Genomic DNA, 56612 nt, shown 5'->3' with positions numbered 1-56612 from the left:
TCGATCTGGTCGATCTTCGAGCGCACATCGGCCAGCGCCAGCGGTGCCAGGGTGGGTGCCGGGTTCGAGGCGGCCTTGGCCTTGCCCTTCGCCTTGCTGGGCGCGCTGTCCTTGGCCGGTTCGGCCTTCTTCGGCGCCTTCTTGCTGGATTTGCTGCTTGCCATCGGAATTCCTTGTTGCGGGACCCGCACCCGACGGTGCGCGCCGTTCATTGCTCAGCCGTGACGCTGCTGGAAATCGGCCATGAAGGCGACCAGCGCCTCGGCCCCGGCCAGCGGCATGGCGTTGTACAGCGAGGCACGGATGCCCCCGACCACCTTGTGTCCCTTCAGCGCCAGCAGGCCGGCAGCCTTGGCTTCGGCGACGAAGCGGGCATCAAGCCCGGCATCGGGCAGGAAGAACGGGATGTTCATCCGCGAGCGTGCCGCATGCGCGACCTCGTTGCGGTAGAAGCCGCCGGAGCCATCGATGGCGCCGTACACCAGTGCCGCCTTGGCGGCATTGCGCCTGGCGAATTCGGCCACGCCGCCTTCGGCCAGCATCCACTTGAACACCAGGCCGGCCAGGTACCAGTTCCAGGTCGGCGGGGTGTTGAGCATCGAATCGCGGGCGACATGCGAGCGGTAATCGAAGATGTCCGCGCGCGGCTGGCCAGTACGCTCGAGCAGATCGCGGCGGACGATCATCACTGCGATGCCGACCGGGCCCAGGTTCTTCTGCGCGCCGGCATAGATCACACCGTAGCGGCGTACATCCAGCGGCTCGCTGGCGATGGACGAGCTGAAGTCCGCCACCAGCGGCACATCGCCGGTATCCGGCACATCACGGAACTCGACGCCGTGGATGGTCTCGTTGGCGGTGATGTGCACATAGGCGGCGTCGGGCGAGAGCTGCCAGTCGGCGCGGGGCGGCAGCGTGCGATAGCCGTCGGGCTCGCTGCTGGCGGCAATGTTGACGTCGACGTAGACGCCGGCCTGCTTGACCGCAGTCTTTCCCCAATGGCCACTGACCACGTAGTCGGCGCGCTGGCCGGGGCTGGCGAAGTTGAGCGGGATCAGCGCCTGCTGGGTGGTGGCACCACCGGACAGGAACAGCACCGCGTAGTCGTCGGGGATATCGAGCAGGCGGCGCAGGTCGGCCTCGGCCTCGGCGGCCACGGACATGAATTCCGCGCCGCGATGGCTCATTTCCACGATCGAGGCACCACTACCGTGCCAGTCCAGCATTTCCGCCTGCGCCTGGCGCAGGACCGATTCCGGCAAGGTCGCAGGGCCGGCACTGAAGTTGAACGCGCGCGTCATGTCACACCTGTGGGGCAAGACCCCTAGTATGCCGCAGTGCACCAGCCTTGCGGCCTAGTGCGGCAAGGGAAATTTGGTTTCATTGGAATCCATTCGCCGCCGGCGTGGCGCCGGTAGTCGCCGACCTCGGTCGGCGTACGCCGTCAGGCGTCATGCCCGCCGAAAAAGCGTGCCGACCAAGGTCGGCACCTACCAAAGCCGTGTGCTGCCAGGCGTCAAGCCCGCCGACGGAGCGTGCCGATCAAGGTCGGCACCCACCAGCGCGCGGACCCAGCGGATTCAGATCAGCAGCAAAGCCCCGGTAGTCGCCGACCTTGGTCGGCGTACGCCGTCAGGCGTCATGCCCGCCGGAAAAGCGTGCCGACCAAGGTCGGCACCTACCAAAGCCGTGTGCTGCCAGGCGTCATGCCCGCCGAAAAAGCGTGCCGACCAAGGTCGGCACCTACCAAAGCCGTGTGCTGCCAGGCGTCAAGCCCGCCGACGGAGCGTGCCGACCAAGGTCGGCACCCACCACCGCGCGGACCCAGCGGATTCAGATCAGCGCGCGCCGAACCAGAGCAGCAGGCTGAGCAGTGCGGCCAGCAGCAGCGCACTCACCAGCAGCCACGGCCAGCGCCGGACCCTGCGCGGCGCGGCCGGCAGCACCGGCGCCTGCTCGGCCTCGTGGCTGGCGTCGTCCTCGGCGGGCAGCGGCCGCCGGCGCGGATCGTGCGGCACTTCCAGCACGAACCGGTGCTGGCCATCGAACACGACCTGGTCGCCGGCCTGCAGCCAGCAGTGGCGCACGGCCACGCCGTTGACCCGGGTACCGTCGGCGCTGCCCAGGTCGCGCAGCAGCACGCGCTCGCCGTGCACTTCCACGCGGGCATGCTGTTCGGCGAAGGCCGGGTCATCGATGGCGATGTCGGCCTCGTTGCCGCGGCCGATCAGGCGGGCCTGCGACAGGGTGAAACTGCGGCCATGGTGCAGGCCACCGACACCGCGCAGCAGTCGTTGCTGCTCGTCGCTGCCATCCTCGTTCTTCGGCGCAGGCGCCTGCAGCAGGCTCTCGACTTCGCCCTGCAGCACCATCTCCACGCCATCCACGTATACCGCATCGCCCGCGCGCAGCAGGGCCATCCGGCGCACCGGTCGACCATTGACGTGGATGCCGCGGATGCCATTGCCGACCTGCAGCCAGAGGCCGCGATCGTCCATGCAGAACTGGGCCAGCAGCAGGGCGCCGTGGCCGGCATCACCGAGCCGCACGCTGCCGTTGGCCTGGCGCACGATGCGCTGCACCCCGGGCCGCAGGGGCTGGTCGGGCTGTTGTTGCTGACTGAAGTGAACTAGCAGGTTCTGCACGCGGCGCAGCCTAGCAGGTTGGTCGCCAACGAAGAAGAACCCACGATGAGTGCTTGGCGCGGCGGCCCTTGATGCGCACAATGCTCGCCCTCTTTGATCATCCCCGCCCTGCGCCAGGAGCCTGCATGTCCACCATCGATGTCCGCCACGCCCACGCCCTGCCCGACGCACAGGCGCGCGCCGCGATCGAACAGGTCGCTGTCAAGCTGTCCGAGCGCTTCGGCCTGAAGTCGTCCTGGACCGCCGACGTCCTGAACTTCTCCGGCAGCGGTGTGGACGGTGCGATCGAACTGCAGCCGGGCGCCGTGCGCGTGACCGCCAAGCTCGGTTTCCTGCTGTCGGCGATGAAGGGCATGGTCGAAGGCGAGATCCAGCGCGTGCTGAAGGAAAAGCTGGGCTGAATCCTGGCGGCGGCCATCACGGCCGTGCAACGCCACCGCGCGCTACTCTCGGGGCAGGCCCAACTCCCACGGGAAGTGCGATGAACCACTACGAGAACGACGACCGCCGCAACGACGACGCCTCTTTCGGTGACCAGGCCGAGCGCTTCTCGCGCAAGCTCAGCGATTCGGCGCAACAGGTCTGGCTGGCCGGGCTGGGTGCGCTGGGGCGCGCGCAGGCCGAGGGCAGCCGCTTCTTCGACGGCCTGGTGAAGGAAGGCGAAGCCTGGGAAGCCCGCCGCCGTGAACGCAACAGCGAACAGGGCCCGGGCTGGCGTGACAACGTCGAAACCTCACTGGACGAGGCCCGCGAGAAGGCCTCCGGCACCTGGAACAAGGTCGAGAAGGCCTTTGATGACCAGGTACAGGGCGTGCTCAAGCGCCTGCATGTACCCACTGCCGACGAGGTGACCGCGCTGGAAGCCCGCATCGATGCCCTGCACGCGCGCCTGGCCAGGCTGGAAAACCGGGCAGCTTCGGGTGCAGATGCCCCCGCACCGGGCAGCCATCAATCGCCGGACAGCATTCCCTGAGCGCAATTGTTGCAATGCAATAAATTTTGATTGACAATCGCGAGCAACCCGCCAATCGCTTCGGCTGCCGTTTGTTCCCTCCCCTCACGGCTTCAGGATTGGCGGGTTTTTCGTGTCCGTCGTATACCGTTCTGCGCGCTCCATCACGCTTCCTGTCAGGAACATCCTGACCCAGCCGGGCACCGCGACCTTTACACTGTCGCTCTCCGCTTTCGCCCCTTCCGCCCTACTCCTGCATGCTCCCCTGGATCCTGGCCCTGCTGTCGGCCCTGCTTACCTGTTCCCTGGCCGTTGTCTATCTGTGGTGGATCAAGCGGCGGCAGAAGGAGATGCAACTCGGCCTGCAGGCCCTGGCAGGCATGCACTGGCGCGAATTCTCGGTTCTGGTCAAGCGCATGCTGCGCGAACAGCGCGGCCTGCGTGAGCTGATCGATCCGGCCGAAGATGCCCGCGAGCCGAGCAGCGACTTCCTGCTCAGCGATGGCCCCAATCAATGGCTGGTGTCGTGCAAGCACGGCCTGGCCTACCGCATCGGCACCGCCGCAGTGAACGAACTGGGTGCGGCCGCGCGCCTGGCCGGCGCCAAGGGTGGCGTACTGCTGACCGAAGGCCGTATCGAGCGCGACGGCCGTGGCGCCGCCGAGAAGCAGGCGGTTGAAGTGCTGGACGGGCCGCGCCTGTGGCCGTTGCTGCAGCCCTACCTCCCTGCCGATATCGAAGCGCGCGTGCGCGCCAGCGCCCGGCACGAAGCGCTGCGCCGCATTGCCATTGCCGCACTGGGTGCGGCCACGCTGGGGCTGCTTGTCGGCCTGGGTCTGCAGGGCCTGCATGTGGAAGAGCCCGCTCCGGTTGCTGCGGCGCCGGTGGTGCCGACGCCTTCGGCCGCGCCTTCAGCCGCACCCGCCCCGATCGAAGCAGTCCCTGCGGCCGCCCCCGCTCCCACGCCTGCCGTCGCCCCCGCGACCGACGCGCGCAGCAATCCCGACCCCGATGCCGCCACGCTGGAGCGCTTCCAGGCCGATCTGGCCCGCGCCCTGGCCGGCAAGCCCGGCATCGCCAGCGGTGTCTGGCTGACCCGGCAGACACTGGCGATCAACCGCACCGGCGAACTGGACGCGGTGTGGCCGCTGGTCTGCGAGGAAGTGCTGCACTACCCCGCGCTGCGCAACGTGCGCATCCAGCTCAACGCCCGCCCCGGCGTGGATGAGCCCGTACGCTGGCGGCAGTGCGCTACGTATTGATGGCGCAGCATCCGCGCATGGCGTGGATCTACTGAATCCCGATGCGCGACCCCTTGGTAGATCCACGCCACGCGTGGATGCCTTTGCAGAGTTGAGCCACGCGCGAACAGCAGCCGAGCATGGGCTCGGCTCCACATGGCGCCTGCTCAGCCCAATGCCGCGAGATGGGCGATGTAACTGGAGCGCGATTCACCCGCCGCTCTAGCCTGCGCATCCAGCCTCGCCAGGATCCGGCGTGGCAGGCTGATATTGACCCGCTCGATGGTGTCGTCCAGCAGAGCCGGATCAACGCAGATGTACGCAAGAATCCAACAGATGTCCTTGGATGCCTCGGCGGCGATCTTCTGCGGCGCTGAAGGTGTCGGAATCGAGCGCCCCTCATCCAGGGCCACATCAATCCAGGCGAGCGCCGCCTCTTCCGCCGCAGTGAGCGCATCATCAAGCGTGTCGGCCGCTGAGAAGCACCCCGGCAGATCTGGAACGACCACACCCCACGCGGTGCGCTCATCGCCCGCCTCGATCAAGACTGGATATCGCATGGGCCCTCCTACGTCAGTCCTGCGAGCTTCCGCAACGCCTGCACCAGCCCTTTCCCCAGATCCTTCCTTGGGTGAGGAACGGTGATGATGTGAGGGTGCTGCGAGTGCACGAATACATGATGGGATCCGCGGATCGACGACAGATCCAACCTGCCGCTTCCAGTTCCCGGATGAGGTCCCTGCTCTTCATGCAGGGACGATACACATCGTACACACGCCCCGACAGAGTTCAAGGCGACAGTCGTTTCGGCAGAGTAGATCCACGCCATGCGTGGATGGAATCCCTATCGCGCGCCCGGCGCGAAGCGCGCCACCAGGTCCCAGGCATCCCCCAGGAACACCTGGCGAACGCGGGTGATCGGCTGTTCGCCACGCCAGGTCAGGCGTTCGATCACCAGGCAGGCGGTACCGGGCTTCACATCCAGCAGCCTGGCGGTGGCAGTATCCGCGCCCCAGGCACTGATGCGATGCTGGGCACGGGTCCAGGACACGTTCTGCAGCAGCCAGCTGCCCGGGGCGGTGGTGCTGAAGTCGACCTCCAACACCTCGGGCACGCCCACCGGGCTGATCAGGCGGTGCTCCAGTGCCAGCGGGCGGCCATCGGCCAGGTGCAGGCAGCGCATCGCCAGCAGCATTTCGCTGCCGGCCAGCTCGACTTCGCCGGCATTGCCGGCATCGGCCAGGCGCAGGTCGCGCTGCAGCAGTCGATAGGCGTACTGATGTCCCCGCGAGCCGACTTCCATCGCGATATCGGGAATCTCCAGCGCCACCTGCTCCAGGTGCGGTGGCTGACGCGCCACGAACGAACCCGCGCGACGGCGGCGCTCGATCATGCCGCTCTCGGCCAGTGCGGTCAGCACCTTGTTCACCGTCATCCGCGAGCATCCGTACTGCTCCATCAACTCGTGCTCGTACGGAATCCGGAAGCCCGGCGCCCACTCTCCACTGAGGATGCGGCTTTCCAGATCGCTGCGGATACGCTGGTTGAGCGTGGCGGACTTGCTGGCCTTCACGTAATGGGGTCTCGGTGGCGGGAGGCGATCAGCCCAGCACGCCGCGCAGGGCGGCAGCGAAGGCGCTGGTGATCGCCTCGCGCTGCAGGTGGCGGCCCTCGGCCACGCACTGGCGGCCATGGCGCCAGACCGATCGCAGCGCGCCATTACGTGCGGCGAACACCCAGCTGTCAAGCCATGCGTCATCCTGTCGCGCCTGCAGCGCCGGGTGTGCGGCGTCCAGTTCAACCAGGTCGGCACTGGCGCCGACCTGCAGGCCGGCGGCCACGCCCAGCGCCTGTGCGCCACCGTGCAGTGCGCCTTCGAACAGGAAGCGGCCGGTGCTGCGGGTGGCATCCGGGGCCAGTACGTTGCGACCGCGCAGGGTCAGACGCTGGCCGTATTCGAGCAGGCGCAGTTCTTCGGCCGCGTCGATCAGCACATTGGAATCGGAACCGACGCCGAAGCGCCCGCCCTCGCGCGCGAACGCCTGCATCGGGAACAGGCCGTCGCCCAGGTTGGCCTCGGTGATCGGGCACAGGCCGGCCACGGCCTGGCTGGCGACGATGGCCGCGCGCTCGTCATCAGTGATATGGGTGGCATGCACCAGGCACCAGCGCGCATCCACCGGCGCATGGTTGTACAGCCACTGCACCGGGCGCTGGCCGCTCCAGGCCAGGCAGGCCTCCACTTCGCGCACCTGCTCGGCGATATGGATGTGCACCGGGCCGTCGGTCAGCGGCAGCAACGCACTCAGTTCCTCGCCGGTGACCGCACGCAGGCTGTGCGGTGCGATGCCGAGCACCGCGTCGGGCAGCGCGGCCAAGGCCGGCTTGGCGGCCTCCAGCAGCTGCGCGAAGCCGTCCACGTCGTGGATCAGGCGCCGCTGCGCTGGATTCGGCGCCGCCCCGCCGAAATCGGCATGCGCATAGAACACCGGCAGCAGGGTCAGGCCGATGCCGGTCTGCTCGGCTGCCGCCGCGATCCGTGCACTCATCTCGGCGCGGTTGGCATAGGCGTGGCCCTCGGCGTCGTGGTGCAGGTAATGGAATTCACCGACGCGGGTGAAGCCACTTTCCAGCATTTCCATATAGGCCTGGGCGGCAATGGCCTGCACCGCGTCTGGGCGCAGGTGGGCCAGGAAACGGTACATCAGCTCGCGCCAGCTCCAGAAGCTGTCACCGTCGCCGCCGCCGATCTCGGTCAGCCCGGCCATGCCGCGCTGGAAAGCATGGCTGTGCAGGTTGGGCAGGCCCGGCACCAGGATGCCGACGCGGGTGTCGCCCGACTGCGCGCCCTGCCCCGTGCTGATGGCCGCGATGCGACCGTCCTGCACCTGCAGGCGGACATCGCGGACCCAACCCTCGGCCAGCAGGGCGTGGGCGGCATGGAAACTGTGCGGGGAACGCGAATCGGACATGGCTGGACAACCCGAAATGGACGCCTATATTGTATAGACATATAAGCACAGCCGCGTTGTGGATGCCATGCACGTCGATACCCTCTGGTCCAACGTCCACCTGATCACCCTTGATGGCGAAGGGCTGGGTGTCATCCGCGATGGCGTCCTGGCCTGCGCCGACGGCCGCATCGTCCATGTCGGCGCGGTCGGCAGCGATGCCCACCTGCAGCCGACCACCCGCATCGACGGCGAAGGCCGCTGGATTTCGCCCGGCCTGATCGACTGCCATACCCACCTGGTCTACGCCGGCAACCGCGCCAACGAGTTCGAGCAGCGCCTGCAGGGCGTCAGCTATGCCGAGATCGCCCGTGCCGGCGGCGGCATCGTTTCCACCGTGCGCGCCACCCGTGCCGCCACGCCGGAACAGCTGGCCCGCGAAAGCCGGCCACGCCTGCTGGCGATGCGCGCCGAGGGCGTGACCACCCTCGAGATCAAGTCCGGCTACGGCCTGACCCTGCCCGACGAGCGCAAGCAGCTGCAGGTGGCGCGTGCGCTGGGCGAGGAATGCCGGGTCAACGTGGTGACCACCTTCCTCGGCGCACACGCGGTTCCGCCAGGCCGCGAAGCACAGGAATACACCGACGAGGTGTGCAACGTGATGATTCCGGCCATCGCCGCCGAAGGCCTGGCCGAAGCGGTGGATGTGTTCTGCGAGAACATCGCCTTCTCGCCGGCGCAGGCGCGCCAGGTCTTTGAAGCGGCGCGCGCCAACGGGCTGTCGGTGAAGATCCACGCCGAGCAGCTGAGCAACCAGCATGGCGCCGAACTGGCGGCCCGCTTCGGGGCACTGTCGGCCGACCATATCGAACATCTGGACGATGCCGGCATCGCCGCGATGGCCGCTGCCGGTACCGTCGCCGTGCTGCTGCCCGGTGCCTTCTATTTCACCCGCGATACCACCCTGCCGCCGATCGCCGCGCTGCGTGCGGCCGGCGTACCGCTGGCGCTGGCCACCGACAGCAACCCGGGCACTTCGCCGCTGACCAGCCCACTGCTGGCGATGAACATGGGCGCCACCCTGTTCCGCCTGACCGTGGACGAGTGCATCGCCGGCTTCACCCGTGAAGCGGCGCGCGCACTGGGCCATGGCGAGCGCATCGGCCGCCTGGCGGTGGGCATGGACTGCGACCTGGCGATCTGGGACATCGATGCCCCCGCCGACCTGGTCTATCGCATTGGATTCAACCCGCTGCACGCGCGCGTGGTGCGCGGACAGCCCGACCTGCCTGCCTCCTGGAGCAACACATGAGCAACACCCTGGTTCTTCGCCCCGGCCATGTCACTCTCGCCCAGTGGCGGCAGGTCTATCGCGGTGCGCCGCTCGCACTGGACCCGGCCGCGCTGCCGGTGGTGCGCGCCAGTGCGGCGGCGGTGGCCGCCATCGTCGCCAAGGGCGCGCCGGTGTATGGCATCAACACCGGCTTCGGCAAGCTGGCCAGCGTGCGCATCGAGCGCGAAGATCTGGCCACCCTGCAGCGGAACATCGTGCTCTCGCATGCCGCTGGCGTGGGCGAGCCGATGCCGGCCAGCGTGGTGCGCCTGATGATGGCGCTTAAGCTGGTCAGCCTGGCGCAGGGTGCGTCAGGCATTCGCGAGGAGACCCTGCTGCTGCTGGAAGCGATGCTGGTCAAGGGCGTGCTGCCGGTGGTGCCCGCACAGGGCTCGGTGGGTGCCTCGGGTGACCTGGCGCCGCTCTCGCACCTGGCCAGCGTGATGCTGGGCGTAGGCGAAGCCTTCCTTGGCGACGAGCGCCTGCCGGCGGTCGATGCACTGGCACGTGCCGGCCTGCAACCGATCGAGCTGGGCGCGAAGGAAGGCCTGGCGCTGCTCAACGGCACCCAGTTCTCCACCGCCTATGCGCTGGCGGGCCTGTTCGAGATCGAGACCGTGTTCCAGGCCGCACTGGTGACCGGCGCGCTGTCGGTGGAAGCGGCCAAGGGTTCCGACACGCCCTTCGACCCCCGCATCCACGCCATCCGCGGCCAGCGCGGGCAGATCGCCACCGCCGCCACCCTGCGCACGCTGATGCAGGGCTCGGACATCCGCGAATCACACCGTGACAACGACGTGCGCGTGCAGGATCCCTACTGCCTGCGCTGCCAGCCGCAGGTGATGGGCGCGGCGCTGGACATCCTGCGCCAGGCCGCGACCACGCTGGAAATCGAAGCCAACGGCGTGTCCGACAATCCGCTGGTGTTCACCGATACCGGCGAAGCGCTGTCCGGTGGCAACTTCCACGCCGAGCCGGTGGCCTTTGCCGCCGACATGCTGGCGATGGCGGTGTGCGAGATTGGCTCGATCAGCGAGCGCCGCCTGGCGATGCTGGTGGACCCGGCGCTGTCCGGCCTGCCCGCCTTCCTGACCCCGCGCCCCGGTTTGAATTCCGGTTTCATGATTCCGCAGGTGACTGCCGCGGCGCTGGTCTCGGAAAACAAGCAGCGCGCCTACCCCGCCAGCGTTGACTCGATCCCGACCTCGGCCAACCAGGAAGACCATGTGTCGATGGCCGCGCACGCCGCGCGCCGGCTGATGCAGATGGCCGAGAACGCGGCCAACGTGATTGGCATCGAGCTGCTGGCCGCTGCGCAGGGCTGCGACTTCCACGCCCCACTGCGCTCCAGCGCCGCGCTGGAAACCGTGCGCGCCACCCTGCGTGCGCAGGTGCCGACGCTGGAAGAAGACCGCTACTTCCATCCGGACATGGTGACCGCCACGAATCTGGTGCGCAGTGGCGCGCTGGCGCAGGGCCTGACCGACCTGTTGCCAACCGTGGAACCGCAGGCATGAATACCCATCCCGAATGGCTGACGGTGCACGAGGGCGACGCCCCGTTGATCGTCAGCTTCCCACATACCGGCAGCGAGCTGCCGCACGACCTGATCGGCGACTACCACTCGCCGTGGCTGGCCCGCCGCGACGCAGACTGGTGGGTACACGAACTGTACGACTTCGTGCGCGGCATGGGGGCGACCACGGTGCGCTCGGCGATCTCGCGTTCGGTGATCGACCTCAACCGCGATCCCAGCGGCGTCTCGCTGTACCCAGGCCAGAACACCACCGGCCTGTGCCCGCTGACCACCTTCGACAACCAGCCGCTGTATCACGCCGGGCGCGAACCGGACGAAGCGGAAATCGCCCGTCGCCGCGACACGTATTTCCTGCCTTACCACGATGCGCTGGCGGCGCAGATCACGCGCCTGCGCGCACGCCACGCTACCGTGGTGGTGTACGACGCGCACTCTATCCGCTCACACATCCCGCACCTGTTCGAAGGCGAGCTGCCGCAGTTCAACCTGGGTACCGCCGGCCCCTCCGGTGCACCGGACACCTCCTGCGACAACGCCTTGAGCGATGTGGTGGAGAACCTGCTGGCGCTCAGTGGCATGAGCCAGGTGCGCAACGGCCGCTTCAAGGGCGGCTGGATCACCCGCCACTACAGCAACATCCCGGGCGGCGTGCATAGCCTGCAGATGGAACTTGCCTGCCGCGGCTACATGCACGAGCCGCTGCCCGACCAGGTGGACGAACACAGCTGGCCCACCCCGCTCGACCCCGCCCACGCCGCACCGCTGCGCCACACCCTGGCGCAGGTGCTCAACGCCTGCCTTGAATTCGCTACGAACCGGAGCGCCGCATGACCCGCAACGACCCGTCCCGCACCATTGCCGCGCCGACCGGCACCACGCTCAACGCCAAAAGCTGGCTGACCGAAGCGCCGCTGCGCATGCTGATGAACAACCTGCACCCGGACGTGGCCGAGCGCCCGCAGGAACTGGTGGTGTACGGCGGCATCGGCCGCGCCGCGCGCGACTGGGAAAGCTTCGATGCCATCGTCGAGACGCTCAAGCGCCTGGACGACGACCAGACCCTGCTGGTGCAGTCGGGCAAGCCGGTAGGCGTGTTCCGCACCCACGCCGACGCGCCGCGCGTGCTGATCGCAAATTCCAACCTGGTGCCGCGCTGGTCCAACTGGGACCACTTCAACGAGCTGGATAGGAAAGGCCTGGCCATGTACGGCCAGATGACCGCCGGCAGCTGGATCTACATCGGTGCGCAGGGCATCGTGCAGGGCACCTACGAGACCTTCGTGGAAATGGGGCGCCAGCATTTCGGCGGCGACCTGACCGGGAAGTGGCTGTTCACCGGTGGCCTCGGCGGCATGGGTGGTGCACAGCCGCTGGCTGCCGTGATGGCCGGCGCCTCCTGCCTGGCCGTCGAGTGCCGCAAGAGCAGCATCGACATGCGCCTGCGCACCGGCTACCTGGATACCTGGACCGACAACCTAGACGAATCGCTGCGCCTGATCGACGAGTCGTGCAAGGCCGGCACGCCGAAGTCGGTGGGCCTGCTCGGCAACGTTGCCGATGTGCTGGCCGAACTGCTCAAGCGCGGCGTGAAGCCGGACCTGCTGACCGACCAGACCTCCGCGCACGACCCGGTGAACGGCTACCTGCCGCAGGGCTGGACGGTCGAACAGTGGGATGAGAAGCGCGCTTCCGCCCCCAAGGAAGTGGAGAAGGCCGCGCGTGCATCGATGGCCAACCACATCCGCGCCATGCTCGGCTTCCACGCGCTGGGCGTGCCGACCGTGGACTACGGCAACAACCTGCGGCAGATGGCACTGGAAGAAGGCGTGGCCAATGCCTTCGATTTCCCGGGGTTCGTGCCGGCCTATATCCGTCCACTGTTCTGCCGCGGCATCGGCCCGTTCCGCTGGGCCGCACTGAGCGGTGATCCGGAAGACATCGCCAAGACCGATGCAAAGGTGAAGGAACTGATTCCGGACAACCCGCACCTGCACCGCTGGCTGGACATGGCCGCCGAGAAGATCAAGTTCCAGGGCCTGCCGGCACGCATCTGCTGGGTCGGCCTGGGTGATCGTGATCGCCTCGGCCTGGCCTTCAATGAAATGGTGGCCAACGGCGAACTGAAGGCACCGGTGGTGATCGGTCGTGACCATCTGGACAGCGGCAGCGTCGCTTCGCCGAACCGCGAAACCGAAGCGATGGCCGACGGTTCCGATGCGGTGTCCGACTGGCCGCTGCTGAACGCCCTGCTCAACACCGCCAGCGGCGCGACGTGGGTGTCGCTGCACCACGGTGGCGGCGTGGGCATGGGCTTCTCGCAGCACGCCGGCATGGTGATTGTCTGTGATGGCACCGAAGCGGCGGCGAAGCGGATTGGCCGCGTGCTGTGGAACGACCCGGCCACTGGCGTGATGCGCCATGCCGATGCGGGGTATGGCATCGCGATCGACTGCGCGAAGGAAAAGGGACTGGATCTGCCGGGAATCCTCGGCTGATCACGGAGGTACCGGCCAGCGGCCGGCACTACCGAAACGTGTGGTAGTGCCGGCCGCTGGCCGGCTCTCCCCGATGCGGGAATCGGCGGCCTTGACCCGCTCGTCGGTCGTGACCAACATGCGCCATCACCGCTGATGGATCACCGCGATGTACCGCACGCTCGCTGCCGCACTGCTCTGCACGCTGTTTGCGATCCCGCCCGCTTCGGCGCGTGACGTCCCCACCACTCTCTCCACTCAGCTCGACGCCCAACTGCAGAGCAACCGCGAGCGCTACGGCATTGCCGGCCAGGCGGTACTGGTCACACACAACGGCCAGGTGCTCTACCAGGGCGCCAGCGGTGAACGTGATCCCGCTGCCCATGCCCCTGCCACCGTCGAGACCATCTTCGCCGCGCAGTCGATGGCCAAGCTGCTGACCAGCACGCTGGTGATGCAACTGGTCGATCAGGGCAAGGTGGATCTGGATGCACCGGCCAGCCGCTATGTGCCGGACTTGCCCGCAGCATGGCGGGCGATCCGTGTGCGCGATTTCCTCAACCACAGCTCCGGCATCGGCGAGTACTACGACCGGGTGGATAACCGCTGGGTGAGCAAGGGCTACCCCGGTGTAGCGCCTGACCTTGGCGCGGCACTGAAGGTGGCCGGTGCGGCACCGATGCAGTTCGCCACCGGCAGCCGCATGCAGTACACCCAGGCCAACTACCTGGTACTGACAGCGCTGCTGGAAGCACACTACCGCACGCCCTACCCGGCCATCGCGCGCGAACGCATCCTGCAGCCATTGAAGATGACCAGCACGTCATGGGGCATCGCCAACGTGCCGGTCGAGCGCGCGGCGGTGCCGTACATCGGCAAGGATGGCGCGTTGCAACCGGCCAATGAAGATCCCTGGCCCAACTACGGCTGGGGGCATGCCGACCTGCAGACCACCGTGGGCGACATGAACCGTTTCCTGCAGGCGCTGGCGACCGGCAAGCTGGTGCGCACGGCGACCCTGGAAAAACTCTGGCAGCCGCAGAAGCTGAGCGGTGGCGGCAGCAACTTCTTCTCCACCGGCTGGGACACCACCCGCAGCGACGGCTACACCCAGGTCGGCCACGATGGTGGCAGCCGTGTACGTGCGCGATTGGCCTACAAGGGCACGCTGGCCAGCGGCTACTGGGTGTTCGTGTACCTGACCAATGGCAGCGCCCGCAATGTCTGGTCCAGCACGCTGGTGGAGAGCACGATGGCGGTGGTTGCGCCCGGGGAGTTTCCGCATGCGGTGTTGTCCGAGCGGCTGATCGGCTATGCGCTGGATGACAGCACCGATGCGAAACCGCAGATGCGTAGCTGGCTGCGCGACAGCAATGGCGTTCCCACCGGCGAACTGGAGCGTGCGATCAACGGTGATGGCTATGCCATCCGCGAGAGTCTTGGTGCCAGCAAGGCGCTGAAAGTGTTCGCGCTCAACGCCGAGCTGTATCCGGATTCGGCCAACGCGTGGGACAGCCTGGCCGAGTGCCATGCGGCATTGGGCGATAGGGAAGCGGCTGATCGGCTGTACGCGAAGGCCAAGAAGCTGGCGAAACCCTCGCCATAAACCCTGCTGTAGCGCCGAGCCCATGCTCGGCTGCTCTTCGTTGCGATGGCAAACAACCCGCGCTGCGCGCGATTAGCCGAGCGTGGGCTCGGCTCTACAGGAACACGGCGGGCGGCCATACGCCGCCGGCGGGTGACGCGGCGCTGTCGACCTGTTAACTTGCGCGCCACTTTCGTGGTTTACAGCATTCCCGCATGTCGCTTCCGTCGTACCGCCCTCACCCGTCGCTGCTGTTCCTGGCTGTTTCCCTCGCCCTGGCTTCCACCGCCGCCGCCGCCCCGCAGGCCACCACCCTCGATGCCGTGCAGGTCACCGCTGCCGCCGATGCCAGCGCGCAGGCGCGCGAGGCCCTGAAGCGCATCCCCGGCGCCAGCAACGTCATCGACGTGGCCAAGGCCGACAGCCGACTATCCACCAGCGCCGATGTGTTGGCCTACCAGCCGGGTATCAGCGCGCAGTCGCCGGGTAATGAGGGCACCAAGATCTCGATCCGTGGCTCGGGCATCAACCGGGGCCCGGGCGCGCACGCCTCGGGCATTGCGGTGTCGATCGACGGCCTGCCACTGACCGGCCCGGGCGGCACGCCCTACGAGCTGCTGGAACCGCTGTGGCTGTCGCGCGTGGAAGTCCTGCGGGGCGCCAACGGCTTCGAGCGCGGTGCGTTGGCGCTGGGCGGTGCCATCGACTACGTCAGCCGCAGCGGTCGTGATTCGGCGGGCGTGCAGCTGCACTACGAAGCCGGCAGCCGTGGCTACCAGAAGCGCGGCATCAGCTGGGGCGGCGTCAGTGGTGATGTCGACTACTTCCTGGCCTACACCGATACCGAATTCGACGGTTACCAGCGTCATGCGCGCGGCGACGGCAAGGGCGCGATGGCCAACATCGGCTGGCAGATCACGCCCGACCTGCAGACGCGTTTCTTCGTGCGCTACCGCGAAACCAATCATGAAACGCCCGGTCGCCTGACCCGCGATCAGATCCGTAACGATCCGCGTGCCGCGAATGCGGCCAACCTGGCCATCGATGCGCGTCGCCCGCAGCCGGGCAGCACCTGGGTGGGCAACGTCACCACGCTGCAGATCGATGAAGACTCCTCGTTGCAGGCCGGGCTGGTCTATCACAAGTACCCGATGGACTTGAACGAGAGCCTGTACCGGCAGCAGCTGGACTACGCCAACCTCAACGCCACGCTGGACTACCGCCGCCGCCACCGGCTGTTCGGCCTGGACAGCGAAACCACGGTCGGCCTGCGCGTCACCCACGATCTGGACGCCGATGTGCGCGAGTCGCTGCGCTTTGCCAGCACCGGCTATGCCGCCGGCACGCGCACGCGTGACTTCCGGCACCACGGCACCGACAGCACGCTGCACGTCGGCAACACCCTCACCTTCAATGACCGCCTGCGCATGCAGACCGGGCTGGCACTGATCAACACCCGTCGCGATGTGCAGGTGACCTGGCCGAGCAGCGGTGGCCGCCTGCGCGACCACGACTGGGACCATGCGCCGCGACTGGGCTTCACCTGGCAGCACAGCGCCCGGACCCAGTGGTTCGGCAACCTCAGCCGCTCGGTGGAGGCGCCGCACCCGTGGTCGATGATCTGGGGCTCGAACCAGTACTTCGGGCCAGGCAATGGCCCGTCTACCGGCCGCCAGCGCGCGCCGGTGCCGATGCAGAACCAGACCGCCACCACGCTGGAACTGGGCGCGCGCGGTGACGCGGCGCTGGGCCGCTGGGAACTGACCGGCTACTACGCGCACGTGAACCACGAACTGCTGAGCGTTGAACTGCAACCGGTGCCGAACCTGTTCATCGCCGAGAACAACGCCAGCCCCACCGTTCACCGCGGCATCGAGGCCGGATTGGACAGCACGCTGTGGCGGGCTGCACCGGGCCGGCTGTCGCTTCGCCAGGCCTATACCTTCAGCGATTTCCGCTACCGCCACGACGCGCGTTTCGGCAGCAACCGCCTGCCCGGCCTGCCGCGCCACGCCTACCAGGCCGAGCTGCGCTTCGATCACGCATCCGGCCTGTACGCCGCGCTCAATACCGAATACGCCTCGCGCATCGCCGTCGACTACGCCAACAGCTACTGGGCCGACAGCCACGTGATCTTCGGCAGCCGCATCGGCTACGACGCACCCGGTGGCCGCTGGCAGGCCTGGGCGGAGATGCGCAACCTCGGCAACCGCCACTACACCGCCACGGTCACGCCGGGCTACGACGACGTAGGCAGGGATATTGCCCGCTCGACGCCGGGCGAAGGCCGTGGCATCTACGCTGGTGTGCGTTTGCGGTTTGACTGATGACCGCAGGCGGCGCCGGGTGTGATCCGGCGCCGCCGTTCCAGTGTCAGCCGATACGCCAGGCCGGCAGGCGCTCGCTGCGCTTCCAGATGGAAGGCGCCAAGCCGATCAGCACCAGTGCCGCCAACCACTTCGGCGAGGTACTGAGCAGTGTCGAGGTGAGCGAGCCATCGGCGGGGGCGGCCATTTCCTGCCACGGGTTGTAGCCCAGGTAGACGACGCTGCCAGCCCACCACAGCAACGCCAGACCGACACCCACCAGCAGCAGGGCCAGCGTGCGGCAGGTCCAGCGCTGCGAGGTAGTGCCCCATTCCCGCGACGCCGCGGTCAGCAGGCCCACCACCAGCAGCGACACCAGTGCCACCAGGCCGATATCGACCTTGGTTCCAATGCGCTCATAGGTACAGGCGCGGCACTGCGCCTCTTCCGCGGCGGTGGCGGCTTCGGCGCCATCGGCCTGCCCGGCTGCGGGCTGCGCCAGTGCTGCAAACGGCAACAACGCCGCCAGCAGCGTCACCATGATCCAACGAAACAACGTCCTGTTCCTGCGTGCAGCGACATCCATGCGCTCTTCCTCGTCAGTGGTTGTGTGTCCCAGTGGGCGTCCGGCCATCCAGCGCCCCTGTTTCAGATGCAGTACGACAAGCTCCCGATAGGTGACACCGCCGGGACACGAATCCCGGCCGACCGCGATCATAGCCTACTGTTCAGTGCAGCTGAAAACGGGGCGGGTCCAGGCGACATGAAGGAGCCAACCGCACTCCCCCCCCTGGATGACCTGCAGCAGATGGCTCGCACCCGGCACGCATTCCTGCGCGAGCCAGCCCAGTACGGCGAAAAACAGCAGCAGGCCGAGCAGCGGCCAGATCGTATGCGACACGCATACCCGCCACCATCCCTGTTCCTGCATGCCCTGCATGCGAGGCGATGGGCTGCCACCGCCCACATCCGGCGACAGTCCCTCCAGTACGTTGCCCAGCGCCAGCGGATCCAGATCCACACCAGCAGCAGGAACACGCCATAGGCCAGCAACACGGCCATCGGGTAGCGAAGCAACATCGCGTCGATGCCGGCCAGGCGCAGCAGGTACGAGGCAAGGAATCCGGCCGCACCGGTCAGGGCGACGATCAGGGCCATCTGCAGGCGTGGCCAACCCCGCTGCTGCAGGTGCTGGCGCGCACGCACGACTTCGCTGCCGTGGTCTACGGGCAATTTCAGTGGACTGCGTGAAAAATGGCGTGAGCGCTTCATTCCGCCGCCGGGGGCCGGAGGCAGCGCGGCCAGGGACTTCGGGAACCTGATGCTGCATGCGGACATCCTTGCCGGGCACGCGTAGGCGGTGGTGGACGGATTCCAGCGCGATGGGGCCGTGGGTCCATCACCCACAGGCCGCACTGGCGCCGGCCTTGTACCCGCGCGCCGGCGGCTGGATCATGACTTTCCGCTACGAAAAAGTATGCTCTACGGCATGCACGTCTCCCAGCTCACCCGCTCCACCGCCCTCGTGATGTTCGTTCCAATGATTGGCCTCGCCGGTTGGGGTTCGTGGTTTGGTAGCCGCTGCATCAGCGATGGCTGCCTCGGCGTCCTGGTGGCATGGCTTGCCGCCGTGGCCACCTTTGCGGTGCAGGCGTTGCTGGTGCTCCCGACGCATGCCTGGGCCCTCAAGCGGCAGGGATCCCCCGCCTCCCGCAGCTACCTGCGATGGTTGGGCGCGTCGGCCATCGCCGCCTTCCTGCCCATCGTGCTCGGCTGGGGCTATCTGATGATCTTCCGATGACCTGCTGCGCGTCTTCCGCACGCGGATAGCCGGATCAAGGACGCGCGGCCTCCTTCAGCAACTGCGCTGCCACCTGGTCGAACGGGGCGATGTCCTGCAGTGCGCGGCACATCGCCACTGCGCCTTCCACGCTGGCAATCACCAGGCTGGCCAGTCCATCCGCCGCCGCAGGTTCGTGGCCTTCGGCAATGAAGGCTCCGGCGAGATGCCCCTGCCAGCGCGCGAACACTTCGGCAGCGGCAACACGTGCCTGGCTGGGCACGGCCTCCACCGGCTCTTCCACTGCCGCGGCCAGCACCGGACAGCCCGCGCGGAACCCGGAACGCAGCAAGCGCTCACGCCACATCGCCAGGAACTGCTGCAGGCCCTGCACCGCCCCACCCTTCAGCAGCTCCACCAGCAGCGTTTCTACCTTGTCGCCAGCCATGTGGGTGGCGCGCGCCAGCAACTCCTGCTTGCCGCCGGGAAAGTGGTGATAGGTGGAGCCCAGCGGCGCCTCGGCCAGCTTGGTCACCTCACGGATGCTGGTGGCATTGAGACCCACGCGCGCCAGCATCTGTGCCGCAGCATCAATCACGCGTTGTGGCGCATCAGAGGGGCGCGGGCTCACGGCAGGCTCCTTGCCAGGACAGTCGTCATAGATTAGCTTACCGGCGATTCTATAACAGTCGTCATAACCATGAATCTCTGGTTCCGCCTGCTCCACCTGCTGCTGTGCAGCCTGTTCCGGCCGAAGCTGGAGGCGCCGTTCGGGGTCTCGCGGCTGCAGTTCCGGGTGCTGCCCAACGACCTGGACAGCAACCTGCACATGACCAACGGTCGCTACTGGAACATCTTCGACCTGGGCCGGCTGGACCTGATCCTGCGCATGGGCCTGGGCCGGGTTGCGCTGCGCGAGAAGTGGGCACCGATCGTCGGCGCCGGCACCATCCAGTTCCGCCGCGAGCTGAAGCCGTTCCAGCGCTTCACCCTGGAAACGCGCCTGGTGGGCTGGGTCGGCTCGCGCGGCATCATGGAGCAGCGCGTGCTGATCGGCGCCGAGCAGAAGATCGCCACGCGCGCGCTGCTGGTCACCGGCATCTACGACCGGCGTGCGCGCCAGTTCCTGGGCATGCCGAAGATGATGGAAGCGATCGGCGTGGTCGCCCCGCCGTCGCCGCCGCTCAGTGCGGCCGCCGAAGCGTTGCTGGCCGCCGATGCGGCGTTGAAGCAGGACGACGCCTGAGCTTCAGGGGGCCGCCACCGGCACCGCGTGCGGTTCGCGCGACACGACCTGGGTGCGCCCTCCCACGTGCAGCACGTACTCGAAGGACTGCCGCATGCGGCTGTATGCGCCGCCATCCGGCACGCCGTAGTTGGCACCCACGCTCAGGGTATGCCGGCCCGGCGGCAACGGCTTGAGCATTACCCAGTAGCCGTCGGCGGCGGCCAGCCGAGAGTGTTCGTCGTCGGCATCCATGCGGAAGCAGCCTTCGCTGCGGACCCGATGCCTGCGCATGTCGCCCAGTGGCTGGCCGTCCAGCAGCACCACCGCGCTGATCAGGTAATCGTTGTTGACCGCCGCCCCCGCCTGGAGCTCCTTGCAGGACACAGCCTCATCCATCTGGTAGTGCGCCATGTTGATGATCGGCAGCAACAGGTACTTGCCAGCCGGCACCACGCATTCGCGATGTGGCCGGAAACGGCCATTGGTGCCGGCCAGGTTCCAGACCGGGCCTTCCTGGCCCAGATCACACACACGGCCATCCGGGTCGAGATAGGGCGCGCCGCCCTGGGCGTCGGCCCAGCGCCACCAGCGGGCGGTCCATTCGGCCAACGAAACGCCGCCCACCGGTTCACGCGTCAGCGGCGAAGGCACCGCCGTGTCTGCACTGGACGCCGGCACGGCGGCCAGCAGCAAGGCCATCGTTGCGCCACTGCGGCAAAGCCATCCCTGGATTCCCTTCCGCATCACCCACCCCATCGTCCCTGGCGGCCACGCGGCGTGGCCAGCTTCGGCGCCACTGTACCTTGGCGGGCTGGATCCTGTGCAGTGCGGGTTGTGCCTACTCCAGCGCCATTGCGCGCTTGACCGCCGCCTCGGCCAACGGCGCCATCACCGCATAGCCCTTCGCGGTGGGATGCACGCCGTCGTCGGCCAGCTGCGGATCCAGCCCTCCGGCGGCATTGGCCATCGGCGTGTAGTAGTCCAGATAGACCAGCTGCTTCGCATCGGCATAGCGCTTCAATGCCGCGTTCAATGCGCGCACCTTGGGCGCAGGTGCCGTGCCCGGCAACCACGGGTAATCGCTGACCGGCAGCACCGATGCCAGCACCACGGCAATGCCATGTGCACGAGCCAGGTCCACCATCGCGTGCAGGTTGTCTTCGATCATCGCCTGCGTGGACGGGCCGGTGTTGCCGGCGATGTCGTTGGTGCCAGCCAGGATCACCACCACCCGCGGCTTGAGTGCCAGCACGTCCTGCGGGAAACGCACCAGCATCTGCGCCGTGGTCTGGCCGCTGATCCCGCGATTGAGCCAACCCTTGCCGGGAAAGAACGTCGCGCTGCCCTCCCTGCCCCAGCCTTCGGTGATCGAGTCACCGAAGAGCACCACGCGTGGTTGCCCCGGTACGGCGGCAGGCAATCGCGCGTTGGCATCGCGGTAACGCTGCAGTTCCGGCCAATCGGCCAGGCGCTGCTGCATGAAGCGCACCTCGTCCGGGCGCAGTCGCTCGACAGGTTCCACCAACAACGGGTTGATGGCGGGCACGTCGGCCGCCATCCCATGGGCGCTCATCGCGCTACCGAGGGCAACCGCGGCCAGGCCAGCGGACAAGGAACGCATGGGGTCTCTCCGTTGAATGTCTACGCCAGTCTAGCGCGCGGCCCCGCGCTCAGCGTGCCGCCGACCGCGCCGCCACGCCGGTCACCTTGGCCGGCATCCACATGCCTGGCGTCCAGCCACTGGCGGCCAGGATCGCCTTCGGGTTGTCCTGCTGGATCAGCGCACGCACCGCGTCACGCTTGTCCTCGGCCTGCAGGTAATAGGCCTTGGCGATGCGATAGCCCACCCAGTAGCCCAGATCATAGGGTTCCTGCGAACCGGGCTTGTAGTTGTACAGCCACGGCGACAGATCGGTGCTGTCCACATCCAGTGCGAAGGCGCTTTCGATATGTACTTCCCGGCCACGGGTCCAGGCCGCGTGGCGACCGTTGCCGACATTGCCGGAAATCAGCTCGCCGATGAACTCGGCGATGCCTTCGCCCAGTGAAACACGCAGCACCGTCGCATGCGGGTCGCCCGGCTCGACGTCGGTCAGGCCGGTCTGCTGGATGTGCACGTACTCGTGCGCGATCACGTGCACGAAGCGGTCCTGCACATTGGGATTCATGAAATCGGCTGCGCACAGCGCTTCCAGGCCGATGATCACCCCGCTCTTGGAGGTCAACCCGACCGGTCGGCCGCGGCCGACCGCGATGGTCACCGGCGGAAACGCGGCCTGCGGATAGATCGCCTGCAGGTTGCCGAACACCTGCACCAGGCGCTGCTTCACCGCCGGCAGCTCTGCAAGGCAACCGCGTCCCTGCGCATACACCCCGGGCTGGCTGGCAATGGCCTCGGCCATACGCTCGGGCGTGACCCGGCGCGCCTTCGCCAGTTCACCCAGGCCCGGACTGCCTTCGGCCAGGTAACCGGCCAGCTGGGCGATGCTGGGCTTGCCGCCGGTGCTGTCGTAGAGCGCGTAGAAGCGGCTGGCATCGGTGGTGAGGATCTGCGGCCCCGGCGGGGTTCCCGCCGACGCCACGCCGACCGCCCCGGCACAGGCCAGGGCAAGCAGGCAACGCAGGAAACTGGACATCGCTCCGTCCTTGGTGGAGTGCATGCGAAGCGCGCAATCTACCACTCCGCCCCGGCCACCGCAGCGGGCACATGCAGGCCTTTCGGGGCTGTGCCAGACTCACTCAGGCACCTGCCATGGATGATGGAGCACCGCACGATGATGATCGTTCCCGCGTACTGGGCCGAAGCCCGCCTGCAGGCCCGTTTCCGTGGCCGGCCGATGGTCGTGCGCCGCTTCGGCTGGTCCGACGAGGGGCCTGCCCACGCCCAGGCCCACGCCGACGCACGTGCCCATGAAGCCCTCAACGCCATCATCGCCGGGCAGGTGCTGCCGCGTCGCGAAGTGCGCAGCAACTACGGTGTGGATGGCGTGCCGATCCGCGAGCAGATCGTGCAGCGCGATGGCGATGTCATCATCACCCGCAACAGCTATGGCGCGCTGTGCCTCAACAGCCCCGACGTGCTGTTCGCCGACATCGACCATGCGCAGCCACCGGCTGGATGTGTGATACCGGCCATCGTCGCGGCGGTCGTGCTGCTTGCCGGCGCCGTCATCGGCACCGTGCTCTGGCATTGGCTGATGGGCCTGGTACTGGGTGTGGCGGCAGTGCTGCTGGTCAACGCGGCACTGCTGATGCGGCGGAAGCAGCGCCTGGCCGCTGCCGGCGGTGCTGAAGGGCTTGCGCTGAAGCGCGTGGACGCCTTCAGCGAGCAGCATCCCGATTGGCATCTGCGCGTCTACCGCACCCCGGCGGGGCTGCGCGTGCTGGCGATGCATGCCACGTTCTCACCCGAGGACGAGCAGCTCCAGTCATTCTTCAAGGCACTGGGCACCGACACCCTGTACGCGCGCATGTGCCGGCTGCAGCATTGCTTCCGTGCGCGACTGACACCGAAGCCGTGGCGCGTCGGTCTGCGTTATCGCATCAGGCCACCGGTGGCTGCGTGGTCAGCCGAACAGGCCAACAACCCGGACCGGTTGGCCTGGATTGCCGATTACGAAAAGAAGAGTGCCGGCTTCGCCGCCTGCGCCTACCTGCGCAGCTTCGGTGATACCACCCGGGTGCATGCCAAGGCCGAGCATGTGCGTGACCTGCATGACCGGCTGTCACGCGCGCAGGATCGCCTACCGCTGGCGTGAGAGTGGCAGACGCTCAATCAGCGCCCTGCACGAACGGCTGCCCTGCCAAGGTAGTGCCCAGCTGCACCGCGATCTGCTGCCCGCCCTTCTCGAAGGTTGTCGCGCACTGCTTTCCGCCCTTCTGGCATCCGACTTCGGGAAAGCCCTCAAGTGACTCGGGGGCGCCCTGTGCCGGACTCGCCTGCCAGCCTGCCGCATCCAGCAGGCGCTTGGCCTTGGCATAGGGCATGCCGGCGATGATGCCCAATTGCGTCAGCTCAGCAGGAAACGACTGGGCATGGGCGGTTGAAACCAGGGCCAACGACAACGTTGCAGCAAGGAGAATGGCTTTCATCGCAGTGACCTGAAACGAGCTATCAGGTTCAGCCTAGATCATTTGCGTGGCGTGCGAATGTGCCGGTAACACGTCGTTACCGAGTCTCCACAGTTGATTGCAGGGCATGTGCGATTGATCACATGGCGGAATCCCTGCCCCTGGCGCCACAGTCCAGCGACTCCATCGCGAGATCCCTGCGCAGCCGGTCATGCAACCAGCGAGTCTGGAAACGCCTGCGTGAGTCTTCCCCTTCCGGCAGCAGGGCAATCACCGCTTCGCTCAGTTCCGGGTGCCACTGCTCCTGCGCGTTGTCCAGGTCCTGCTGCTCGAAGACCACCGAGGGCAGGCGTTTCCAGGGCAGCATCATTACCTTCTGTGAGGTCGACACCAGCACCACATCCGGACGCCCCGGCCGGCTCACGACAACCGTCATCATCGGCACATCATCGGTCCAGAGCCCGGAGAAATGCCGGTCGACACGCGACTGCAGGCTCCGTCCGGACAGCGCCTTGCGCGCCCACGCGCGCTGCTGTGCGAACGAACAGGCATCCGTGTCCAAGCTGTGCAGCCCCGGGTCCAGGGACAGTATTTCGGCGCGATCCAGCCGCGAAGCGATCCGCTGCACCGCGGCCGCCCTGGTCAGCGGGGCGGTCTGCAGCGCGGTGTCGAGCGCCGCCATGGCGCCAAACGGCAGCAGCTCCGGCAATCGCGCCTTGCCGTCGGGCGTCTCCACCACCTGCACGCGGGTGGTCAGGCCATAGGCATCGCGCCGGATCACCCAGTGCTCTGATACCGAGCCCCAGCCGTACCAGTCGTATCTCACATCGACGCTCATCTGTGGCTGTGCCGCCATCGCCGCAGACGATGCGCACACCGCTGTCAGTCCCAACAACCAAGTCTTCATGGAGCTGCCTTGCCTCTGGGGTTCCGACGAGCGGCAGCCGAGCATGGGCTCGGCTCTACAGAATGCAGGAAGGCCGCTCTGAGGCGGCCTTCCTGTTCCTTCACTTGGCGTTCTTCACGTAGGTATCGAACCAGTTCAGCATTTCCGCCACCAACTGTTCGTTCGATTCCAGCGCGGTGTACCAGTGGGGCTCGTTCGGCAGCATCACCAGCCGGGTGGTGCCGCCGTTGCCGCGGATCGCCTGGTACAGCTTGCGCGACTGGAACGGCTCGGTGCCCGGGTTGGCGTCGTCCTCGCCGTGGACCAGCAGCAGCGGCAGCTTGATCTTGTCGGCATAGAAGAACGGCGAGGCCTTCAGGTACACGTCCTGCGCCTGCCACACCGAGCGACGCTCGTTCTGGAAGCCGAACGGGGTAAAGGTCTTGTTGTACGAACCGCTGGTCGCCACACCGGCCTTGAACAGCTTGGTGTGCGCGATCAGGTTGGCGGTCATCAGGCCGCCGTGGCTGTGGCCGGTCACGCCGATGCGGTTGCGGTCAACCACGCCCATGTCCACGGCCTTGTCCACCGCCGCCTTGGCGTCGGCTTCCAGCTGCTCCAGGTAGGTGTCGTAGGCGTTCTTCGGATCGCCCACGATCGGGAACGAGGCGTTGTCGATGATCGCGTAGCCGGCCAGCAGCATCAGGCGGTACGGCTGCAGGCGGGTGAAGGTCTGCTGCGAACCGGACACCTGCCCCGCCTGCGCGGCGTTGGCGAAGTCGGCCGGATAGGCGTACAGGATCGCCGGCACGCGCTGGCCTTCCTTGTAGCCCGGCGGCGTGTACAGGGTGAACGACAGGTCCACGCCGTCGGCGCGCTTGTAGGTCACCAGCTGCTTCTTGATCTGGCGCACTTCCGGTGTCGGGTCGACCAGCTTGGTCAGTGCGGTCGCGGTGGACGCGAACTGCGCCTCGCCGGCCTTCGCATCAGCCACCGCCTCACCCTGCTGGCGGACGAAGGCATTCGGCGGATCGATCACCGACTGATGCCAGGTCAGGTAGCGGCCCGGCGTGTTGCTGAAACCGAGGAACTGTTCGTAGGCGTCTGCACTGCTGCGGAACAGGCGCTCGCTCTTCAACGTGGCCAGGTCCAGGCGGTCGAGGAACGGACGGTCGCCCTGCGGCGAGGCACCGCGGCCGCTGAGGAACACATGGTTGCCCTCACGGCGCACCACCTGCGCGCCATTCGGCAGGCGGGTGAAGACCAGATTGCCAGGGTTGCCGTACAGCTCATCGCTGGACATGTCCCACAGCAGGCGGCCTTCCTTCTTCGGCTGGTCCACATCCACGATGCGGGTCTGCATCCAGTGACGATTCTCGTCGTTCTCGTACTGGAAGGCCACGGCCGGATCGGCGGTCCACGCGAAGCCTTCGAAGCGCTGCGCGGTGCGGGTGATTTCGGTCGGCTTGCCGTTGAACGGCGCCTTCAGCATCAGCACGCGATCGCGATGCGGCACGTTGACCTTCCAGTCGCCCTTGTCCAGCGCTTCGGCGTAGACCAGGGTAGCCGGATCGGTGGCGCGCCAGTCGAAACCGCGCGGGCCTTCCGGCACGCCGTGCACCGGCACGCGGTCGGCCAGCGGGAGGCTGGCGATCGGCGTGCTGCGGCCACTGCTGATATCCAGCACGGCCACGTCGTTGGCGAAACGCTGGTAGGTCACCGCGTGCGAATACGGTGCCTTGATCGATTCAGTCAGCACGTGCACGCCATCGGGCGCGGCGCTGACTTCGTTGAACAGTGCCGGCTGCCCGACCGGGCGCACGCTGCCTGCGGCGGTATCTACCACGGCCAACTGCGAGGCACCGTAGTAAGCGAACAGCTTTTCGTCGTGCACGCTGGTCAGCGTGTCGCGGGCCTCATAGGTGCTGCTCTCGCCACTGCTGCCCAGCGACTCCTGTGCATCCGGGCCGGTCGGTACGCCGCCGTTGGAAGGTGCCGGGCCCTGGTTGGCCGGTACCAGTTTCACCAGCAGATTCTGGCTGCCGCCCAGCCACTGCACGGTGTAGCCGAAGATCGGGTTCAGCTGCACGTTCGGCACCTGCTTCACCTGCCCGGTGGCCGCATCGCCCACCCACAGCTGCACGCTGGTATCGACCGCATTCTGGAAGGCGAAGTGGCTGCCATCGGCCGACCACAGCGCGCCGGTGGCGCAGCCCTGCGGCAGGTTGACCTTGGTCTCCTTGCCACTGCCGATGTCGACCAGGGTGAAGTCGGCCACGCAGGCCGGAATGCCGTAGCCACCCGGCGTGTCATGGCGGCTGCGGTTCTTCGGCTCCAGCCGCACGCCGGCCAGCTTCAGGTAGGGCTGGGCGACGCGGCTGATCGAGGGATAGGTCTGCGCGGTGGTCAGCAGCAGGCGCTGACCGCCCGGGGCCACGTTCGGCGCCGGCGGTGGCGGTGCCTTCAGCACCTTGAGCAGGTGTTCCGGCGGCTTGGCGTAGTCGGCCAAGGCCGGGCCAGCGGCCAACAGGCCGACGGTGGCAACGGCAACAGCCGCCGCCAGAGAGGTTCGACGGATCAGCATCCTTATCCCCTGGGTGTGAATGGGTACCCGGAATCGGGCATGGACCCGAATCTAGCACCGCAGGGGATGGGGTGAATGGGCCGGAAGGGCTAGAGGCCGGATGGGGCAAAGTGGGACACGCCCGGAGAGGCCGGCGATGGACCGGCATCTGCCAGGCGTGGTCTGTCGTCACTGCTGGGCGTGCAGGTCCCAGGCGGTCAGGTAATCGGGGTCGACCACGATCATGCCACTGTTCCGCATGCGGTATTCGCCTGGCTCGGCCCGCTGGTACTGGTCGAGCATGGGCGGCAGGTAGCGCTCATGACCATCGTCTTCGTCGGCCAGCACCACGCCTTCGTCGGCGCTGATGCGCAGCACGGTGCCCGCGTACTGCTCCAGACCCTGCACTTGGCCGTCGCCACCATAGCGGGTGACACCCACCAGCACGACCTTGCCGATCATTTCCTCGGCCTTGGCATCGTCCAGTGGGGGCAGCATGGCATTGAATTCGTCGTTCATCGGTGCACCTCCAAAGCCTGTGGGGATAGCGTGGGTTCGGCGGTCCCACGCTGCCAGCGTCGACGGCAACGCAGGAATCTCTCTCGGGGCGCAAGTAGCTGGATCGCAGGCCCGACCGGGCAACGCGGGGGTGCGATGGGTGAAAGGTGTCTGGAACTTGGCTGGAACTGCGGCGGATGGCCATCTGCGCCGATGGCGGGACCGTGTCAGGTCAAGATCAACACCACGCGTTGCGTTGCATACACGGTGAAGCGTGACAGCTGCACTGTAGTGGCATGAGCGCCTCCTGTTGAAGGTCACACGCGGGTGCGTTGCTCCGTTGGAACGAATGCTGCCACTCCACGCGGAAGGAACAAGTGAAGATTGCAGGCGACCTGCAACAAGCGGTTCGCGCGGTACCCGTTCATTAAGCTGGCGCCCCGCTCTGCTGCGGCACGCCTGCCCTGGCAGGACGCTAGAATGCGTCCATGCGCACCGTACATGCCCTCCGCTACATCACCCCGTTACGGGAAGGCGGCTCCCTGCCCGCCGTGGTCGAGACCGACGACGACGGCATGGCCGTGCTGAAATTCCGTGGAGCCGGCCAAGGCCCGAAGGCGTTGATCGCCGAGCTGATCGCCGGCGAGATGGCACGCACGCTGGGCCTGCCGATTCCGGAAATCCTGTTCGTCGAGCTGGACCGCGAGTTCGCCCGCACCGAGCCCGACCCGGAAATCCAGGAGCTGATCCGCGCCAGCGAGGGCCTGAACCTGGGCCTGGACTATCTGCCCGGTGCAATCAATTACGACCCGGCCGCGATGCCTGTGGATGCCGAGCTGGCCTCGCGCATCGTCTGGTTCGATGCATTCACCAGCAACGTCGATCGCACCACCCGCAACCCCAACCTGATGGTATGGCATCGCAAGCTGTACCTGATCGACCACGGTGCGGCCATGTACTTCCACCACGACTGGGCCAGCGCCGGCGATGCCTGCGAGAAGCCGTTCGTGCTGATCCGCGACCACGTGCTGCTGTCGTTCGCCAGCCGCATTGCCGAGGTGGACGCAGAACTGGCTGCGTGCCTGACCGATGCCGAAATCGAGCGCATCGTTGACCTGGTGCCGGACAGCTGGCTGGTGGACGAACCGGCGTTCGACAGCCCACAGGCCTATCGCCAGGGCTATATCGACTATCTCAAGCACCGCCTGAAAGTGCGTGCAGTGTTCGTGCAGGAGGCCATCCGTGCCCACGCTGCACACGTATGACTATGCGGTCATCCGCGTCGTGCCGCGGGTGGAACGCGAGGAATTCATCAACGTCGGGGTGATCGTCTCCTGCCCTGGCGCGCGCCATCTGGAGGCGGCCATCGAAATCGATCCTGAGCGCCTGCGTGCCTTCGCACCGGCGCTGGACCAGGACGCGCTGCAGCCATGGCTGGATGCAATCGTGGCCATCTGCCGTGGCGACGCCAGCGCCGGACCCATCGCAAAGCTGCCCGCGCGCGCCCGCTTTCATTTCCTCACCGCCAAGCGCAGCTCGGTTGTACAGATGTCGAGCACGCATGTCGGCCGCACTGCGGACCCGGCGGGTGTGGTGGAACACTTGATGACGAAGATGGTGCGGGTACCGGAATGAACGGCACCTGCCGCGTTCACAGTGGCAACCTTCGCGCGATGTAGTTGACCACATTGCCGATCGCATCCGGATCGACATTGGCCAGGCCAACGATCACGTAGCCCTGCGCCGGCAGCACCACGATGGCACTGTTCGATCCGGGCGCACCGCCTTCGTGGCCGTACTGATGCTCCCTGCCCTCGCCCTGAACCACGAAACCAAAGCCATACCAGCCCTTGTGGTTCTGCGCCGTGGTGGCCTGCTGCAGCAATGCAGGTGAAACCAGCTTCCCGCCTTGCAGTGCCTCGGCGAATTTCACCATATCGGCCACTGTGCTGCAGCCACCACCGGCCGACATGCCGCGCCAGGGCAGCGACTTCGTTTCACGGACCCATTGCCCATCGTGCTTCGTGTAAGCGACGGCACGCTTTGGAACGCTCGCTGTTTCCGGCTCGAAGCCGGTGCCGGTCATGCCCACCGGATGCAGGATGTGCTCCTCCACATATGCGTAGTACGACTGCCCCGATACCGCCTCGATGATGCGTCCCAATACGATGAAGCCATAGTTGGAGTAGCTGTCCTGGCTGCCGGGCGTGAACTGCGGCGCATCCCTGGCGAACCGCTGCACGTAGTCATCCAGCGTCTTCAGGGACGCGGAATACTGTTCGAAACCATCGCCAAAGAAGTCCCCCAGGCCACTGGTGTGTGACAGCAACTCGCGCACGGTCACGCTGCTGGCGACAGCCTTGTTCGGATAGTCCGGCAAGTGCTTGCCGATCGTGTCATCGAGACTGAGCCTGCCATCCTGCACCAGCTGCAGGATGGCCACGGCGGTGAACATCTTGTTGGAGGACGCAAGGCGGAACTGCGTCTCCACGCCCACTGCAATTCCAGTGCTGCGATCGGCATCACCACCGCGCCAGTCCAGCAGCACCTTCCCATTCTGTGCCACCTGCAACGCGCCCGACAGCGCGTCCTGTGCCCGCAGCGCCTCCAGCTTTGCTGTGACGTCGGCCATCAGGGCAGGCAATGCAACCCGTGCCGGCTTGTGCTTGTCCGGCGTTTCAGTGCCCTCGATCTGGAACTGCATCAGGTGCGACGGATTGGCCGGGTCCATGACGGCGGTCACCCACATCGCGCGTTCGTTCATCTGGCCCATCACCAGCAGCTTCGCTTGGCCGGGTGCACTCTCGGTTGATTCGAGTACGCGCAAGGGGCCTGTGCTTTCGCGGAACTCGAGATAGTCCTTGGGACCGCTGCCTTGCTTCTTCGCGTATCTATCGGCGAATGCCTGCAACCCCTCGAGGCTGCCCGCATTGAAGGCCGCAAGCCAGTCACCGATGGCGTCCTGCGCACGCGGATGTGCACGCACGCTGGAGGCGGCGCCCACTGCCGGAACAGCCCAAAGCGTCATCAGCACCGAACAGGCCAGTACTTTGCAGAGCAGCAGGCATCCAACAGCCTTCATGGCAGTTCCTTTGCGGGTATCCCTGGGCGCATCCTAGATCATGGAACCGCCCGCTGCATCCACGCCAGGGACCCTGCCGCAGCACCTCAACCGTGACGATGAACGCCTCGATGCGATGCCAATCGCCCCGCTCATGCGGCAGCGATTCCACGCCCATGCCGATCTGGTACCTCACCGCATCCGGGCCGTCGCGCCAGTAGTACGGCGCGCCATTGCTCCAGCCGCAACAGGCGTAGCGCAATGCAGGCATGCCAAAGGTCTCGCGCAGATAGGCTTCCACCTTCACTGCCTGGGTACCTGGAACGCGGTAGTGGGCCTGCATGGGTTTCATGCAGGACGCGTCGTCCTGGCTGCAGCCGCTGTATTCCAGTCCCGCAGGCTTCCGGCCCATTGCCTGCAGGAAATCCTGGCATTCGATATCCGGTCGCGCCAGGCCATCCGCACGCCCCTGCGCTTCCCACGCGGCCAGCGCCTGCGCAGTCGTCTGCTGCGCAATCACGTTGGCGGCGAACAGCAATGCCGCCAGCCCCAGCAGCAAGCGCGCGCTACGCAGCGGCAACCGGCCAATCGTCTCAGGGCGATCCTTCGCAGGCAGTCACAGGAATGCCAACCGATGCCGTGCTATCGCCGTGCCATCGTCTGCTCGCTGAAGCGTGCCACGCAGAAGTCCAAGAAACTGCGCAGCTTGGGCGTCAGCTGGCGGTCGCGCGGGTACACCAGGTTGATCCACGTCGATACCGGCACGTAGTCCGGCAGCACTTCCACCAGTTCACCACGCGCCAGCGCGGCGGCAAGCATTTCATGGGGCTGCAGGATCAACCCCAGCCCTCCGACTGCCGCGGTCAGCAGCGGCTCGGCCTGGTTGACCATGAAGCGGCTGGACACCGGCACGCTCAGCACGCTGCCGTCAGCATCGCGGAAACTCCAGCGCGTGCGGATGATCGAATGGGCGAAGCCCAGGCACTCGTGCCGACTCAGATCGGCCGGATGGACAACGGCCGGGCGCGATGCGAGGTACGCCGGCGATGCACACAGCACCAGCGGATACGGCCCCAGCCGTCGCGCCACCAGCCCACTGTCGGCCAGATCACCGGTGCGGAATACCAGATCAAAGCCGTCCTCGACGATGTCCACCAGGCTGTTGGACAGGTTCAGATCAACCTGCACGTCCGGGTACTGCTGCAGGTAGGCCACCACCGCCGGTCCCAGTGCATGCACGCCGAAGGTGACCGGTGCGCTGACGCGCAGGCGCCCCATCGGCCGCCCGCGCGCTACTTCGGCCAGCTGCTCGGCCTTCCACCTCCTCCAGGATCACCCGCGCACGCGCCAGATAGGCCTGGCCGAAGTCGGTCAGGCTCTGCTTGCGCGTGGTGCGGTTGAGCAGGCGCACGCCCAGGTGTTGTTCCAGCGACTGCACGTGTTTGCCGACCAGCTGCGGCGACAGGCCCAGCGCGTCGGCGGCAGCGGCGAAGGAGCCAACCTCGACCACTTTGACGAAGGTCCGCAGGGGAGCGATCAGGTCCATTGCAAACAATTGGTTTTCAATGAAACGCCAGATTACCCCTTATTCTGGAGGCAGGCCACGCGCACAGTAGCCTCCACCTTTCCGCCGGCCCCAGCGCCGGCCTTGCCCAGGAGCCCCCCATGAGCCAGGTTGTCCGCATCCACGAATATGGCAGCGCCGATGTGCTGCGCATCGACGACATCGATGTTCCCGCCCCCGCCGCCGACGAGGTCCAGATCCGGGTCAAGGCCATCGGCCTGAACCGTGCCGAGGTGATGTTCCGCAACGGCGCCTATCTGCAGGAGGCGCAGTTCCCCAGCCGGCTGGGCTATGAAGCGGCCGGCATGGTCGAGGCGGTCGGCAGTGCGGTGAGCGGATTCACTGCTGGCGATGCGGTGAGCGTGGTGCCGCCGCTGGACATCGCCCGCTGGGGCACCTACGGCGAGCTGGCCAACGTGCCGGCACGACTGGTGGTCAAGCACCCGCAGGCGCTGGGCTTCGAAACGGCGGCTGCAGTGTGGATGCAGTACGTCACCGCCTGGGGCGCACTGTTGGAGCAGGCGCAGCTGGCCGCCGGGGATTCCGTCATCATCACCGCTGCCAGCAGCAGCGTCGGCCTGGCCGCGATCCAGATCGCCAATGCAGTGGGTGCCACGCCGATTGCGGTGACCCGTGGCCCGGGCAAGCGCCAGGCCTTGCTCGATGCCGGTGCCGCCCATGTCATCGCCACCCAGGAGCAGGACCTGGCAGCCGAGGTGGCGCGCATCACCGGCGGTGCCGGCGCCCGCGTGGTGTTCGACCCGATCGGTGGCCCGCAGTTCGTGCCGCTGACCGAGGCAATGGCCCGTGGCGGCATCCTGCTGGAATACGGCGCGCTGAGCAGCGAACCCACCCCGTTCCCGTTGTTCAACGTGCTGGGCAAGTCGCTGACGCTGAAGGGCTACCTGTACTCGGAAATCGTCTCCGACGATGCCGCGCTGGCACGTGCCAAAGCGTTCATCGTCGACGGCCTGGACAAGGGCACGCTGGCGCCGAAGATCGCGAAGGTGTTCCCCTTCGCACAGATCCAGGACGCCCACCGCTACCTGGAATCGAACGAACAGATCGGCAAAGTGGTGGTGACGCTGTAAACACCCTGCCGGCAGCGACGGACCCACTGCGGGCACGTCGCTGCCGCAGGCTCAGGCCATTGAAGGCCCGCGGTTCTCATGCTGGCGGCTTTCGAGGGTGAGCTGGTGCTCGCGCTGCCGGTTGTCACCGGCCAGATCATTCACCGTTTCCTCCATCGAGCGCGCGGGCTGTGCCGTATCCACACTGGCGCGCTCACCGGGAATCAACCCGGCAACCCACAGGCGATCTCCGGCCATCATCACCCGGTCGACGCGCGCGGCATCATCGATGCCGTTGCGCTTGGACTCCAGCACTGCCTGCATGACGTGCTCGTCGCCGATGGTGCCAGGTACCCCCTGGCGGATGCGCTCGAACAGCGCGGCGTCCCTGGGCGACAGCGATTCCATGCCATTGGGCTGCGGTGCGGGCTCCGGCGCGGCCGGACCAGCGACCGGTGCATTCGCCGCTGCCTGCTGCCGCGCCTGCACCTGCTCCGGCTGGAACTCCGCCCGCGTATAGGGCGGACGCTGCGGCGGCCAGTTCTCCGCGCGGTCGAACTCGGTGGTCGGCGCATGCTCGCGAGCGACGGCGGCATCGTTCAACTGCCGGCGCGCATCCGTGTCGATGACGCCGCCGGGGCGCAGCGGCAGGCCATAGTCCTGCTGGAAGTTGCGCATGGCCGCCTGCATGCCGGCATCAAACGTGCGCGCATCGCGCTCGGCACGTGGGTTCGGTTCGGTCAGGTACCCCAACGCCTCCAGCTGCCGGCGCATTTCGAACACCGGCTCGCCCTTCTCACCGGGGCCCAGGTTGCCGTCGGCCAGCGGCCCGGTCAGGTCGGTCACCGTCCGGCGCTTGAAGTCCGGATCGACCGCCAGCGTGTCGCTGCGCATGCGTTCCAGCAGCGCAGCGTCGATGCGGCCATTGGCCGGGCTGATACCCCGCTCGGTCTGGAAGCGGCGCACGGCCTGCTCGGTGGAGGCGCCGAAATCACCGTCGGGCTTGATCGCGGCATTGGCGTTGTTGCGGATGTCCAAGCGCTGCAGGTACTGCTGCGCTTCCAGCACGTGCTGGTTGGCGTCACCCCGGTGCAGGTCCATCGCCCCGGTGGGCGCCTGGGGGGTCGGCACCGGCATCTGGAAGCCTGGTTGCTGCACACGCTGGACCAGGCCGGCAACCTGGGATTCCCATTCAGTGGCCCGTGTGGCGATGGCGTCTGGATAGGGACTGCCGTTGTTCAGCTCACCGCCATTGACCGAGGCCCGCGCCTGCCGGTAGTCGGCATGGTTGGCGTTGACGTTGTCGGACAGCCGCGCACCAAACAGGCCGTCGCGCATCCCCACCACCAGCACCTTGGTGGCGATGTCTGCCTGGGCAGCCCGTTCCGGATGCTCGACCAGCTCGCGGCCGATCCCCAGCGCCTCGCCCAGCCGCTCGTAGTTGTTGACGTGGGTGAGGTGGGCAAAGCCCCGGCCGAAGTACTCCTCGCCGCCGAAGTAGCGCAGATCCACCGCCTGCTTCCTGCCCCAGTCTTCCTCGGGCGCGGCGAAATCACGCGATTCGTGCTGCGCCGTGGCCAGCACATAGGCAATCTGCCGATGGTCGGTAATGCCGTTGTCGATGCAGGTACGCACGATTATCTCGACCGACTGGTCCCGGGTCAGGCCGAAGCCCGACCCACCTTTTCCATAGCCTTCGCTCATCCTTCAGCTCTCCAGTTCCGGAACGCATCCATTCGTCGGGGGAAGACCTACTTCAGCAGGTCCGATTCGGTAGGGGCCTCGCCCCTGCAGGTGTCATAGCGGCGCTGCAGCAACGTGCGCGTGCCGGTTCCGCGCAGCTGGATGACCTTGTCCTCGCGCTCGCACGGGCTGACCTTCGCGCGAAGCACGAACCGCCCATTGTCGATATGGTCGATGTCGCGCCCACCGATGGCCGCTTCCAACGCCTTGGCACGCACATAGCGGTTGCGCTTGGCATCGAACAGGTAGAACGCATGCACCGGAACGTTGTAGACACCGCTGTTGTCCTGCCACACCTGCAGGTCCGGCACGCCATCACCATTGAAATCCGAAACGGTCAGCAGCACGGCGGTCGCACCCTTGGCACCGGTGCCGGCGCGGATCAGGCGCGGCTGCACGTCCGTGACCACCACGTTGCGCCCACCACGGGTCACGCCCATGCTCCGCACCTGGCAGGTCGTCACGTTGTCGGTGCCGCTGCAATCGGTCACCTGGAAGACCACCTGCAGTGCCGGTGTGAGCCTGCCCTCGCCGGGCCGCAGGACGATCCTGCCCTGCTTGTCGGGCGCGGCATCGGCGGCATGCACAGCGGCCTGCGCCGGCGCCGGGGCCGCCTTGGCTTCCGCCACCAGCGCCGCCGCACCGCCGCCCTGCAACTGGCGGGCACGCAGCAGGGTCATGTGCGTGCGGCACTGCTGTGAATCCAGCTGGGCAACGGCCGTGCTGCCTTCCGGGCACCGGCTGTCGCGCTGGTGCAGCCATTGCCGCTGCAGATCGCGCAGCACATGCTGATCACTGGCGGTCAGTGTGGAGCGCGCCGCGCTGTAGGCGGCATTGAGTGCATCGTCGTGCACCTTGAGTTCAGCGTCGGCACAACGGCGACGGGCGTCCAGCGCGGTGCCTGCGGCCGCCATGCAGGGCGCATGGGCGGGGCTCAGAGAGCGCACATCGCCTGCGATCAGTTCGGCACCGCTGGGCACCTTGCGTGCGGCGGGCTGGGGCGACGCCTGCGCGCTTGCCCACAGGCAAGGGCCAAGCAGAAGCAGTCCTGCCAGCAGCCGGGTGGCACGCCCCGGCAGGCGTTCGGAGTTCAGCATGCGTTTCCTTCCCTGGGGGCGTTGGCCGGCCCCGTCCTGTTCCGATGATGGATGCTGCCCGGTCGCCAGCGCAACTTCAGCGACCAGCGGTCACAGCCCGTAGGCCGCACTCAGGCCGGCAGCGCTATTTCGGCAGTGCGTAGGCCATCACGTAATCGCCGTTCGGGGTTTCCATGAAATGGTGGCCGCCAGCCATGATCACCACGTACTGGCGCCCGCCCTGCGCGTACACCATCGGATTGGCCTGGCCACCCGCGGGCAGCTTGGCATGCCACAGCTCCTTGCCGGTCTTCAGGTCGATGGCGCGCAGCAGGTCGTCGGTGGCGGCGGCGATGAAGATCAGGCCGCTGGCGGTGACTACCGAACCGCCATTGTTCGGCGTGCCGATCTCGATGGGCAGGCCCGAACGGATGCCGAATGGTCCGTTGCCGCGCGCACTGCCGAACGGACGGTCCCACAGCAGCTTGCCGGTGCGCAGGTCGATGGCCCGGATGCCGCCATAGGGTGGCTGCTTGCACAGCAGACCAGTGAAAGGCAGGCGCCAACCGGCGTTCACCTGGATGGCGTAGGGCGTGCCCACCTGTGGGTCGCCCGCGCCTTCGGCGCCGCCCTTGTCGAACCGGACCTTCTCGCGTGGCAGCCAGCCCAGCCTGTCGGCCTCGGCGCGTGGCACCAGCCGGTTGTAGTTGGGCATGTCGTTGTAGTTGGCCACGATCACGCCGCGGCGTGTATCGATGGACACACTTCCCCAATCCGAACCGCCGTTGTAGCCGGGATATTCGATGGAATGGCGATCACTGCTCGGCGGGGTGTAGAAGCCTTCGTAGTACGCCTTGCGGAACTGGATGCGGCAGATCAGCTGGTCGACCGGGGTGATGCCCCACATGTCGCGCTCGGTCAGGTCATGCTGCCGGCGCAGCGTGTGATACAGCGAGAACAGCTGCCTGGGTGAGCGTTGTTCCGGTTCGACACCGCCGACCGGCACCCTGCGCTCTTCGGCGGCGGTCAGCAGCTGGCCGTTGCGGCGGTCAAGGATGTAGAGATCACCCTGCTTGGTCGGCAGCAGGAGCGCCGGCACCTTGCCAGCCGCCGTCGGGTAATCGATCAGGCTGGCCTGCGAACCCAGGTCGTAGTCCCACACATCCTTGCGCACCGCCTGGAAATGCCAGGCCGGCTTGCCCGTGGCCACATTGATCGCCACCAGCGACGTCGCGTAGCGGTTCTGGTTTTCCGTGCGTGAGCCACTCCAGTAATCGCCAGCGGAATTGCCCAGCGGCAGATAGACCAGCCCCAGCGCCTCATCACCGGTCGCGGTGGTCCACATGTTCGGCGTGCCGCGCGTGTAGGTCTGCTCATGCGGCGGCAGGCCGCTGCGTTCGGGCTGGTCCATGTCCCACGCCCAGCGCAGCTTGCCGGTGATCGCATCGTAGGCCTGGATCACGCCCGACGGCGCGTCGCGGCGCTGACCATCCAGCACCTGGTGGCCGGTGACGATCACCCCGCGCACGATGGCCGGTGGCGAGGTGATCGACACATAGCCCGGTGGCACCTCGCCCATGCCCAGAGTGATGTCGACCTGGCCGTTGTTGCCGAAATTCGCACAGGGGCGGCCACTGTCGGCATCCACCGCGATGATGCGCCCGTCCAGCGTGCCCTCGATGATGCGCGCCCAGCATGCCGGACGACTGCCCGGTGCAGCGCTGCGGGTGGCACTGGGCGGCGGTTCCGGCAACGCCAGATCAGCAGCGGCATCGGCCAATGCGGCATCGGCGAGGATCGGCGTGGCCGGTTGCTCGTAATAACTCACGCCACGGCAGGCGGCGGTGTATGGAATCGAAGCGTCCTTTACCTTCGGATCGAACCGCCACACTTCTTTGCCGCTGGCCGCATCCAGTGCGATCAGGCGGTTGCGGGCGGTGCACAGGTACAGACGGTCGCCGATCTTCAGTGGCGTGGTTTCCGCACCCCAGCGCTTCTTCGGCATATCGCCGGTGCGGAACTGCCAGGCCAGCTGCAGCGTGGCCACGTTGGCCGGGGTGATCTGCTGCAGCGGCGAATAGCGGGTGGCGGCATTGCTGCGCCCCCACGCCGGCCAGTCCCCTTCGGCAGGCTGGTCGGCCGGCTGCAGGCCGGTGGTGTCGCGGGTCGGTTCCAGCCCGACGCTGGCCGCGCCTTCCGGGAACGGCTGGTGCCCGTCCACTTCGCCGTGCGGCGCGAACGCCAATCCGAAGGCAGCGACGAACACCAGCATCAGCACGCCGGCCACGCTGCGCGACAGGCGCCTGGAAACCGGTTGGTGGAGGGTGGGCGCCAGCAGCGCCAGCACGATGCCAAGCGCGGTCACCAGGCCGAGCCGCGGTACCCAGCGCCAGTAGTCGCTGCCCGACTCCCACCAGGTCCACAACAGCGTACCGGCGAACACCAGCGCATACAGCAGCGCGCCGCTGCGGCGATTGCCGAACAACAGGAGGCCACTGGCCAGCAGGCCGGCCCCGGCGATGGCGTAGTACGCCGAGCCGCCCAGGCTGAGCAGCCATGCGCCGAGCCCGCCGATGACCAGGCCGAGCAGGACCAGCAGCAGCGACAGCACGGTAACGAGAGGATGCCGGGAGGCGCGGACGGGAGCAGGAGCGGACGGCGGCGTGGCGGACATCGTCGATCTCCGGGGGCAGCATGCGCCGTTATCCCACCGCCGACGTGAAGCGCGCGCGTATGTGCGGCATCCGGATACGACGACGCCGGCACAGGGCCGGCGTCGTCGCGTAGCTCAACCTTGCGGCAGGATCACTCCTGCGCGGCGTCCTCGCTGCTGGAAGCCGCCGGGGCGCCATCGGTCGTGGTCGCGGCCGGGGCAGAGGCAGGCACTGCCACCTCATCCTCGTCCTCGTCGATCGAGGCATCCATGCGCTCCACCGCCTGCAGCTTCTCGTCCTTGGACAGGCGGATCAGGGTCACGCCCTGGGTGTTGCGGCCGACGCGGCTGATTTCCGAGCCACGCGTACGCACCAGGGTGCCACCATCGGAGATCAGCAGGACTTCGTCGCTGGAGCCCATCAGCACTGCGGCGACCAGCTTGCCGTTGCGCTCGGTGGTCTGGATGCCGATCACGCCCTGCGTACCACGGCCCTTGCGCGGGTAGTCCGGCAGCGGGGTGCGCTTGCCGTAGCCGTTCTCGGTGGCGGTAAGGATGTACTGAACGCTGGCGTCGTCGGCGCCGTCGATCACCGCGTCGCCATTGGCAGCGGCTTCCTCGACACCGCTGTCGTCCTCGTTCTCGTCCTCGCTGCCACCGGCACTTTCGGCCACGATCAGGCTGACCACTTCCTCGCCGGCCGGCATCTTGATGCCGCGCACGCCGGTGGCGGTACGGCCCATCGAGCGGACCTTGTCTTCACCGAAGCGCACGGTCTTGCCGTTGGAGGCGAACAGCAGGATGTCACGCTCACCATCGGTCAGGCCGACACCGACCAGGGCATCGCCCTCGTCCAGGTTGATCGCGATCTTGCCGCGGGCCAGGCGGAAGGCGAACTCGCTCAGCGGGGTCTTCTTGACCGTACCGTTCTTCGTGGCGAAGAACACGAACTGGCCATCGGCGTACTCGCGCACCGGCAGCACGGCCTGCACGCGTTCGCCGGGCTCCAGCGGGATCCAGTTGATGATCGGACGGCCGCGGGCGTTGGAACCGGCTTCGGGCAGCTGGTAAACCGGCAGCCAGAACACCTTGCCCGAGCTGGTGAAGGTCAGCAGCGTGTCGTGCGTGTTGACCAGCCACAGCTGTTCGATGAAATCCTCTTCCTTGGTCGCCGCCGCGCTGCGGCCACGGCCACCACGGCGCTGTGCGCGGTACACGCTCACCGGCTGCCGCTTCACGTAACCGGCATGCGACACGGTAACCACCACGTCTTCCGGCGCGATCAGGTCGAGGATGTCCAGGTCTTCTTCGCTGTGGCGGATTTCGGTACGACGTTCGTCGCCGAATTCGGCCTTGACGTTGACCAGCTCCTCGCGGATCACCTGCAGCAGGCGGTCGGGATCTTCCAGGATGTGGATCAGCCCGGCGATCACTTCCAGCAGCTGCTTGTACTCGTCGGTCAGGCGGTCCTGCTCCAGCCCGGTCAGGCGGTGCAGCCGCATCTCCAGGATCTGGGTGGCCTGGATCTCGGTCAGCTGGTAGCCGCCCTCGATCAGGCCCACGCCCTTGGGCAGGTCTTCAGGACGGGAGGCCTCGGCACCGGCCGCACCCAGCATCGCACCGACCAGGCCCGGCTCCCACACGCGGGCCAGCATGCGCTCGCGGGCTTCGTTCGGGTTCGGCGAGGTCTTGATCAGTTCGATCATCTCGTCGATGTTGGCCAACGCAACGGTCAGGCCTTCCAGCACGTGGGCACGGGCGCGCGCCTTGCGCAGCTCGAACACGGTGCGGCGGGTGACCACTTCGCGACGGTGGCGGACGAACGCCTCCAGCATCTGCTTGAGGTTCATCAACTGCGGGCGGCCATCGACCAGCGCCACCATGTTGATGCCGAACACCGATTCCATCTGCGTCTGCTGGTACAGGTTGTTCAGCACAACCTCGGCAGATTCACCGCGCTTGATCTCGATGTAGATGCGCATGCCGTCCTTGTCGGACTCATCGCGCAGCTCGCTGATGCCTTCGATCTTCTTTTCCTTGACCAGCTCGGCGATCTTCTCGATCAGACGCGCCTTGTTCACCTGGTAAGGAATTTCAGTGACGATGATCGATTCGCGGCCGTTGTCGGCCACTTCGATATCGGCCTTGGCACGGATGCGCACGCGGCCACGGCCGGTGCGGTAGCCGGCGACGATGCCGGCAGTGCCGTTGATGATGCCGGCAGTCGGGAAATCCGGGCCCGGGATGTATTCCATCAGACCGTCGACATCGATGTCCGGGTTGTCGATCAGCGCGATGCAGGCGTTGATCGATTCGCTCAGGTTGTGCGGCGGAATGTTGGTCGCCATGCCCACCGCGATGCCAGCCGAACCATTGACCAGCAGGTTCGGGAACCGGGTCGGCATGACCGTCGGCTCCAGTTCCTTCTCATCGTAGTTGGGCTGGAAATCGACGGTTTCCTTGTCGATGTCCGCCATCAGCTCATGCGCCAGGCGCGACATGCGCGCCTCGGTGTATCGCATTGCTGCAGCGGAGTCGCCGTCGATCGAACCGAAGTTACCCTGGCCGTCGACCAGCATGTAGCGCAGCGAGAACGGCTGTGCCAAGCGCACCAGCGTGTCGTACACCGACTGATCGCCATGCGGGTGGTACTTACCGATGACGTCACCGACGATACGCGCCGACTTGAAGTAGGGCTTGTTGCTGTGCGCGTTGAGTTCGTTCATCGCGTACAGCACGCGGCGATGCACCGGCTTGAGGCCGTCGCGCGCATCCGGCAGCGCGCGGCCCACGATCACGCTCATGGCGTAATCGAGGTAGCTCTTGCGCATCTCGTCTTCCAGGTTGACCTGGATGATTTCCTTGGCGGTTTCTGCCATTCGGGTTCCGTTGTCTGGTAGCGGTCCAGTCCGGCGCAGCCCTCTGCGGGAGGGGGTCGCGCCGGAACCTCGATTCAACCTGTGGATACTACCACAACAGGCCGTTTTCCGCCTCCCTTTACGGGGATTTTACCGGCACAAATCAGGAACTTAGGGCCCCATACCGCCCCTGTAGAGCCGAGCCCATGCTCGGCTGCGCGAAATCAGTAGATCCACGCCGTGCGTGGATGAGGCCTGCCTGGGGTCAGAGCCCTTTCCTGCGAAAAGGGATCCGACCCCGGGACCTTCCTGCCCGCCTCAGCCGCCGAAGGCGGTGCGCATGTTCCCGGCGGTCGGGTTCAGGATGACCCCGCGCTCGGTCACGATGGCGTCGATCAGCTCGCCCGGGGTGACGTCGAACACCGGGTTCCAGGCAGCAATGCCCTCGGCGACGGTACGGGTACCCCCCACGCCGTACAGCTCACCCGGGTCGCGCTGCTCGATCTCGATCTGGCTGCCGTCCACGGTCTCCATGTCCACGGTCGAGGACGGAGCGACCACCATGAACTTGACCCCGTGGTGGCGGGCGGCGATGGCCAGCTGGTAGGTGCCGATCTTGTTGGCGGTATCGCCATTGGCGCAGATGCGGTCCGCGCCCACGATCACCCATTGCACGGCGCCGGTCTTCATCAGGTGCGAGGCAGCCGAATCGGCGATCAGGGTGGCATCGATGCCGTCCTGCTGCAGTTCCCACACGGTCAGGCGTGCCCCCTGCAGCCACGGCCGGGTTTCGCCGGCGAACACGCGGGCGATGCGGTGCTGGGCCATGCCGGCGCGGATCACGCCCAGCGCGGTACCGAACCCCGCAGTGGCCAGCGAGCCGGTATTGCAGTGGGTCAGCACGCCGCTGCCAGCCTCGATCAGGCCCGCGCCCAGTGCACCCATGTGGCGGTTGGCGGCCAGGTCTTCCTCGGCGATGGCCTGCGCTTCCGATTCCAGCAACGCCTTCCAGTCGGCGCCGGCGGCGTTCAGGCAACGGCGCATGCGCGCCAGCGCCCAGGCCAGGTTGACCGCAGTCGGGCGCGACGCATTGAGGCGCTGCAGGGCCGGTTCCAGCTGCTGCAGGGCGTGCGCACCATCGGCGGCCTGCACCTCGCGTGCAGCCAGCACGACACCCCAGGCAGCGGCAATGCCGATCGCCGGCGCGCCACGCACGGTCAATGCGTGGATCGCGCTGGCAACCTCGTCACTGTCATGGCAGACCACGTGCTCGACCACGAACGGCAGCTTGCGCTGGTCCAGCAGTTGCAGGGCATCGCCGGTCCACAGGATCGGGCGGATGTGGTCGTAACGGGCGTAGTCGATGTCAGAGGCAGTGTTCATCGCCCCATTGTAGGGCCACGCCCCGCAGGGTTGGAGCCTGCCCGGGCTCAATTCACCGAGAATTCGGCGCGGCAGCCGCCGTCCACCCAGATCCCGTTGCGGCTCCAGCCCCAGGTACTGCCTTCCTCGCAGGGCGTGCTGGACAGCTGCTCGGAGACCACGGCGCCAACCGAGATGCTGGCACCGCAGAAGCGCCGCTTCTTCGACTTCGATTCGCAGGTCAGGCGGCGCGGCATGTCGACGAAGCGGCCATCGTCATCGGCCACTTCGAAGTCACCTTGGCAGCCACGGCTGGTCCAGACTTCATTGCGCTTGTAGCCCCAGCCCTGCCCTTCGCGGCACGGTAACACCGACAACTGGCGCAGCAGGCGCACCGGCGCGCCATCGAGTCGTACCGGGCAACTCTGCGGACGGCCATTGGACTCGCAGCGCACCACACGGCGCACCAGGCGCTTGCCCGAGCTGTCAGCCGGCGGCGCCGCGCCCGCTGCGCGCCGGGCGCGGAACTCGGCACGGCAGCCCAGGGTGACCCACACACCACTGCGGTCAGTGCCCCACTCGCTGCCGCGGATGCAGCTGTTGCTGGACAGCTGGCGCACCAGGTCGACGCCGTTGGCAACCTCGATATCGCAGTGCACCCAACCCATGTCGCGTGATTCGCAGGTCACCACTTCATCGTCGTAGCCCACCTGCTGGGCCGACGCCGGCGACGGCAGCCAGGCACCCCAGAGCGCAATGGAGTACACCGGTGCAGCGACAACCGCGAACCACTTGACCAAAGCCTTCCCCAGCAGGAATGGATGAACTGGATGCCAGTGTCCGGCATTGGCCGTGATAAGAGCATCATCGTGCTTACCGACGCAAGCGCACCGAACCCGCGTTTCGTTCAGCCTGCGATGTTCAGCAACACGCGGGGATCACGCGTGGGCGAAGTCGTAGGCCAGCACATCGGCGATGCGTGGCGTGCGGTTCATCGCCATCAACAGGCGATCGACGCCCACCGCCACGCCAGCACAGGCAGGCATCGACGGCAACGCCGACAGCAGTGCCTCGTCCACGGCCGGCTGCACCTGTCCACGTTCGTGGCGGCGCTGCTGGTCCCGCTGGAACCGGGCGCGCTGCTCGTGGGCGTCGTTCAGTTCGTGATAGCCGTTGGCCAGCTCCACTGCACCCAGGTACAGCTCGAAACGCTCGGCCAGCGGCGGCGTGCCCGGACGGATGCGGGCCAGCGCGGCCTGGCTGGCCGGCCAGTCATGCACCACGGTCATCACCGCGTCATCGAACTGCGGCTGGATGTGGTGGGTCATCAACAGGTCCAGCCAGTCATCACGGGTCAACCCGACCGGGTCGATGTGCACGTCGCCAAGTGCAACACGCAGCGCGGCTTCATCGGCCTCGAACGGATCCAGGCCCACGTGCTGCTGGAACAGCTCGCGGTAACTCAACACACGCAGCGTTGCACGGCGTCCGACCAGGGCCAGCGCCTGGCCGACCAACTCGGCGGTTTCCTCCATCAACCGGTGGTGGTCCCAGCCGACCCGATACCACTCCAGCATGGTGAATTCCGGGTTGTGGCGGCCACCGGCCTCGCCGTTGCGGAACACCCGGCCCAGTTCGTAGCAGTCGCCCACACCGGCCGCCAGCAGGCGCTTGAGCGGATATTCCGGCGAAGTGCGCAGCCAGCGACGACGGCCACCGGCATCGACATGGCCGGTGAAATCGGTATGGAAGCTGTCGATGTTCGGCTCGGTGTTGCCTGCCACCGACAGGATCGGCGTTTCCACCTCCAGCACATCGCGCTCGGCGAAGAAGCGGCGCACCAGCGCGTTGAGCGTGGCGCGCTGCTGCAGCGCGCGCAGCAGGGCCTCGCTCACAGGATGCCCTCCGGGCGCGGATGGTCGAGCGGCAGGGTCAGCAGATCGCGGGTGTCGTCGATGTAACCGCTGGCCAGGTACAGGCGGCGGGCCAGTTCGTTGTGGTGGTTCACCTCCAGGCGCAGGCGGCTGACACCACGCCCGCGAGCGCGCTGTTCACAGATGGCCAGCGCCTGCTTGCCGCGACCACGACCGCGCGCGCGATGACTCAGGTACAGCTCGTCCAGCAGCATGAAGTGGCCGCCCTGCTCCAGGCTGAAGCCCATCGCGATCACCGCGTAGCCGACCACCTCGCCGGCCTCGTCCAGCCACAGCAGCACTTCGCCATTGCGCGGATCGGCCAGCAGCGCGTCCACGCCGCGACGCACGCGCGCGTCATCGAAGTCGATCCTGTCTTCGGCGTAGAACTCGCGCATCAACGCGATCAACAGTTCTTCGTCGGCACGGGTGGCCAGGCGGAAATCCAGCGGGGCGGTCTGCATCGGTGTTCCTTCGTCTTTCATGCCGGGCGCCGGGCACCCGGCGGGTCATCATTCGTGTTCGGCGAGGTAGGCCAGCAGGCGGTCTTCGTCCCACACCGGCACGCCCAGCGATTGCGCCTTGTCCAGCTTGGAGCCGGCCTCGGTGCCGGCGACCACGAAGCTGGTCTTCTTCGACACGCTGCCGGAAACCTTGGCACCCAGCGCTTCCAGGCGTTCCTTGGCGGCATCGCGGGTGAGCTGGGCCAGGGTGCCGGTCAGCACCACGGTCTGCCCATCCAGCGGGCCGGCCACGATCTCGGCCAGCGCCGGCGCCTTGGCCAGGATCTGCTGCATCGCCTTCTCGGCTGCCAGCAGCATCGCGCCATGGCCATCGGCATCGAGCCAGTCGGCCAGACCGCGCGCAGTGTCGTCCGGCAGGCCGGCGTTGACGAACTGGCCATGCTCGGCATCCAGCACCGCCTGGGCACCCGGCAAGGCAGCCACCAGCTTCTCCGCACGCAGGCGGGTGATGCCGGGGATTTCCGATTCGACCAGCAGTTGCGCCAGATCCAGGCCTTCGCGCAGCTTGGCACTGGGCGCGTGCACATCACTGATGCGCACCTGCCCGACCTGCAGCAGGTCGTCGATGGCCTGCTGGTTGCCCTGCTGCTCGAAGAAATGGCCGAGAGAACGCGCCACTTCGCCACCGATGTCCGGCACGCGCTTGAACAACGGCCATGGCAGGTGGCGGATCAGTTCCAGGTCACCGAACCACTGCGCCAGCGCCTTGGCCGTGCTCTCGCCGACGTGCTCGATGCCAAGCGCGAACAGCAGGCGCTCCAGCGTGGCTGCGCGACTGGCGTCGATTGCCGCGATCAGGTTGTCGGCCCATTTGGTGGCGATCTTCTTCGTGTTCCATTCGAAGCTGGCCGGCTGTGCCAGCGCCTGCGCGCGCCACGCCGGATCGTTGCCATCCAGCTTGAGCACCGCATTGAGCACCGCGCCGCTGCCTTCTGCCGGCAGGTGCAGCTTCAGCGCGGCGGCCAGTGCGGAAGGGTCCTCGGCATCCAGCACCAGCTTCAGGTGCAACAGCTGGTCGCGGTTGAGCCGGTACAGATCGGCCACGCTCCTGACGATGCCGGCGTCGACCAGGGTTTCGATGTACTTGTCGCCGAGGCCGTCGATATCCATCGCACGGCGCGAAGCGAAATGGGCAATGGCCTCCTTGCGCTGCGCAGGGCAGGACAGTTCGCCCGAACAGCGCCACGCAGCTGCACCTTCCTCGCGCACGATTTCCGAGCCGCACACCGGGCAGCGCGTCGGCATCTGCCAGGGCGAGGTGCCCTGTGGACGGCGGTCGAGGATGACGCTGACCACTTCCGGAATCACGTCGCCAGCACGTCGCACGATCACGCTGTCACCGACACGCACATCGAGACGCGCGATCTGATCGGCATTGTGCAACGTGGCATTGGACACGATCACGCCGGCCACAGCCACCGGTGCCAGCCGCGCGACCGGCGTGGCGGCACCGGTGCGGCCGATCTGGATCTCGATCGCCTCCACCGTGGTGCTCTGTTCCTGTGCCGGGAACTTGTGCGCGATGGCCCAGCGTGGCGCACGCGAGACAAAACCCATGGCCTGCTGGCCGGCGCGGTCATCCAGCTTGTAGACCACACCATCGATGTCGAACGGCAGGCCATCGCGACGCTCGCCGATGTCACGGTAGTAACCGAGCAGGCCGTCGGCGCCTTGCACCACCTTGCACAACCCGCTGACCGGGAAGCCCCAGGCGCCGAGCTGGGCCAGCGTGCCCGAATGGGTGTCCGGCAGCTCGCCGCCCTGCACTTCACCGGTGCCGTAGGCGAAGAAACTCAGCCGGCGCTGCGCACTGATCTTCGGATCGAGCTGGCGCAGTGAACCCGCTGCCGCGTTGCGCGGGTTGGCCAGCACCTTGCCGCCCTGCTGGCGCGCACGTTCGTTGTAGGCCTCGAAATCGGCGCGGGCCATGTACACCTCGCCACGCACCTCCAGCACATCCGGCCAGTCCTTGCCGTGCAGGCGCTTGGGAACATCGCCGATTTCACGCAGGTTGGCGGTCACGTCCTCGCCGGTACTGCCATCACCGCGGGTTGCGCCGAGTACGAAATGACCGTCCTCGTAGCGCAGGCTGATCGCCAGGCCATCCATCTTCGGTTCGGCCGAGAACTGCAGGCTGCGGCGGCCCAGGCGCTCATCGATGCGGCGCACGAAGTCGGCCACTTCCTCATCGCTGAAGGCATTGGACAGCGACAGCATCGGCACCGCATGGCGCACTTCGGGGAAGCGGCCGGACGGGCGTGCACCGACCTGTTGGGTCGGGCTGTCGGCACGGGCCAGTTCCGGGTGCTCGCGCTCCAACGCTTCCAGCTCGCGCACCATCCGGTCGTAGTCGACGTCGGGGATCTCCGGCGCGTCCAGCTCGTGGTAGGCGCGGTTGGCCTGGGCGATCTGCCGGCGGAGATCTTCGGCGCGTTCGGCGGGGCTGGGGCTCATCGGGATCCGGTGGTTCTGGGATGGCCGGGGATTCTACCGCGCCCGGCCGTCAGGCCCTGTAACGCCCCGCCTTTGCAGCGTCGAGCGTGCTCGACGGGCACTCCCCGCTCCGGTAGGTGCCAACCTTGGTTGGCACGTCTGTAGTCGAGCATGGCTCGACGCCACAAAAAGCACCTTGCCGCCCGCTCACGCCGGCGCTAGCGTGCGACGGCCCCATCGGAATCCTGCCCATGACCCTGCCTGACTCCCGTAGACGCTTCCTGCAGCTGGCCGGTGCCAGCCTTGCCGTCGCCGGCAGCGGCCTGCCGCTGCGTGGCCAGGCCCAATCCGCGGCCACCGTCGGTGCGGCCCCTGCCGAAGGCGCGGTACTACTGAACTTCAACGAATGCCCCTACGGCCCCTCCCCCGCTGCCCAGCAGGCGGCACGCGACAGCATCGCCAGCTGCGGCCGCTACCGCTTCGCCCTGGCGGCACAGGTACGCGATGCGTTCATCGAGCAGGCCCGTATCCCGGCCGACCATGTGCGCCTCTATCCGGGCTCCAGCGAACCGTTGAACCGCGCCGCCACGTTGTGGACCGGCCCGCAGGCGGGACTGGTGGTGGCCGACCCCACCTTCGAGACCCTGGGCGAGGTCGCTGCCGCGCATGGTGCACACGTGCAGAAGGTGCCGCTGCGCAATGACGGCGCACACGACCTGCGTGCAATGGTCGCAGCCGCGCATGCGCGCCCGACCGGGCTGCTGTACGTGTGCAATCCGAACAACCCGACCGGTTCGATCAGCCCACCGGATGAGCTCGCCTGGCTGCTGGCCCACAAGCCTGCTTCCACCCGCGTGCTGGTCGACGAGGCCTACCTGCAATACAGCGAGCAGCCCAGCCTGATCGCGCAGGTGGCGCAGCGCGACGATCTGATCGTGCTGCGTACCTTCTCCAAACTGTACGGCATGGCCGGCCTGCGCCTGGGCCTGGCGGCCGCACATCCCGAGCGTCTGCGCGAGCTGGCCAGCCCCGGCGACAACCCGCTACCGGTGCCCGCGCTGGCGGCGGCGCTGGCCAGCCTGCAGGATCCGCAGCTGATTCCGCAGCGTCGCCTGCAGAACGCCAAGGTGCGCCAGGCCACCATCGCATGGCTGGGCAAGCGTGGTTTCAGCTGCCTGCCGTCGGAAGCGAACTGCTTCGTGGTCGACGTGCAACGCGACGGCAGCACGTTCGCCAAGGCGATGGCCGACAACGGTGTGGTGATCGGGCGCAGCTGGCCGATCTGGCCGCAGCACGTGCGCGTGACCGTCGGCAGCGAGGACGAGATGGCCGCGTTCCGCCGCGCGTTTGCCAAGGTGGCCGGCGTACCGGCGTAGACCCCATCCACGCATGGCGTGGATCTACTGTTGTGGGTGCCGACCGTTGGTCGGGGTGGGTGCCGACCGTTGGTCGGCACGCCATGGCGCTCACCAGCGCGGGGTCTTGGTCAGCGGCGGCGCCTGGTGCTGGCGGTCGTAGGCGCGCAGCTCGTCACGGATGTGCGCGATGCGCTGGCGACCCAGGGCGTTGCGGCTGTCATCCAGCACCACGCCATCCAGCAGTTCGGCCATGCGCTGCACCGTCGGCAGCATCTTCTCCCAGGCATCCAGCGCGGTCAGCGGCGCCGGCAGGGTCAGGAAGAAGGCGATGGCCGGGGTTTCCATGGCACGGATGTTGGCCATGTCGAAGCTGCCTGGCTTCATGATGCTGGCCATCGAGAAGATCGGCCCGCGCTCGGGATGGCCTTCCACCAGACGGTGGAACACGTTCATGTGGCCGAACACCAGGCCGGTCTTCTCCGCCGCTACCACGATGTCTTCGCCGCGCAGCTGCTCACCGGCCCGGGCGGCCACGAACAGCGAAACGATCTTGTCGAAATCCTGGGTGGCGCGCTTGCCGAGATCGCTGGCGCCCGGGTCGGTATCGCCCAGGCCGAGTTCGGCCTGTTCGCCTTCCGTGCCCATGCCCGGTTCGACGCGGCCATCGGCCACGACAACGCCGTCCTCGCCCAATACCGGTTCGCGGCGCTCGCCGCTGGCCGGTTCCGCGCTTTCCACGCGGCGTCCCTGGGGCTTCTTCTTCGGACGGCCAAACAGGAAGATCGCGGCGATCAACAGCAGGCCGGCGGCCAGGATGCCGATGCGCAACAGTGCCGTGTCGGACATTCGATAGGTTCTCCGGCTAGTTCATTCAGGTAACTAGGATGGCACGTCAGGCCGCGCCCGCCAATCGCGCGGCTTCTTCCAGGTCCACGCTGACCAGGCGGCTGACGCCCGGTTCACGCATGGTCACGCCCGAGAGCTGGTGCGCGGCCTCCATCGTCGCCTTGTTGTGGCTGACGAACAGGAACTGCACCTTCTCGCTCATTTCCTTGACCATGTTGGCCAGCCGGCCGACGTTGGCTTCGTCCAGCGGCGCGTCCACCTCGTCCAGCAGGCAGAATGGCGCGGGGTTCAGCTGGAAGATGGCGAACACCAGCGCCACTGCCGTCATCGCCTTCTCGCCGCCGGACAGCAGCGAGATGCTGGACACGCGCTTGCCCGGCGGGCGCGCCATGATGGTCACACCGGTGTCGAGCAGGTCTTCACCGGTCAGCTCCAGGTAGGCGTGGCCGCCACCGAACAGGCGCGGGTACAGCGCCTGCACGCCAGCATTGACGCGGTCGAAGGTGTCCTTGAAACGGCCGCGGGTCTCGCGGTCGATCTTGCGGATGGCATCCTCGAGGGTTTCCAGCGCCGTAGTCAGGTCGGCGTGCTGCGAATCCAGGTAATCCGAGCGCTGCGAAGCCTCGCCGTACTCGTGGATGGCGGCCAGGTTGACCGGCTCCAGCCGGCGCATGCGTGCGTCGATCTGATGCACGGCCTGCTCCCAGTCGCCCAGGCGCGCATCCTCGGGCAGTGCGTTGAGCACGTCCTGCAGCACGAAACCGGCCTTCTCCACCGCGCCCTGCAGGGTGTCCGCGCTCAGCACCAGCGCCTGCTGGTCCAGCTTGCGCTGCGAAATACGCTCGCGCTGGGCCAGCGCCTGTTCGTCGCGCTGGTGGCGGGTCTGCTCGTAGTTGCGCAGCTCGGCGTCGATGCCGTCCAGCAGCGTCCGCGCCTCGGTCAGCACGCGATCGGCGCGCACGCGCTCTTCCAGCGCGTTCTGGTGTTCGGCCTGCAGCGCTTCGACCGGCGAATCACCTTCGTCCAGCTGTGAATGCAGCTCGCCCAGCCGCGAATCCAGCTGCCCGCGCTGGGTGCCCATGCGCTCCAGCGCCTGGCTCAACGAGGCCAGCTGCGCACGCTGCGATTCCAGGGTCAGGGCCAGCGAATGCGAGCGCTCGCGCACTGCACGGGCAGCATCGCGGGCCAGGTCGCGCGCCTCGGTCAGCTGGCGGCGCTCGCCCTCCAGCCGCTGCCGGGTCGACTCCAGGTCACCCATGCTGCTGACCGCGTTCTCCAACCGCGAGCGCGCTTCGCGCGCCTGCGCGTTGTTGGCTTCAATCGTTTCCTGTAGTTGCTTCAGCTCGCCTTCGATGCGGTCGATGCGCGTGCGTGCAGCCTCTACCTTGCCCTGCTGGCCCTGCAGCTGGCCAGCCAGCTCGGACACCGCGCGATGGGCCTGGTACAGCGCACGCTGCGCGTCTTCGCGCTGCTGTTCAGCCGCCTGCAGCTGCTCGCGGAAACCGGCCAGCTGTTCTTCCAGCTCGGCCTCGCGATCCTGCAACTGCTCGATCTGCTCGCGCAGCTCGTTGATCTCGCGTTCGCGCAGCAGCGCGCCCTGCTGGGCTGCACCGGAGCGCGACACGCGCAGCCAGCCCTGGCCCAGGCGCTCGCCGCTCTGGGTGATGATCGAATCGCCTTCCGGAAGGCTGGCCTGCAGGGCCTTCGCCTCGGACAGGTCCTTGGCACCATGCAGGTGCGCGAGCAGGCGACGGATCGCCGCCGGGCCACGCACGCGTGCGGCCAGCGACGTCGGTGCGGCCTTGACCTCGGCATCCGCGCTGGCGACCAGCGCAATGTGGCCGTCGCCGAGTTCGCCGAGGGCGTTGACCAGGCTGCCCGGGTCATCGACCAGCACGCCTTCGATCAGCTGGCCGAGCGCACTTTCCACCGCGTTTTCCCAACCGGCATCGACGTCCAGGCGTTCGCCGACACGTGCCGCCGAATCCAGCCCGCGCGCCTTCAGCCACGCGACGGCCGCGCCCTGCTCCTGGCCCAGCGCGGCCTGCTGCAGGGTTTCCAGCGAGGCCAGGCGACCGCGCAGGCCGTTGGCCTGCTTGCGCAGTTCGGCCAGTTCGTTCTGGCCATTGCGCTGCTGTTCCTGCACGGCCGCCACGCCCTGCTTGCGCAGCTCGACGTCTTCGCTCAGTTCATCCAGCGCGGCCTTCTGCGTGTCGTGCTGCAGGTGCAGCTGCTCGAAGGCTTCTTCCAGCGCATCCACGTCCAGCCCGGCGCGCTCGGCGGCCAGGGCCTCGCGACGCCGGTCGGCGTCGAGGATCTGCTTGTCCAGGTAGTCCACGCGCGTGCGCTCGACATCACCGGCGCGCGACGCCTCCGAACTCTGCGAGGTGTGCTGCTCCCAGCGCTGCTGCCAACTGGCCAGCCGGTCTTCGGCCTCGCGCAGGCTTTCCTGCTTGATCTCGTTCTCTTCCTGCAGCGCTTCCAGCTGCGGGGTGGCGGCCTCCACTGCCTCGCGCAGCACCCTCAGTTTGGCCTCGTCGCCGCTGATGTGCTGGCCCAGTTCGGCCAGGGCCTGCTGGGTTTCATCGCGCGCCTTGTGCAGGCGCTGCGACAGCTCGCGCTGGTGCTGGATCTGCTGTTCCAGGCGCGCCAGCGTGCTGCCGACCTGGTAGACCGCGGCCTGCGCGGTGTTGAGCGCGTCGGCGGCCTCTTCGCGCCGCGCGCGCGAGGTCTCGATGCGGGCCTCGGCATCACGCTGGTCAGCGATCAGCTGCTGCAGCTTGGTCTCCTCCTGCGACAGGCCTTCGCGCAGCTTCGACAGGCGACCGTCGAGACCACGGAATTCCAGCGCCTTCCACTCGGCATCCTTGACCCGGCGCTCTTCCTGCAGGGCCTGGTACTGCTCGGCCTGCCTGGCCTGGCGCTTGAGGTGTTCGAGCTGCTTGCTGATCTCGTCGCGCAGGTCGCCCAGCCGGTCCAGGTTCTCGCGGGTGTGGCGGATGCGGGTCTCGGTCTCCTTGCGGCGCTCCTTGTACTTGGAGATGCCGGCTGCCTCTTCCAGGTACACGCGCAGGTCTTCCGGGCGCGCCTCGATGATCTGGCTGATCATGCCCTGCTCGATGATCGAGTAGCTGCGCGGGCCCAGGCCGGTGCCGAGGAACAGGTCGGTGATGTCGCGACGGCGGCACTTGGTGCCGTTGAGGTAATAGTTGCTGGTGCCGTCGCGGCTGACCGTGCGCTTGACCGAGATTTCGTTGAACGAGGCGTATTCGCCGGAGATCGTGTGGTCGGAGTTGTCGAAGATCAGCTCGACGGTAGCCTGCGAGACCGGCTTGCGGGCATTGGACCCGGAGAAGATCACGTCGGTCAGCGAGTCGCCACGCAGGCGGCTGGCCGAACTCTCGCCCATGACCCAGCGCACGGCATCGATGATGTTCGACTTGCCGCAGCCATTGGGGCCCACCACGCCGGTCATGTTGGTCGGCAGGTGCAGGGTGGTCGGATCGACGAACGACTTGAAGCCGGACAGCTTGATCGTGGAAAGACGCATAGGGGTTCCGGACTGGGGCCGGCAAGCGGCCTGCGTTTACCCTCCAAGTCATTGATCCTGCTGGGATCGATGCCCGTGGAACGGGTGTGACGCCCTGAGTATACCGATGTGGCCGTGTTCTACGAATGGGCGTGGAACATTGTCCAGCCCCACCCCGTCGGCCGGACGTGGCCGCACGCCACGAAACGGAGCCATAAAACAAAACGGGCACCCTTGCGGGCGCCCGTTCTGCGGTGATGCCAGGCCTTGCGGCGTGGGATCAGGCTTCGGCGACGACGACGACCTTGACGGTGGTCTCGACGTCGGCGTGCAGGTGGATCAGCACGTCGTACTCGCCGATGTTGCGGAAGGCGCCTTCGCCCAGGATGACTTCGCTCTTGCTGACCGGCAGGCCGGCAGCGGTGAAGGCATCGGCGATTTCGCGGGCGCCGACCGAGCCGTACAGCTTGCCTTCGGTCGAAGCGTTGGCCGGGATGGTCACGCTCGCGCCGTCTAGCTTGGCCTTGCGGGCGTCAGCGTCGGCGTGGATGGCCTGGGCCTTGGCTTCGTATTCGGCGCGCTTGGCTTCGAACTCGGCCTTGTTGCTCTCGGTGGCCGGCACGGCCTTGCCCTGCGGCACGAGGAAGTTACGGCCGTAGCCCGGCTTCACGTCGACCAGGTCGCCCAGGTTGCCGAGGTTGGTGACTTTCTGCAGGAGGATCAGCTGCATGGTATTGCTCCAGATGAGTTATTCGTTAGCGAGGCGATGCCCCGCAACACAGGCTGTCCGAATAGCTGGCACAGCGGGGCGGCACCAGGCCGCCCCGCCGGGCATCAGACGTCGTGGTTGTCGGTGTACGGGATCAGGGCCAGGAAGCGGGCGCGCTTGACGGCGGTCGCCAGCTGGCGCTGGTACTTCGACTTGGTACCGGTGACGCGGCTCGGCACGATCTTGCCGTTCTCGGTCAGGTACTGGCGCAGGGTGTTGAGATCCTTGTAGTCGATCTCCTTCACACCTTCAGCCGTGAACTTGCAGAACTTGCGGCGACGGAAGAACTTGGACATGGGAAGGCTCCTTAGGCGGCGGAAGCGGCGTCGTCGCCGGCTTCGTTGTCAGCGGTGGTGGTGGACTCGCCTTCTTCGTCGTCACGACGACGGCGCTCACCGCGCTCCGGCTTGTCACCCTTCTCGTCCTTGCTCTTCATGATCAGCGACTGCTCGGTGTCAGCCTCGTCACGCTTGATGACCAGGTTGCGCAGAACGGCGTCGTTGAAGCGGAAGCTTTCGGTCAGTTCGTTCAGAACGGCCTGGTCGGCTTCGATGTTCATCAGCACGTAGTGGGCCTTCACCAGGTTCTGGATCGGGTACGCCAGCTGGCGGCGGCCCCAGTCTTCCAGACGGTGGATGGTGCCGTTGCCGTTCTCGACCAGCGACTTGTAGCGCTCGATCATGGCCGGGACCTGCTCGCTCTGGTCCGGGTGGACCATGAACACGATTTCGTAATGACGACTCATGTTTTTTCTACCTTTCGGATGTGGCCTTGCGGCCGGACAGCCCCCCGCCGTTGAGACCGCGGTGGGGCAAGGATTCCCGCCGGAAAGGCAGGAAGCCGCGCATTATGCGGCAAGCGGCGCCACCGGGCAACCGGGCGCAAACCGGGCAACCTGAACGGGAGCGCCGGCCCATGTCCGGCACGTGCTCATTCCAGATCGACGTGAAGACGATGCTGGCCGCATTCCAGGCATTGGAACAGGCAGCCGACCATCATCCCGTCCCGGCTCAGATGCTCCAGCACCCAGTCGGCGTCGCGCGGATTGACCGCCGCCACGTCCGGCCGGACCTGGTCGAGGATCGGCAGCAGATCGTCGCTGCCGGCGTAGCCGAGGAAGGCGCAGGGCCGTTCGCAATGGCTCAACCAGACCGATTGCTGCCAGGAGGAGTAGCCCGGGGTGCGCTCGCAGACCTCCAGCAGCAGCTCACGGGCGATGGTCGGCGGCGGATCAGCCGGATCCGGGGATACCCCCTCGATATCGCTCCAGCCGGTGAACTCCCCCTCGTAACTGGCCGCAGCCCTGCCATCGGCGATACACCAGGGGCACAGGTAATCCGGGCGCAGGCGGGTGTAGAACGGTCCGCGATAGCGCAGTGCGCGCGCCTGGCCGCAGCAGTCGCAGATCCCCTCGACCTCTTCGAAGGAGAGCTCGTAGGCGTTGGGGTGATAGGTGAAAAGCGGTCGTTCCATCCGTGGGATCCCTGCCGAGCCCAGCGTGCCGACCAAGGTCGGCGCCCACCAGAGCGCGCCTGGTCAGCGCCGGGCCATGCCCGGTGGCCGGCCCTCAGGCCTTGTCGGCGTCGGTGGTGAAGCTCTCGCCGCAGCCACACTCGGCGGTGGCGTTCGGGTTGCTGAACGTGAAGGTCTCGCTCAGGCCGTGCTTGCCGAAGTCGATCACGGTGCCGTCCACCAGGGCCAGGCTCTTGGCGTCGACGTAGATCTTCACGCCCTCCTGCTCGAACACCGTGTCGCCCTCGCGCTCTTCGCGGGCCAGGTCGGTCACGTGGCCCCAGCCTGAGC

Annotated in this window: 52 protein-coding genes and 1 pseudogene (2 of these 53 running past the window's edge); 16 read left to right on the top strand and 37 right to left on the bottom strand. The window is 67.1% G+C overall.

What is annotated here, in order from left to right; translation table 11 throughout:
- From pheA to AC5P8F_RS07880, 3 genes are all read right to left on the bottom strand, one after another.
- Positions 1 to 164, bottom strand: partial view of a prephenate dehydratase gene (gene pheA, locus AC5P8F_RS07890; protein ID WP_111207050.1) — the beginning only. The gene continues 1036 nt to the left of window position 1, outside the view; 164 of the gene's 1200 nt are visible here — the first part of the coding sequence; the start codon lies at positions 162 to 164; its stop codon lies off the left edge, out of view.
- Positions 165 to 215: 51 nt separating this feature from the next.
- On the bottom strand, positions 216 to 1301 hold the full coding sequence (serC, locus tag AC5P8F_RS07885) for a 3-phosphoserine/phosphohydroxythreonine transaminase (RefSeq protein WP_014647617.1): 1086 nt from the start codon (positions 1299 to 1301) through the stop codon (positions 216 to 218).
- Between the two features lie 537 nt (positions 1302 to 1838).
- Positions 1839 to 2645: an FHA domain-containing protein gene (locus AC5P8F_RS07880; protein WP_032961655.1), complete on the bottom strand. Its 807-nt coding sequence runs from the start codon at positions 2643 to 2645 to the stop codon at positions 1839 to 1841.
- 125 nt (positions 2646 to 2770) lie between these two features.
- Here AC5P8F_RS07880 and AC5P8F_RS07875 point away from each other — a divergent pair, with 125 nt between their 5' ends.
- The 3 genes from AC5P8F_RS07875 (at position 2771) to AC5P8F_RS07865 (ending at position 4859) form a co-directional block, all read left to right on the top strand.
- The gene (locus tag AC5P8F_RS07875; protein WP_495227848.1) at positions 2771 to 3046 is read left to right on the top strand and encodes a polyhydroxyalkanoic acid system family protein; all 276 of its coding nucleotides are present in this window, start codon (positions 2771 to 2773) and stop codon (positions 3044 to 3046) included.
- An 80-nt stretch (positions 3047 to 3126) separates the two neighbouring features.
- Positions 3127 to 3618, top strand: coding sequence for a phasin family protein (locus AC5P8F_RS07870; protein WP_049442483.1), 492 nt, complete (start codon positions 3127 to 3129; stop codon positions 3616 to 3618).
- A 236-nt stretch (positions 3619 to 3854) separates the two neighbouring features.
- Positions 3855 to 4859 (top strand): restriction endonuclease, encoded by a 1005-nt coding sequence (locus tag AC5P8F_RS07865; protein ID WP_481452830.1) that lies wholly within the window; start codon positions 3855 to 3857, stop codon positions 4857 to 4859.
- Between the two features lie 146 nt (positions 4860 to 5005).
- Here AC5P8F_RS07865 and AC5P8F_RS07860 read toward each other — a convergent pair whose 3' ends face one another.
- Genes AC5P8F_RS07860 through AC5P8F_RS07845 form a run of 4 tightly spaced genes read right to left on the bottom strand, consistent with a single transcriptional unit; the run spans position 5006 to position 7810 of the window.
- Positions 5006 to 5398: a type II toxin-antitoxin system HicB family antitoxin gene (locus tag AC5P8F_RS07860; RefSeq protein ID WP_041863589.1), complete on the bottom strand. Its 393-nt coding sequence runs from the start codon at positions 5396 to 5398 to the stop codon at positions 5006 to 5008.
- Positions 5399 to 5406: 8 nt separating this feature from the next.
- On the bottom strand, positions 5407 to 5667 hold the full coding sequence (locus AC5P8F_RS07855; protein ID WP_478409008.1) for a type II toxin-antitoxin system HicA family toxin: 261 nt from the start codon (positions 5665 to 5667) through the stop codon (positions 5407 to 5409).
- Positions 5668 to 5682: 15 nt separating this feature from the next.
- Positions 5683 to 6411 (bottom strand): histidine utilization transcriptional repressor HutC, encoded by a 729-nt coding sequence (gene hutC, locus AC5P8F_RS07850; protein ID WP_032957259.1) that lies wholly within the window; start codon positions 6409 to 6411, stop codon positions 5683 to 5685.
- Positions 6412 to 6439: 28 nt separating this feature from the next.
- Positions 6440 to 7810, bottom strand: a complete 1371-nt coding sequence (locus AC5P8F_RS07845; protein ID WP_481452827.1) for a formimidoylglutamate deiminase — start codon at positions 7808 to 7810, stop codon at positions 6440 to 6442.
- Between the two features lie 67 nt (positions 7811 to 7877).
- On the opposite strand from AC5P8F_RS07845, the gene hutI reads away from it, so the two are divergent.
- The 6 genes from hutI (at position 7878) to AC5P8F_RS07815 (ending at position 17045) form a co-directional block, all read left to right on the top strand.
- Positions 7878 to 9101 carry an imidazolonepropionase gene (gene hutI / locus AC5P8F_RS07840; RefSeq protein WP_495227844.1) on the top strand — a complete coding sequence of 408 codons (1224 nt, stop codon included), beginning with the start codon at positions 7878 to 7880 and terminating at the stop codon, positions 9099 to 9101.
- Positions 9098 to 10639 (top strand): histidine ammonia-lyase, encoded by a 1542-nt coding sequence (gene hutH, locus AC5P8F_RS07835; RefSeq protein ID WP_495227843.1) that lies wholly within the window; start codon positions 9098 to 9100, stop codon positions 10637 to 10639. The genes hutI and hutH overlap by 4 nt, the downstream gene beginning before the upstream one ends.
- Positions 10636 to 11490 (top strand): N-formylglutamate deformylase, encoded by an 855-nt coding sequence (gene hutG / locus AC5P8F_RS07830; RefSeq protein WP_126411121.1) that lies wholly within the window; start codon positions 10636 to 10638, stop codon positions 11488 to 11490. The genes hutH and hutG overlap by 4 nt, the downstream gene beginning before the upstream one ends.
- Positions 11487 to 13154, top strand: a complete 1668-nt coding sequence (hutU, locus tag AC5P8F_RS07825) for a urocanate hydratase (RefSeq protein ID WP_495227841.1) — start codon at positions 11487 to 11489, stop codon at positions 13152 to 13154. The genes hutG and hutU overlap by 4 nt, the downstream gene beginning before the upstream one ends.
- Before the next feature lie 148 nt (positions 13155 to 13302).
- A complete protein-coding gene (locus AC5P8F_RS07820) occupies positions 13303 to 14739 on the top strand; it encodes a serine hydrolase (protein ID WP_495227840.1) in 1437 nt (478 codons plus the stop codon).
- A 194-nt stretch (positions 14740 to 14933) separates the two neighbouring features.
- The gene (locus AC5P8F_RS07815; RefSeq protein WP_495219861.1) at positions 14934 to 17045 is read left to right on the top strand and encodes a TonB-dependent receptor family protein; all 2112 of its coding nucleotides are present in this window, start codon (positions 14934 to 14936) and stop codon (positions 17043 to 17045) included.
- A gap of 46 nt (positions 17046 to 17091) precedes the next feature.
- Here AC5P8F_RS07815 and AC5P8F_RS07810 read toward each other — a convergent pair whose 3' ends face one another.
- Both AC5P8F_RS07810 and AC5P8F_RS07805 read right to left on the bottom strand, forming a co-directional pair.
- Positions 17092 to 17610 carry a hypothetical protein gene (locus AC5P8F_RS07810; protein ID WP_014647630.1) on the bottom strand — a complete coding sequence of 173 codons (519 nt, stop codon included), beginning with the start codon at positions 17608 to 17610 and terminating at the stop codon, positions 17092 to 17094.
- Between the two features lie 255 nt (positions 17611 to 17865).
- Positions 17866 to 18296, bottom strand: a pseudogene (locus tag AC5P8F_RS07805) (hypothetical protein); the annotation flags it as partial.
- A gap of 205 nt (positions 18297 to 18501) precedes the next feature.
- Between AC5P8F_RS07805 and AC5P8F_RS07800 the strand changes: the two are divergent.
- Positions 18502 to 18825: a hypothetical protein gene (locus AC5P8F_RS07800; protein WP_075076612.1), complete on the top strand. Its 324-nt coding sequence runs from the start codon at positions 18502 to 18504 to the stop codon at positions 18823 to 18825.
- Positions 18826 to 18859: 34 nt separating this feature from the next.
- Here AC5P8F_RS07800 and AC5P8F_RS07795 read toward each other — a convergent pair whose 3' ends face one another.
- Positions 18860 to 19435 (bottom strand): TetR/AcrR family transcriptional regulator, encoded by a 576-nt coding sequence (locus AC5P8F_RS07795; protein WP_495219860.1) that lies wholly within the window; start codon positions 19433 to 19435, stop codon positions 18860 to 18862.
- A gap of 69 nt (positions 19436 to 19504) precedes the next feature.
- Here AC5P8F_RS07795 and AC5P8F_RS07790 point away from each other — a divergent pair, with 69 nt between their 5' ends.
- On the top strand, positions 19505 to 20050 hold the full coding sequence (locus AC5P8F_RS07790) for a thioesterase family protein (protein ID WP_012511531.1): 546 nt from the start codon (positions 19505 to 19507) through the stop codon (positions 20048 to 20050).
- 3 nt (positions 20051 to 20053) lie between these two features.
- Here the strand turns inward: AC5P8F_RS07790 and AC5P8F_RS07785 are convergent, their stop codons facing one another.
- The 3 genes from AC5P8F_RS07785 to AC5P8F_RS07775 all read right to left on the bottom strand — a co-directional run bounded on the left by AC5P8F_RS07785 (position 20054) and on the right by AC5P8F_RS07775 (position 22668).
- Positions 20054 to 20731: a hypothetical protein gene (locus AC5P8F_RS07785; protein WP_495219859.1), complete on the bottom strand. Its 678-nt coding sequence runs from the start codon at positions 20729 to 20731 to the stop codon at positions 20054 to 20056.
- Between the two features lie 139 nt (positions 20732 to 20870).
- On the bottom strand, positions 20871 to 21653 hold the full coding sequence (locus AC5P8F_RS07780) for an SGNH/GDSL hydrolase family protein (protein ID WP_049442475.1): 783 nt from the start codon (positions 21651 to 21653) through the stop codon (positions 20871 to 20873).
- Positions 21654 to 21702: 49 nt separating this feature from the next.
- The gene (locus AC5P8F_RS07775; protein ID WP_049442474.1) at positions 21703 to 22668 is read right to left on the bottom strand and encodes a DUF2268 domain-containing putative Zn-dependent protease; all 966 of its coding nucleotides are present in this window, start codon (positions 22666 to 22668) and stop codon (positions 21703 to 21705) included.
- 138 nt (positions 22669 to 22806) lie between these two features.
- Between AC5P8F_RS07775 and AC5P8F_RS07770 the strand changes: the two genes are divergently transcribed.
- Positions 22807 to 23790: a hypothetical protein gene (locus tag AC5P8F_RS07770; protein WP_495219858.1), complete on the top strand. Its 984-nt coding sequence runs from the start codon at positions 22807 to 22809 to the stop codon at positions 23788 to 23790.
- Between the two features lie 13 nt (positions 23791 to 23803).
- Here the strand turns inward: AC5P8F_RS07770 and AC5P8F_RS07765 are convergent, their stop codons facing one another.
- From AC5P8F_RS07765 to AC5P8F_RS07750, 4 genes are all read right to left on the bottom strand, one after another.
- Positions 23804 to 24124: a hypothetical protein gene (locus tag AC5P8F_RS07765; RefSeq protein ID WP_126411130.1), complete on the bottom strand. Its 321-nt coding sequence runs from the start codon at positions 24122 to 24124 to the stop codon at positions 23804 to 23806.
- Between the two features lie 118 nt (positions 24125 to 24242).
- Entirely contained in the window at positions 24243 to 24941 is a 699-nt protein-coding gene (locus tag AC5P8F_RS07760) for a hypothetical protein (protein WP_235319615.1), read from the bottom strand.
- A 169-nt stretch (positions 24942 to 25110) separates the two neighbouring features.
- Complete coding sequence (locus AC5P8F_RS07755; RefSeq protein WP_111207043.1) at positions 25111 to 27573, bottom strand: S9 family peptidase; 2463 nt, start codon at positions 27571 to 27573, stop codon at positions 25111 to 25113.
- 168 nt (positions 27574 to 27741) lie between these two features.
- Positions 27742 to 28071 (bottom strand): hypothetical protein, encoded by a 330-nt coding sequence (locus AC5P8F_RS07750; RefSeq protein ID WP_014647641.1) that lies wholly within the window; start codon positions 28069 to 28071, stop codon positions 27742 to 27744.
- A gap of 467 nt (positions 28072 to 28538) precedes the next feature.
- Between AC5P8F_RS07750 and AC5P8F_RS07745 the strand changes: the two genes are divergently transcribed.
- Both AC5P8F_RS07745 and AC5P8F_RS07740 read left to right on the top strand, forming a co-directional pair.
- Complete coding sequence (locus AC5P8F_RS07745) at positions 28539 to 29315, top strand: HipA family kinase (RefSeq protein WP_329768196.1); 777 nt, start codon at positions 28539 to 28541, stop codon at positions 29313 to 29315.
- The gene (locus AC5P8F_RS07740; protein WP_014647643.1) at positions 29293 to 29685 is read left to right on the top strand and encodes a DUF3037 domain-containing protein; all 393 of its coding nucleotides are present in this window, start codon (positions 29293 to 29295) and stop codon (positions 29683 to 29685) included. The genes AC5P8F_RS07745 and AC5P8F_RS07740 overlap by 23 nt, the downstream gene beginning before the upstream one ends.
- A gap of 16 nt (positions 29686 to 29701) precedes the next feature.
- On the opposite strand, the gene AC5P8F_RS07735 is transcribed toward AC5P8F_RS07740, so the two are convergent.
- The 4 genes from AC5P8F_RS07735 to AC5P8F_RS07720 all read right to left on the bottom strand — a co-directional run bounded on the left by AC5P8F_RS07735 (position 29702) and on the right by AC5P8F_RS07720 (position 32657).
- Positions 29702 to 31078, bottom strand: a complete 1377-nt coding sequence (locus tag AC5P8F_RS07735) for a serine hydrolase domain-containing protein (RefSeq protein WP_495227853.1) — start codon at positions 31076 to 31078, stop codon at positions 29702 to 29704.
- Positions 30999 to 31691, bottom strand: a complete 693-nt coding sequence (locus tag AC5P8F_RS07730; RefSeq protein ID WP_495219856.1) for a DUF4952 domain-containing protein — start codon at positions 31689 to 31691, stop codon at positions 30999 to 31001. Before AC5P8F_RS07730 ends, AC5P8F_RS07735 begins: the two co-directional genes overlap by 80 nt.
- Before the next feature lie 62 nt (positions 31692 to 31753).
- The gene (locus AC5P8F_RS07725; RefSeq protein ID WP_495227837.1) at positions 31754 to 32389 is read right to left on the bottom strand and encodes a LysR substrate-binding domain-containing protein; all 636 of its coding nucleotides are present in this window, start codon (positions 32387 to 32389) and stop codon (positions 31754 to 31756) included.
- The gene (locus AC5P8F_RS07720) at positions 32289 to 32657 is read right to left on the bottom strand and encodes a LysR family transcriptional regulator (RefSeq protein WP_239683865.1); all 369 of its coding nucleotides are present in this window, start codon (positions 32655 to 32657) and stop codon (positions 32289 to 32291) included. Before AC5P8F_RS07720 ends, AC5P8F_RS07725 begins: the two co-directional genes overlap by 101 nt.
- Before the next feature lie 119 nt (positions 32658 to 32776).
- On the opposite strand from AC5P8F_RS07720, the gene AC5P8F_RS07715 reads away from it, so the two are divergent.
- Positions 32777 to 33766, top strand: coding sequence for a zinc-dependent alcohol dehydrogenase family protein (locus AC5P8F_RS07715; protein ID WP_046431502.1), 990 nt, complete (start codon positions 32777 to 32779; stop codon positions 33764 to 33766).
- Between the two features lie 51 nt (positions 33767 to 33817).
- On the opposite strand, the gene AC5P8F_RS07710 is transcribed toward AC5P8F_RS07715, so the two are convergent.
- From AC5P8F_RS07710 to ligA, 9 genes are all read right to left on the bottom strand, one after another.
- Positions 33818 to 35449, bottom strand: coding sequence for a peptidoglycan-binding domain-containing protein (locus AC5P8F_RS07710; RefSeq protein ID WP_329768197.1), 1632 nt, complete (start codon positions 35447 to 35449; stop codon positions 33818 to 33820).
- 47 nt (positions 35450 to 35496) lie between these two features.
- On the bottom strand, positions 35497 to 36585 hold the full coding sequence (locus tag AC5P8F_RS07705; RefSeq protein ID WP_495227834.1) for a lysozyme inhibitor LprI family protein: 1089 nt from the start codon (positions 36583 to 36585) through the stop codon (positions 35497 to 35499).
- Between the two features lie 124 nt (positions 36586 to 36709).
- Complete coding sequence (locus tag AC5P8F_RS07700) at positions 36710 to 39238, bottom strand: membrane-bound PQQ-dependent dehydrogenase, glucose/quinate/shikimate family (RefSeq protein WP_241887358.1); 2529 nt, start codon at positions 39236 to 39238, stop codon at positions 36710 to 36712.
- A 131-nt stretch (positions 39239 to 39369) separates the two neighbouring features.
- Positions 39370 to 42096, bottom strand: a complete 2727-nt coding sequence (gyrA, locus tag AC5P8F_RS07695) for a DNA gyrase subunit A (protein ID WP_142234954.1) — start codon at positions 42094 to 42096, stop codon at positions 39370 to 39372.
- Between the two features lie 297 nt (positions 42097 to 42393).
- Positions 42394 to 43458 (bottom strand): S-methyl-5-thioribose-1-phosphate isomerase, encoded by a 1065-nt coding sequence (gene mtnA / locus AC5P8F_RS07690; protein ID WP_014647652.1) that lies wholly within the window; start codon positions 43456 to 43458, stop codon positions 42394 to 42396.
- 47 nt (positions 43459 to 43505) lie between these two features.
- Entirely contained in the window at positions 43506 to 44237 is a 732-nt protein-coding gene (locus AC5P8F_RS07685) for a DUF3011 domain-containing protein (RefSeq protein ID WP_014647653.1), read from the bottom strand.
- Positions 44238 to 44375: 138 nt separating this feature from the next.
- Positions 44376 to 45332, bottom strand: a complete 957-nt coding sequence (gene epmA / locus AC5P8F_RS07680) for an EF-P lysine aminoacylase EpmA (RefSeq protein WP_014647654.1) — start codon at positions 45330 to 45332, stop codon at positions 44376 to 44378.
- Positions 45329 to 45814, bottom strand: a complete 486-nt coding sequence (locus AC5P8F_RS07675) for a GNAT family N-acetyltransferase (RefSeq protein ID WP_010480482.1) — start codon at positions 45812 to 45814, stop codon at positions 45329 to 45331. Before AC5P8F_RS07675 ends, epmA begins: the two co-directional genes overlap by 4 nt.
- Before the next feature lie 48 nt (positions 45815 to 45862).
- On the bottom strand, positions 45863 to 48334 hold the full coding sequence (gene ligA / locus AC5P8F_RS07670) for an NAD-dependent DNA ligase LigA (RefSeq protein WP_172412079.1): 2472 nt from the start codon (positions 48332 to 48334) through the stop codon (positions 45863 to 45865).
- 224 nt (positions 48335 to 48558) lie between these two features.
- Here ligA and AC5P8F_RS07665 point away from each other — a divergent pair, with 224 nt between their 5' ends.
- Positions 48559 to 49683 carry a pyridoxal phosphate-dependent aminotransferase gene (locus AC5P8F_RS07665; RefSeq protein ID WP_049420860.1) on the top strand — a complete coding sequence of 375 codons (1125 nt, stop codon included), beginning with the start codon at positions 48559 to 48561 and terminating at the stop codon, positions 49681 to 49683.
- Positions 49684 to 49773: 90 nt separating this feature from the next.
- Here the strand turns inward: AC5P8F_RS07665 and zipA are convergent, their stop codons facing one another.
- The 7 genes from zipA to AC5P8F_RS07630 all read right to left on the bottom strand — a co-directional run.
- On the bottom strand, positions 49774 to 50511 hold the full coding sequence (gene zipA, locus AC5P8F_RS07660; protein ID WP_014647658.1) for a cell division protein ZipA: 738 nt from the start codon (positions 50509 to 50511) through the stop codon (positions 49774 to 49776).
- Positions 50512 to 50557: 46 nt separating this feature from the next.
- Positions 50558 to 54061 carry a chromosome segregation protein SMC gene (gene smc / locus AC5P8F_RS07655; protein ID WP_197621661.1) on the bottom strand — a complete coding sequence of 1168 codons (3504 nt, stop codon included), beginning with the start codon at positions 54059 to 54061 and terminating at the stop codon, positions 50558 to 50560.
- Positions 54062 to 54320: 259 nt separating this feature from the next.
- On the bottom strand, positions 54321 to 54770 hold the full coding sequence (gene rplI, locus AC5P8F_RS07650; protein WP_014647660.1) for a 50S ribosomal protein L9: 450 nt from the start codon (positions 54768 to 54770) through the stop codon (positions 54321 to 54323).
- 104 nt (positions 54771 to 54874) lie between these two features.
- Positions 54875 to 55105, bottom strand: coding sequence for a 30S ribosomal protein S18 (rpsR, locus tag AC5P8F_RS07645; protein ID WP_002804494.1), 231 nt, complete (start codon positions 55103 to 55105; stop codon positions 54875 to 54877).
- 11 nt (positions 55106 to 55116) lie between these two features.
- The gene (rpsF, locus tag AC5P8F_RS07640) at positions 55117 to 55554 is read right to left on the bottom strand and encodes a 30S ribosomal protein S6 (protein WP_006452997.1); all 438 of its coding nucleotides are present in this window, start codon (positions 55552 to 55554) and stop codon (positions 55117 to 55119) included.
- Positions 55555 to 55739: 185 nt separating this feature from the next.
- Positions 55740 to 56282 (bottom strand): CbrC family protein, encoded by a 543-nt coding sequence (locus tag AC5P8F_RS07635; RefSeq protein WP_046431540.1) that lies wholly within the window; start codon positions 56280 to 56282, stop codon positions 55740 to 55742.
- Between the two features lie 94 nt (positions 56283 to 56376).
- A protein-coding gene (locus AC5P8F_RS07630; RefSeq protein ID WP_046431542.1) for a HesB/IscA family protein crosses the window boundary here: on the bottom strand, positions 56377 to 56612 show its 3' portion. The gene runs 103 nt beyond the window's last position; only the last 236 of its 339 coding nucleotides appear in the window; its start codon lies beyond the right edge, outside the window — the gene reads right to left on this strand; its stop codon occupies positions 56377 to 56379.

It is taken from the genome of Stenotrophomonas sp. YJH_SMC_69, assembly GCF_059370495.1.
This window is presented reverse-complemented; position numbering and strand designations above follow the sequence as displayed.

Bases quoted from the DNA above. Each gene is read 5' to 3' on its own strand.
- serC (WP_014647617.1), bottom strand. From the start codon at position 1,301: ATGACGCGCGCGTTCAACTTCAGTGCCGGCCCTGCGACCTTGCCGGAA.
- AC5P8F_RS07875 (WP_495227848.1), top strand. From the start codon at position 2,771: ATGTCCACCATCGATGTCCGCCACGCCCACGCCCTGCCCGACGCACAG.
- AC5P8F_RS07870 (WP_049442483.1), top strand. From the start codon at position 3,127: ATGAACCACTACGAGAACGACGACCGCCGCAACGACGACGCCTCTTTC.
- AC5P8F_RS07865 (WP_481452830.1), top strand. From the start codon at position 3,855: ATGCTCCCCTGGATCCTGGCCCTGCTGTCGGCCCTGCTTACCTGTTCC.
- AC5P8F_RS07860 (WP_041863589.1), bottom strand. From the start codon at position 5,398: ATGCGATATCCAGTCTTGATCGAGGCGGGCGATGAGCGCACCGCGTGG.
- AC5P8F_RS07855 (WP_478409008.1), bottom strand. From the start codon at position 5,667: ATGGCGTGGATCTACTCTGCCGAAACGACTGTCGCCTTGAACTCTGTC.
- AC5P8F_RS07845 (WP_481452827.1), bottom strand. From the start codon at position 7,810: ATGTCCGATTCGCGTTCCCCGCACAGTTTCCATGCCGCCCACGCCCTG.
- hutI (WP_495227844.1), top strand. From the start codon at position 7,878: ATGCACGTCGATACCCTCTGGTCCAACGTCCACCTGATCACCCTTGAT.
- hutH (WP_495227843.1), top strand. From the start codon at position 9,098: ATGAGCAACACCCTGGTTCTTCGCCCCGGCCATGTCACTCTCGCCCAG.
- hutG (WP_126411121.1), top strand. From the start codon at position 10,636: ATGAATACCCATCCCGAATGGCTGACGGTGCACGAGGGCGACGCCCCG.
- hutU (WP_495227841.1), top strand. From the start codon at position 11,487: ATGACCCGCAACGACCCGTCCCGCACCATTGCCGCGCCGACCGGCACC.
- AC5P8F_RS07820 (WP_495227840.1), top strand. From the start codon at position 13,303: ATGTACCGCACGCTCGCTGCCGCACTGCTCTGCACGCTGTTTGCGATC.
- AC5P8F_RS07815 (WP_495219861.1), top strand. From the start codon at position 14,934: ATGTCGCTTCCGTCGTACCGCCCTCACCCGTCGCTGCTGTTCCTGGCT.
- AC5P8F_RS07810 (WP_014647630.1), bottom strand. From the start codon at position 17,610: ATGGATGTCGCTGCACGCAGGAACAGGACGTTGTTTCGTTGGATCATG.
- AC5P8F_RS07800 (WP_075076612.1), top strand. From the start codon at position 18,502: ATGCTCTACGGCATGCACGTCTCCCAGCTCACCCGCTCCACCGCCCTC.
- AC5P8F_RS07790 (WP_012511531.1), top strand. From the start codon at position 19,505: ATGAATCTCTGGTTCCGCCTGCTCCACCTGCTGCTGTGCAGCCTGTTC.
- AC5P8F_RS07785 (WP_495219859.1), bottom strand. From the start codon at position 20,731: ATGGCCTTGCTGCTGGCCGCCGTGCCGGCGTCCAGTGCAGACACGGCG.
- AC5P8F_RS07780 (WP_049442475.1), bottom strand. From the start codon at position 21,653: ATGCGTTCCTTGTCCGCTGGCCTGGCCGCGGTTGCCCTCGGTAGCGCG.
- AC5P8F_RS07775 (WP_049442474.1), bottom strand. From the start codon at position 22,668: ATGTCCAGTTTCCTGCGTTGCCTGCTTGCCCTGGCCTGTGCCGGGGCG.
- AC5P8F_RS07770 (WP_495219858.1), top strand. From the start codon at position 22,807: ATGATGATCGTTCCCGCGTACTGGGCCGAAGCCCGCCTGCAGGCCCGT.
- AC5P8F_RS07765 (WP_126411130.1), bottom strand. From the start codon at position 24,124: ATGAAAGCCATTCTCCTTGCTGCAACGTTGTCGTTGGCCCTGGTTTCA.
- AC5P8F_RS07760 (WP_235319615.1), bottom strand. From the start codon at position 24,941: ATGAGCGTCGATGTGAGATACGACTGGTACGGCTGGGGCTCGGTATCA.
- AC5P8F_RS07755 (WP_111207043.1), bottom strand. From the start codon at position 27,573: ATGCTGATCCGTCGAACCTCTCTGGCGGCGGCTGTTGCCGTTGCCACC.
- AC5P8F_RS07750 (WP_014647641.1), bottom strand. From the start codon at position 28,071: ATGAACGACGAATTCAATGCCATGCTGCCCCCACTGGACGATGCCAAG.
- AC5P8F_RS07745 (WP_329768196.1), top strand. From the start codon at position 28,539: ATGCGCACCGTACATGCCCTCCGCTACATCACCCCGTTACGGGAAGGC.
- AC5P8F_RS07735 (WP_495227853.1), bottom strand. From the start codon at position 31,078: ATGACGCTTTGGGCTGTTCCGGCAGTGGGCGCCGCCTCCAGCGTGCGT.
- AC5P8F_RS07725 (WP_495227837.1), bottom strand. From the start codon at position 32,389: ATGGGGCGCCTGCGCGTCAGCGCACCGGTCACCTTCGGCGTGCATGCA.
- AC5P8F_RS07720 (WP_239683865.1), bottom strand. From the start codon at position 32,657: ATGGACCTGATCGCTCCCCTGCGGACCTTCGTCAAAGTGGTCGAGGTT.
- AC5P8F_RS07715 (WP_046431502.1), top strand. From the start codon at position 32,777: ATGAGCCAGGTTGTCCGCATCCACGAATATGGCAGCGCCGATGTGCTG.
- AC5P8F_RS07710 (WP_329768197.1), bottom strand. From the start codon at position 35,449: ATGAGCGAAGGCTATGGAAAAGGTGGGTCGGGCTTCGGCCTGACCCGG.
- AC5P8F_RS07705 (WP_495227834.1), bottom strand. From the start codon at position 36,585: ATGCTGAACTCCGAACGCCTGCCGGGGCGTGCCACCCGGCTGCTGGCA.
- AC5P8F_RS07700 (WP_241887358.1), bottom strand. From the start codon at position 39,238: ATGTCCGCCACGCCGCCGTCCGCTCCTGCTCCCGTCCGCGCCTCCCGG.
- gyrA (WP_142234954.1), bottom strand. From the start codon at position 42,096: ATGGCAGAAACCGCCAAGGAAATCATCCAGGTCAACCTGGAAGACGAG.
- mtnA (WP_014647652.1), bottom strand. From the start codon at position 43,458: ATGAACACTGCCTCTGACATCGACTACGCCCGTTACGACCACATCCGC.
- AC5P8F_RS07675 (WP_010480482.1), bottom strand. From the start codon at position 45,814: ATGCAGACCGCCCCGCTGGATTTCCGCCTGGCCACCCGTGCCGACGAA.
- AC5P8F_RS07665 (WP_049420860.1), top strand. From the start codon at position 48,559: ATGACCCTGCCTGACTCCCGTAGACGCTTCCTGCAGCTGGCCGGTGCC.
- zipA (WP_014647658.1), bottom strand. From the start codon at position 50,511: ATGTCCGACACGGCACTGTTGCGCATCGGCATCCTGGCCGCCGGCCTG.
- smc (WP_197621661.1), bottom strand. From the start codon at position 54,061: ATGCGTCTTTCCACGATCAAGCTGTCCGGCTTCAAGTCGTTCGTCGAT.
- rplI (WP_014647660.1), bottom strand. From the start codon at position 54,770: ATGCAGCTGATCCTCCTGCAGAAAGTCACCAACCTCGGCAACCTGGGC.
- rpsR (WP_002804494.1), bottom strand. From the start codon at position 55,105: ATGTCCAAGTTCTTCCGTCGCCGCAAGTTCTGCAAGTTCACGGCTGAA.
- rpsF (WP_006452997.1), bottom strand. From the start codon at position 55,554: ATGAGTCGTCATTACGAAATCGTGTTCATGGTCCACCCGGACCAGAGC.
- AC5P8F_RS07635 (WP_046431540.1), bottom strand. From the start codon at position 56,282: ATGGAACGACCGCTTTTCACCTATCACCCCAACGCCTACGAGCTCTCC.